At 58.5% G+C, this 57,671-nt stretch carries 55 protein-coding genes and 2 pseudogenes (1 of these 57 only partly in view); 11 read left to right on the forward strand and 46 right to left on the reverse strand.

What is annotated here, in order from left to right; translation table 11 throughout:
* From HMPREF0908_RS04175 to HMPREF0908_RS04195, 5 genes are all read right to left on the reverse strand, one after another.
* Window positions 1-2,496 (reverse strand): beta strand repeat-containing protein (locus HMPREF0908_RS04175; RefSeq protein ID WP_040572403.1); only part of this gene is annotated, 2,496 nt, incomplete at its 3' end.
* Window positions 2,497-2,757: 261 nt separating this feature from the next.
* Window positions 2,758-3,495, reverse strand: coding sequence for a tRNA1(Val) (adenine(37)-N6)-methyltransferase (locus HMPREF0908_RS04180; protein WP_006690194.1), 738 nt, complete (start codon window positions 3,493-3,495; stop codon window positions 2,758-2,760).
* Window positions 3,488-4,546, reverse strand: a complete 1,059-nt coding sequence (locus HMPREF0908_RS04185) for a PSP1 domain-containing protein (protein ID WP_040572404.1) — start codon at window positions 4,544-4,546, stop codon at window positions 3,488-3,490. The genes HMPREF0908_RS04180 and HMPREF0908_RS04185 overlap by 8 nt, the downstream gene beginning before the upstream one ends.
* Before the next feature lie 69 nt (window positions 4,547-4,615).
* Window positions 4,616-5,656, reverse strand: a complete 1,041-nt coding sequence (gene holB / locus HMPREF0908_RS04190) for a DNA polymerase III subunit delta' (protein WP_006690196.1) — start codon at window positions 5,654-5,656, stop codon at window positions 4,616-4,618.
* On the reverse strand, window positions 5,656-6,111 hold the full coding sequence (locus tag HMPREF0908_RS04195) for a YaaR family protein (RefSeq protein WP_006690197.1): 456 nt from the start codon (window positions 6,109-6,111) through the stop codon (window positions 5,656-5,658). Before HMPREF0908_RS04195 ends, holB begins: the two co-directional genes overlap by 1 nt.
* A gap of 203 nt (window positions 6,112-6,314) precedes the next feature.
* Between HMPREF0908_RS04195 and HMPREF0908_RS04200 the strand changes: the two genes are divergently transcribed.
* Entirely contained in the window at window positions 6,315-7,040 is a 726-nt protein-coding gene (locus HMPREF0908_RS04200) for a flagellar brake protein (protein WP_006690198.1), read from the forward strand.
* A 96-nt stretch (window positions 7,041-7,136) separates the two neighbouring features.
* On the opposite strand, the gene HMPREF0908_RS04205 is transcribed toward HMPREF0908_RS04200, so the two are convergent.
* From HMPREF0908_RS04205 to HMPREF0908_RS04245, 9 genes are all read right to left on the reverse strand, one after another.
* Window positions 7,137-7,622, reverse strand: a complete 486-nt coding sequence (locus HMPREF0908_RS04205) for a YbjN domain-containing protein (protein ID WP_006690199.1) — start codon at window positions 7,620-7,622, stop codon at window positions 7,137-7,139.
* A gap of 25 nt (window positions 7,623-7,647) precedes the next feature.
* The gene (locus tag HMPREF0908_RS04210; RefSeq protein WP_040572405.1) at window positions 7,648-8,169 is read right to left on the reverse strand and encodes a type III secretion system chaperone family protein; all 522 of its coding nucleotides are present in this window, start codon (window positions 8,167-8,169) and stop codon (window positions 7,648-7,650) included.
* A 101-nt stretch (window positions 8,170-8,270) separates the two neighbouring features.
* On the reverse strand, window positions 8,271-9,599 hold the full coding sequence (locus tag HMPREF0908_RS04215; protein WP_040572406.1) for an NlpC/P60 family protein: 1,329 nt from the start codon (window positions 9,597-9,599) through the stop codon (window positions 8,271-8,273).
* 2 nt (window positions 9,600-9,601) lie between these two features.
* On the reverse strand, window positions 9,602-10,507 hold the full coding sequence (locus HMPREF0908_RS04220; RefSeq protein ID WP_006690202.1) for a tetratricopeptide repeat protein: 906 nt from the start codon (window positions 10,505-10,507) through the stop codon (window positions 9,602-9,604).
* A 130-nt stretch (window positions 10,508-10,637) separates the two neighbouring features.
* Window positions 10,638-11,246 carry a hypothetical protein gene (locus tag HMPREF0908_RS04225; protein WP_040572520.1) on the reverse strand — a complete coding sequence of 203 codons (609 nt, stop codon included), beginning with the start codon at window positions 11,244-11,246 and terminating at the stop codon, window positions 10,638-10,640.
* 140 nt (window positions 11,247-11,386) lie between these two features.
* The gene (metA, locus tag HMPREF0908_RS04230) at window positions 11,387-12,313 is read right to left on the reverse strand and encodes a homoserine O-acetyltransferase MetA (protein WP_006690204.1); all 927 of its coding nucleotides are present in this window, start codon (window positions 12,311-12,313) and stop codon (window positions 11,387-11,389) included.
* Window positions 12,314-12,334: 21 nt separating this feature from the next.
* Window positions 12,335-13,225: a hypothetical protein gene (locus HMPREF0908_RS04235; RefSeq protein ID WP_050755856.1), complete on the reverse strand. Its 891-nt coding sequence runs from the start codon at window positions 13,223-13,225 to the stop codon at window positions 12,335-12,337.
* A gap of 29 nt (window positions 13,226-13,254) precedes the next feature.
* Window positions 13,255-14,106: a histidinol-phosphatase gene (locus HMPREF0908_RS04240; RefSeq protein ID WP_006690206.1), complete on the reverse strand. Its 852-nt coding sequence runs from the start codon at window positions 14,104-14,106 to the stop codon at window positions 13,255-13,257.
* Between the two features lie 8 nt (window positions 14,107-14,114).
* A complete protein-coding gene (locus tag HMPREF0908_RS04245; protein WP_040572407.1) occupies window positions 14,115-14,918 on the reverse strand; it encodes a Cof-type HAD-IIB family hydrolase in 804 nt (267 codons plus the stop codon).
* Window positions 14,919-15,051: 133 nt separating this feature from the next.
* Between HMPREF0908_RS04245 and HMPREF0908_RS04250 the strand changes: the two genes are divergently transcribed.
* From HMPREF0908_RS04250 to HMPREF0908_RS04270, 6 genes are all read left to right on the forward strand, one after another.
* On the forward strand, window positions 15,052-15,819 hold the full coding sequence (locus HMPREF0908_RS04250; RefSeq protein ID WP_006690208.1) for a MurR/RpiR family transcriptional regulator: 768 nt from the start codon (window positions 15,052-15,054) through the stop codon (window positions 15,817-15,819).
* Window positions 15,820-15,963: 144 nt separating this feature from the next.
* Window positions 15,964-18,075 carry an alpha-glucoside-specific PTS transporter subunit IIBC gene (locus HMPREF0908_RS04255; RefSeq protein WP_006690209.1) on the forward strand — a complete coding sequence of 704 codons (2,112 nt, stop codon included), beginning with the start codon at window positions 15,964-15,966 and terminating at the stop codon, window positions 18,073-18,075.
* Between the two features lie 71 nt (window positions 18,076-18,146).
* Window positions 18,147-19,811, forward strand: coding sequence for an alpha-glucosidase (locus HMPREF0908_RS04260; RefSeq protein WP_006690210.1), 1,665 nt, complete (start codon window positions 18,147-18,149; stop codon window positions 19,809-19,811).
* The gene (locus HMPREF0908_RS04265) at window positions 19,808-20,581 is read left to right on the forward strand and encodes an HAD-IIB family hydrolase (RefSeq protein WP_006690211.1); all 774 of its coding nucleotides are present in this window, start codon (window positions 19,808-19,810) and stop codon (window positions 20,579-20,581) included. Before HMPREF0908_RS04260 ends, HMPREF0908_RS04265 begins: the two co-directional genes overlap by 4 nt.
* Before the next feature lie 16 nt (window positions 20,582-20,597).
* On the forward strand, window positions 20,598-20,747 hold the full coding sequence (locus HMPREF0908_RS11215; RefSeq protein WP_071585452.1) for a secretion protein HlyD: 150 nt from the start codon (window positions 20,598-20,600) through the stop codon (window positions 20,745-20,747).
* Between the two features lie 14 nt (window positions 20,748-20,761).
* On the forward strand, window positions 20,762-22,054 hold the full coding sequence (locus HMPREF0908_RS04270; protein ID WP_006690213.1) for a hexokinase family protein: 1,293 nt from the start codon (window positions 20,762-20,764) through the stop codon (window positions 22,052-22,054).
* Window positions 22,055-22,122: 68 nt separating this feature from the next.
* Here HMPREF0908_RS04270 and HMPREF0908_RS04275 read toward each other — a convergent pair whose 3' ends face one another.
* From HMPREF0908_RS04275 to HMPREF0908_RS11415, 30 genes are all read right to left on the reverse strand, one after another.
* Window positions 22,123-22,617 carry an HD domain-containing protein gene (locus HMPREF0908_RS04275; protein WP_040572408.1) on the reverse strand — a complete coding sequence of 165 codons (495 nt, stop codon included), beginning with the start codon at window positions 22,615-22,617 and terminating at the stop codon, window positions 22,123-22,125.
* Window positions 22,618-22,669: 52 nt separating this feature from the next.
* Entirely contained in the window at window positions 22,670-22,906 is a 237-nt protein-coding gene (locus HMPREF0908_RS04280; protein WP_006690215.1) for an AtpZ/AtpI family protein, read from the reverse strand.
* A gap of 30 nt (window positions 22,907-22,936) precedes the next feature.
* Entirely contained in the window at window positions 22,937-24,094 is a 1,158-nt protein-coding gene (gene wecB, locus HMPREF0908_RS04285) for a non-hydrolyzing UDP-N-acetylglucosamine 2-epimerase (RefSeq protein ID WP_040572409.1), read from the reverse strand.
* Between the two features lie 91 nt (window positions 24,095-24,185).
* Entirely contained in the window at window positions 24,186-25,232 is a 1,047-nt protein-coding gene (locus tag HMPREF0908_RS04290) for a glycosyltransferase family 4 protein (protein WP_006690217.1), read from the reverse strand.
* 47 nt (window positions 25,233-25,279) lie between these two features.
* The gene (locus tag HMPREF0908_RS04295) at window positions 25,280-25,678 is read right to left on the reverse strand and encodes a RuvC family protein (RefSeq protein WP_006690218.1); all 399 of its coding nucleotides are present in this window, start codon (window positions 25,676-25,678) and stop codon (window positions 25,280-25,282) included.
* Window positions 25,675-26,844, reverse strand: coding sequence for a DUF3084 domain-containing protein (locus HMPREF0908_RS04300; RefSeq protein ID WP_040572410.1), 1,170 nt, complete (start codon window positions 26,842-26,844; stop codon window positions 25,675-25,677). The genes HMPREF0908_RS04295 and HMPREF0908_RS04300 overlap by 4 nt, the downstream gene beginning before the upstream one ends.
* A gap of 33 nt (window positions 26,845-26,877) precedes the next feature.
* Window positions 26,878-27,978 carry an LptF/LptG family permease gene (locus tag HMPREF0908_RS04305; protein ID WP_040572522.1) on the reverse strand — a complete coding sequence of 367 codons (1,101 nt, stop codon included), beginning with the start codon at window positions 27,976-27,978 and terminating at the stop codon, window positions 26,878-26,880.
* 114 nt (window positions 27,979-28,092) lie between these two features.
* Window positions 28,093-28,482 carry a biotin/lipoyl-containing protein gene (locus HMPREF0908_RS04310; protein ID WP_006690221.1) on the reverse strand — a complete coding sequence of 130 codons (390 nt, stop codon included), beginning with the start codon at window positions 28,480-28,482 and terminating at the stop codon, window positions 28,093-28,095.
* Between the two features lie 51 nt (window positions 28,483-28,533).
* A complete protein-coding gene (locus HMPREF0908_RS11020; RefSeq protein WP_006690222.1) occupies window positions 28,534-28,671 on the reverse strand; it encodes a hypothetical protein in 138 nt (45 codons plus the stop codon).
* 18 nt (window positions 28,672-28,689) lie between these two features.
* Window positions 28,690-30,219, reverse strand: a complete 1,530-nt coding sequence (gene mmdA, locus HMPREF0908_RS04320; protein ID WP_006690223.1) for a methylmalonyl-CoA decarboxylase subunit alpha — start codon at window positions 30,217-30,219, stop codon at window positions 28,690-28,692.
* A gap of 68 nt (window positions 30,220-30,287) precedes the next feature.
* Entirely contained in the window at window positions 30,288-30,704 is a 417-nt protein-coding gene (gene mce / locus HMPREF0908_RS04325) for a methylmalonyl-CoA epimerase (RefSeq protein ID WP_006690224.1), read from the reverse strand.
* Between the two features lie 42 nt (window positions 30,705-30,746).
* Window positions 30,747-31,688, reverse strand: coding sequence for a methylmalonyl Co-A mutase-associated GTPase MeaB (gene meaB, locus HMPREF0908_RS04330; RefSeq protein WP_006690225.1), 942 nt, complete (start codon window positions 31,686-31,688; stop codon window positions 30,747-30,749).
* A gap of 129 nt (window positions 31,689-31,817) precedes the next feature.
* Window positions 31,818-32,213: a cobalamin B12-binding domain-containing protein gene (locus HMPREF0908_RS04335; RefSeq protein ID WP_006690226.1), complete on the reverse strand. Its 396-nt coding sequence runs from the start codon at window positions 32,211-32,213 to the stop codon at window positions 31,818-31,820.
* Window positions 32,214-32,297: 84 nt separating this feature from the next.
* Window positions 32,298-33,944, reverse strand: a complete 1,647-nt coding sequence (locus HMPREF0908_RS04340; RefSeq protein ID WP_006690227.1) for an acyl-CoA mutase large subunit family protein — start codon at window positions 33,942-33,944, stop codon at window positions 32,298-32,300.
* 107 nt (window positions 33,945-34,051) lie between these two features.
* Entirely contained in the window at window positions 34,052-35,548 is a 1,497-nt protein-coding gene (gene scpC, locus HMPREF0908_RS04345; protein WP_006690228.1) for a succinyl-CoA:acetate CoA-transferase ScpC, read from the reverse strand.
* A gap of 296 nt (window positions 35,549-35,844) precedes the next feature.
* Window positions 35,845-36,507 carry a redox-sensing transcriptional repressor Rex gene (locus tag HMPREF0908_RS04355; RefSeq protein ID WP_006690230.1) on the reverse strand — a complete coding sequence of 221 codons (663 nt, stop codon included), beginning with the start codon at window positions 36,505-36,507 and terminating at the stop codon, window positions 35,845-35,847.
* Window positions 36,508-36,509: 2 nt separating this feature from the next.
* Window positions 36,510-37,874 (reverse strand): O-antigen ligase family protein, encoded by a 1,365-nt coding sequence (locus tag HMPREF0908_RS04360; protein ID WP_006690231.1) that lies wholly within the window; start codon window positions 37,872-37,874, stop codon window positions 36,510-36,512.
* Between the two features lie 4 nt (window positions 37,875-37,878).
* On the reverse strand, window positions 37,879-39,180 hold the full coding sequence (locus HMPREF0908_RS04365; RefSeq protein ID WP_006690232.1) for a bifunctional folylpolyglutamate synthase/dihydrofolate synthase: 1,302 nt from the start codon (window positions 39,178-39,180) through the stop codon (window positions 37,879-37,881).
* Between the two features lie 9 nt (window positions 39,181-39,189).
* Window positions 39,190-41,853: a valine--tRNA ligase gene (locus tag HMPREF0908_RS04370; RefSeq protein ID WP_006690233.1), complete on the reverse strand. Its 2,664-nt coding sequence runs from the start codon at window positions 41,851-41,853 to the stop codon at window positions 39,190-39,192.
* Between the two features lie 139 nt (window positions 41,854-41,992).
* Window positions 41,993-44,572: a sulfatase-like hydrolase/transferase gene (locus tag HMPREF0908_RS04375; protein WP_006690234.1), complete on the reverse strand. Its 2,580-nt coding sequence runs from the start codon at window positions 44,570-44,572 to the stop codon at window positions 41,993-41,995.
* Window positions 44,573-44,594: 22 nt separating this feature from the next.
* Complete coding sequence (locus tag HMPREF0908_RS04380) at window positions 44,595-46,259, reverse strand: formate--tetrahydrofolate ligase (RefSeq protein WP_006690235.1); 1,665 nt, start codon at window positions 46,257-46,259, stop codon at window positions 44,595-44,597.
* Between the two features lie 12 nt (window positions 46,260-46,271).
* The gene (gene folD / locus HMPREF0908_RS04385; RefSeq protein ID WP_040572412.1) at window positions 46,272-47,126 is read right to left on the reverse strand and encodes a bifunctional methylenetetrahydrofolate dehydrogenase/methenyltetrahydrofolate cyclohydrolase FolD; all 855 of its coding nucleotides are present in this window, start codon (window positions 47,124-47,126) and stop codon (window positions 46,272-46,274) included.
* A gap of 11 nt (window positions 47,127-47,137) precedes the next feature.
* Window positions 47,138-47,986 (reverse strand): 4-hydroxybenzoate octaprenyltransferase, encoded by an 849-nt coding sequence (locus HMPREF0908_RS04390; RefSeq protein ID WP_006690237.1) that lies wholly within the window; start codon window positions 47,984-47,986, stop codon window positions 47,138-47,140.
* 8 nt (window positions 47,987-47,994) lie between these two features.
* The gene (locus HMPREF0908_RS04395) at window positions 47,995-49,455 is read right to left on the reverse strand and encodes a menaquinone biosynthesis decarboxylase (protein ID WP_006690238.1); all 1,461 of its coding nucleotides are present in this window, start codon (window positions 49,453-49,455) and stop codon (window positions 47,995-47,997) included.
* 50 nt (window positions 49,456-49,505) lie between these two features.
* Complete coding sequence (gene tatC, locus HMPREF0908_RS04400; RefSeq protein WP_006690239.1) at window positions 49,506-50,324, reverse strand: twin-arginine translocase subunit TatC; 819 nt, start codon at window positions 50,322-50,324, stop codon at window positions 49,506-49,508.
* 3 nt (window positions 50,325-50,327) lie between these two features.
* Window positions 50,328-50,546, reverse strand: coding sequence for a twin-arginine translocase TatA/TatE family subunit (locus tag HMPREF0908_RS04405; protein WP_040572413.1), 219 nt, complete (start codon window positions 50,544-50,546; stop codon window positions 50,328-50,330).
* Window positions 50,547-50,607: 61 nt separating this feature from the next.
* The gene (locus HMPREF0908_RS04410) at window positions 50,608-50,979 is read right to left on the reverse strand and encodes a Sec-independent protein translocase subunit TatA/TatB (protein ID WP_006690241.1); all 372 of its coding nucleotides are present in this window, start codon (window positions 50,977-50,979) and stop codon (window positions 50,608-50,610) included.
* Between the two features lie 67 nt (window positions 50,980-51,046).
* Window positions 51,047-52,012 carry a polyprenyl synthetase family protein gene (locus tag HMPREF0908_RS04415; protein ID WP_006690242.1) on the reverse strand — a complete coding sequence of 322 codons (966 nt, stop codon included), beginning with the start codon at window positions 52,010-52,012 and terminating at the stop codon, window positions 51,047-51,049.
* 189 nt (window positions 52,013-52,201) lie between these two features.
* Entirely contained in the window at window positions 52,202-53,374 is a 1,173-nt protein-coding gene (locus HMPREF0908_RS04420) for an LL-diaminopimelate aminotransferase (RefSeq protein WP_245522903.1), read from the reverse strand.
* Between the two features lie 276 nt (window positions 53,375-53,650).
* Window positions 53,651-53,830: a hypothetical protein gene (locus HMPREF0908_RS11415; RefSeq protein WP_245522904.1), complete on the reverse strand. Its 180-nt coding sequence runs from the start codon at window positions 53,828-53,830 to the stop codon at window positions 53,651-53,653.
* Between HMPREF0908_RS11415 and HMPREF0908_RS11225 the strand changes: the two are divergent.
* The 4 genes and pseudogenes from HMPREF0908_RS11225 to HMPREF0908_RS04435 all read left to right on the forward strand — a co-directional run.
* Window positions 53,781-54,278: pseudogene (locus HMPREF0908_RS11225) on the forward strand (hypothetical protein); the annotation flags it as partial. The gene HMPREF0908_RS11415 and the pseudogene HMPREF0908_RS11225 overlap by 50 nt on opposite strands.
* Window positions 54,160-54,441, forward strand: a pseudogene (locus tag HMPREF0908_RS11420) (hypothetical protein); the annotation flags it as partial. The pseudogenes HMPREF0908_RS11225 and HMPREF0908_RS11420, both read left to right, overlap by 119 nt.
* Window positions 54,442-54,460: 19 nt before the next feature.
* On the forward strand, window positions 54,461-54,985 hold the full coding sequence (locus HMPREF0908_RS11380; protein WP_281042010.1) for a glutamate synthase-related protein: 525 nt from the start codon (window positions 54,461-54,463) through the stop codon (window positions 54,983-54,985).
* Window positions 54,986-55,001: 16 nt separating this feature from the next.
* Window positions 55,002-55,724 (forward strand): GltB/FmdC/FwdC-like GXGXG domain-containing protein, encoded by a 723-nt coding sequence (locus HMPREF0908_RS04435; RefSeq protein WP_040572523.1) that lies wholly within the window; start codon window positions 55,002-55,004, stop codon window positions 55,722-55,724.
* A 147-nt stretch (window positions 55,725-55,871) separates the two neighbouring features.
* Here the strand turns inward: HMPREF0908_RS04435 and HMPREF0908_RS04440 are convergent, their stop codons facing one another.
* Window positions 55,872-57,347 carry a phosphodiester glycosidase family protein gene (locus HMPREF0908_RS04440; RefSeq protein ID WP_006690246.1) on the reverse strand — a complete coding sequence of 492 codons (1,476 nt, stop codon included), beginning with the start codon at window positions 57,345-57,347 and terminating at the stop codon, window positions 55,872-55,874.
* 77 nt (window positions 57,348-57,424) lie between these two features.
* Window positions 57,425-57,671 carry the 3' portion of a rod-binding protein gene (locus tag HMPREF0908_RS04445; RefSeq protein ID WP_006690247.1) on the reverse strand. It continues 200 nt past the right edge of the window, so only the last 247 of its 447 coding nucleotides appear in the window; the start codon falls outside the window, past its right edge; it ends in the stop codon at window positions 57,425-57,427.

Below are 57,671 nucleotides of genomic sequence, written 5' to 3' on the forward strand. Positions count from 1 at the left end.
TTTGACCGTGCCGCCCTTGATGGTCACGCGGTTGCCCTCTGCAACGCCGTCCGCCTTGCCGGTAAAGCCGCCGTTGATATTCTCAATCGAACCGGTGCCCGTGTTCTCGACGATGACGCGGTTCTCCTTGGAGTCGGCTGCGCCGTTGGTCTTGCCGCCGTAAACGAAGTTCAAGTTCGTCGACGGAACGCCCGTCACCGTGATCTGGTTGTTGTAGGTTGTATGATTGTCGTCATATGAGATGCCGCCCGCGACCTCATTCACCGTCGACGGGTTCGTGCCATCATACGTCCACTCGCTGTTGCGCCAGCGGTTCGTGCGCAGTGTGACGGCGGTCGCCGTCCCGGAGTCCGAATCCGTACGCATAACGGATTCGTAGTCGGAGTTCGGATCGGTGATAAGATTACGCGCACTGTAATTTGAGAACTGCAGTGCGTTCACAGCATTCGATTTGAGCAGCGTAACCTCTCGATTCGGCTGCACGGCACTGGTCAGGCTCTCCGCAAGAACCTTGACCTTCTCCCAGTCCACCGTTCCGCCAAGGCCGTCGTTATTGACGGTCAGCATGGTCGAGCCGTCTGTGATGTCATCATTCATATGAAAGTTGACGTTCTCGAAATTGCGGACGCTCTTGACGACGGCATTCTTCGCCTTGACATTGAGGGTATTGCGCGTTGCCGCCCTGTTGCCGCCGGAGATGTTGCTCGCCGAGAGCGTCGTGCCTGAAAGGTCATGATGCGTGTCGTCGCCGAGGTTGACCGTGTTGTTCTCTGTCGTGCCGTCCGCTTTCCACGAGTATCCGCCATAAATATTGGAGCTGAACGTACCGCCCGCAATCGTAACAGTATTGTTGTTTACCGTAAATGTCTCTGTGCTGGAAGGATCACCACCCGCACCACCATAGATGACATTTTGGAAGGTACCGCCCGTAAGCGCAACCTTATTGCCTGTCACCGTTCCGGACTTATTCGAATATCCGCCGTAAATGGTTTCTTGGAACGTGCCGCCTGCAATGGCAACGCTATTATCCGTCACCGTTCCAGTATTATGGGAATAGCCGCCGTATATCGTTTCCTCGACAGTACTGCTGCCCGATACGGTGACGATATTCCCCGTCACACTGCCGTTTGTGGAATCATATCCGCCCGTTATGGCTTTTTTAATTGTACTGCCCGAAATGTTGATCTGGTTGCCCGATGCAGTGCCGCCGTCCACAGTGCTTCCACCGTTCACAAAGCCCTCAGCTGTGCTGTCCGTAATCGTGACAATATTTCCCGTAGCCTTTCCATTGGCACCCGAGACCTGCCCACCGGTAATATCTTTCTTGACCGTACCGCTTGTAACCGTAACCTTGTTGCCGGTCACGGTTGTACCCGTCCCTCCTTTCGCACCGACGGCATGCCCCTTCACCGTGCCGCCCTCGATGCGGATTTCATTGCCCTCTGCCGTGTCACCGGCGTCATCGATTCTGCCGCCATAGACCGACCAGTCAGCATGCCCCTTGACGGTGAAGATGTTGCGGTTCGCAGCCCCCTTTGCCCAACCGGCGTACGAGTTGTCATCGACCCAGCCGCCCGTCTCGATGGTGACGGTATTGCCCTCAGCCTTACCCGTCGCCGAATCAGCACGTCCGCCGTAGATTCCCTTCACCTTGCCTGCCGCACCAATCGTGACATGGTTGTTGACCGCATTGCCGCCTCCTGCTGCATGCGCACCATAAACGGTCAGGTCCGTATTGGTGAGATTGCTGACCGTAACACTGTTGTTTTCCGCTTTGCCGGAACCTGCAGTATATGCACCAAAAACGTTTGTGCCGCCGCTCTTCGTGAATGCGCCGCCCGAGATCGTCAGCGTATTTCCCGTGATATCCGCACTGCTCGTTGTGCTTCGTATGATGCCGCCCATCGCCTCATCTTTGAGCGTACCACCCGTGATGGTGACAGAGTTGCCCGTGACGGCCCCCGTCCCTGCCGTTCCGCCGCCCTGAACATCACCCTCCACAGTGCCGTCCACGACCGTAACGGAGTTGCCCGTGACCGCATTGGTCGCGGATGTGCCATTAAAGCCGCCGTAGATGGAATCCTTCGACAGCCCGTTATTGAAAAATACTTTATTGTTGGTGACTGCACCCGTTCCGCTGACGCCGCCGTAGATCATGCTTTGCCCATTGCCGTTGCTGACCTGCAGGCCATGAATCGTGAGCGTATTGCCCGTGACATCGGATGCTGTATCGGTCTTTCCGCCGCCGGAGATAATGCCGTAGGTGCTGGCCGGCCGATTCGTTACTCCCGCCGTCCCAATCTTAATGCTGTTATCACTCATGAAGCCCGTCTGATCCGAGCCCTCAAAGCCATTGATACTGCTCGCCGTCACTGTGTGGTCGTGAGTTTCCGCTGCATGTGCAGGCTGTGCAGAGAACAGGAGTCCTCCACCCGTGGACAGTCCGAGTGCAACATAGGCGGCCAGCTGTCGCCGTGCCTTCAATCCGTTGAACATTTGATTCTCCAACTCCTTTGATGCAAGAACACCTTTCATGACAGCAAAACCACAGAAAGCGGCGAATTGACCCGTGCCTCCTGCATACTGCCCGAACAACTTAGGGAACATCAGCCTGATGTTCCCTATAAAAAACATTTTTCTATGCTGTGTATTATACCACGAGGTTTTTTTTCATGTCAATCTCACGATGCGATTCCGTTCTGTTTTGTCTTTTTCAACGAGGATAAATGAGGCAGGATATTCTTTCCTGCATGTCCGTTAGATTCTTCCTCCGTAAATCACGCGAATCTCCTCTGTATACTGCCCCTGTGCATCGCGCACGATCAGCGCGGGCTCGTGACGCATTCCTGTGAGTGCGGCTCCTTTGACCGCCTCAATGAGCATGAGGTTCGGCGCTTTGTCCATGCGCGGCTGTACCATGCGCAGACGCTTCATGGCAAGCCCCGCTGCATGGAGCGCGGGGATGATCTCACCGAGCCGCTCGGGCAGGTGAACCATGGCAAGCCTGCCGCCATGGCGCAGGGCGTACGCCGCTGCACGTACGACATCGGCGAGGGTTGCGGTGATCTCATGGCGTGCGGCTGCACGTCCCCCCATGCTTAGCGCACCGCGTCCGACGGGGCGGTAAGGCGGGTTCGCAAAGACGAGATCATATGCGCCGCATGAAAAAAGTGCGGAAGGGTCGCGATAGTCGCCCTCCCGCACGGTGATTTTCTCCGTGAGTCCATTCAGAGCCGCATTGCGTACGGCGAGTTCCGCCTGGACAGGATCAAGCTCCACGGCCGTTACCGCCGCCGTACGGTCGGCGATAAGAAGCGGGATAATGCCTGTCCCCGTGCCGAGGTCGAGTACGCACTCACGCCCCGTAAGCGTTGGGAAGTGCGCGAGAAGAACGGCATCCATGGAGAAACAGAACATATCCATGCGCTGAATGATGTGCCGCCCGCCCATACACAGATCGTCCATCCGCTCCTGCGGATGCTGCAGCTCACTCATTCGCGGAATCATCACGGCGGAAGCTGCGCTGCTGTGGGCGGCTGCGCCGACCGCTGTTCGTGCGGCGCGCGCCGCCCGTGCTCTTTCCCTGCGGACGCGGCGAGCGATCGCTGCGCTCACCGCTGCGGCGTCGGTTCGTGCTGTGCGGCCTGCGTTCTCCCGACTCACGCGGTGGACGCTCCGTCCGCGCTGCAGGTACAGGACGGACAGCAGTTTCCTCTGCATTCTCCTCGATGCGGACGATATCCTCCCATGCAGAGACGAGCGTCTTTCCATCGTCCAGCAGGATGGTCGCCGTACGCCTCTGCTCATGCACCGAGACAACACGCCCCTCGCCCTCATCGGCAGCGACGCGGTCGTTCTGCGCGGGGATATACTCCTCTTTCTTCTTTACACACATGCAGCCGCCGCATCCGTAGCCCTCGCTCTCATACTTCAGGCAGCACATAAGGCGTCCACAGATCCCAGAGATCTTCGTCGGATTGAGCGAAAGATTCTGCTCCTTTGCCATACGGATCGAGACAGGGACGAAGTCGTCAAGGAATGTCGCACAGCAGAGCGGCCGTCCGCAGCAGCCCATGCCCCCCATCATCTTTGCCTCGTCGCGCACACCGATCTGGCGCAGCTCGATGCGCGTACGAAATACACTCGCCAGTTCCCGCACAAGCTGGCGGAAGTCTACGCGGCCGTCTGCCGTGAAGTAAAAGAGCATCTTCGAGAGGTCAAAGGTAAGTTCGACACTCACGAGTTTCATCTTCAGACCGAGTTCCTGAATTTTCTCCTCACAGACCGTGCGCGCTTCGATCTCACGTGCACGGTTCTCCTCGACGCGCGCGCGGTCGGAGGCATCTGCGCGGCGATGAACGACACGCAGATGCGGCGGCACCGCCTCATCCGGCACGTCGTGCGGGGCAACGACAACTTTGCCGCACTCCATTCCGCGCACAGTCTCTACAATGACGTAGTCGCCTTCAGCAAGGGAAAGATGCCCCTGCCCGAACGTATATATCTTGCCCGCCGACTTGAAGCGGACACCAACCACCATTTGCAAATCTTCCTCCTAGGTATATCTCTGCGGCAATCACGACGGACTGCATGCTCCGTCCCTCCTGCCCTGCCATCACCCCATCACCTGCCGTGCACGCAGAAAGAATGCCTCCGCCTGCAGGGCAGGGTTTACATTCGCACCAAAGCGGCGCAGGAGCACCCCCGCCTCCTCCATGAGCAAGAGCACACGTTGACGCGGCATGGCAGGAAGAAGCTCCGTCAGCTCCGCCCGACGATCCACATGGTATAATTCTGCTGCCGCATTCTCACGGAGAACCAGCAAATCGCGCAGCGCCATCTGCAGATAGCCGAGCCAAGCGGCACGTTCGTCATAGGAACGCCCCCCCAGCTGCTCCGCATGTTTCCATATATCCTCAATGCGCAGCGTTTCAAGTATCGTAAGAAACGAGAGTGCATCATCGCGCAGGGAAAGCCCCTCTGCCGCCAGTGTCTCAGCACGCCCGAGGCTGCCGTCAGCAAGAGCGGCAATCGTCTCCGCATGCGCTATGCCGCGCCTCTGCAGTTCCGCTGCAATCTCCGCGCGCGGCAGTGGGCCGAACGCAATGCGGACGGCACGGGAGCGAATGGTCGGCAAGACCGCATCCCATGCATCCGTCACAAGCAAAAAGAGTACCGTTGCGGGAGGCTCCTCGAGGGTCTTGAGCAGGCGGTTCGCCGCAACCTCGTTCATGCTGTGCACCCCGTCGATCAGAATGATACGGCGCCCCGCCCTCTGCGGCGACTCACTCGCGGCAATGAGGATATCCCGCACAGCATCGGCACGGATCATTGCGGCGCCCTTTCCGCGCGCCTCCGGTATGACTTCGAAGTAATCGGGGTGCACGCCCGCCGCCGTCATGCGGCAGTCATCACAGCGCCCACAGGGAGCATTTCCTTCTGCCGCACAAAGCAATGTCCGTGCGAGCACGCGTGCCGTACGGCGTTTTCCAATCCCTGCCGCCCCCGTAAAGATCAGTGCGTGCGGCAGATGTCCATCCGCAGCGAGGCGGCGCAGACAGCGGATGATCTCCGCATGTCCGCGGATGTCCGACCAGTCGTGGGGAAATGGCTCACGCTCCTCTTCAGCGGCGGAGATTTCCTTCGTCTTCGCCATCACATATAGAGATCGACGAGCATACCGCGGATGGCATCATGACTCGCAATGATATCCAGCTGATCAGCCTGTCCGAGGCGGATCTTTTCCGTCATCTCCTCGAGCTTCTTATCGATCTTACGCACAGAAGTATAGACCTTCTGCCGTCCGAGACGATCCCACCCCGCCTGTGTATGCAGTTCATACATGCCGCCGACTGCCTCGCCGATAAAGCTCTGAATGAGCGCTCGATACGAACGAAGTTCCTCATACGTCGGCGACTTCGACAGACGTGCCCCCTGCTCATCAATCTTTTCCAGCAGGCGATCCATCGCCTCGCGCGACATAGACGACTCCTGATCCGCCAGTTCCATGCTGAAATCCGTCGACGCACCGCGTACTCCTACATCACTTGCCGCACGCGGCATACTCAGCGAAGTACTCTGTGAAATGCTGCTGTCTATCTTCATCGCCATCGCGTTCACCCGATCCCTTTTCTGTGTTGATTGTTTTATTATATCTTGAAGACACGGTAAAGTCAAAGGACGAAATTGACTTTGCCGCCGCAGTTTGTTATTCTTATAAGATAGTACAGAAGTCACGTATAAATAAGCTTCGCCAAATCGTATGTGCGGATGATCCGGCGTGTGGATGATTGATCTTGAGAAAGGAACAATCTATGGTCATCGAGGGAGAAAAACTCATCAAATTACTGAAACATGACGCTTCCATTCATATTATCGACACTGAACTTGAGGTTGATTACTATGGAACCGTTGAACTCAGCGAGGAAGAACAGGCGGCAGGAGCCCCCGCCGGAGCACTCAGCGTGCGTCTCGACATTCCCGCAGACAAGTTCATCGATACCCCCCCGCCCGGTCATGTTTTTCATTGTCACCTCACAGGCGCAGGCTGCGTCTACCACTTTGTCGTTGCCTATCATGCAGCCTCCCAGCTGCCCGACACGATCTGGTATCTTGATCTCCCTAAGAGTGCCGAGCGCATTCAGCTGCGGGATTTCGTCCGCATCCCTATCCCGCACACCATCGAGGTAAAGCTCGCGGGCGATCACGGCAGTCTCAAAGATTTCCACGAGATGCACCTCATCGATATCAGCGGCGGCGGACTCTGCTTCGTTCACAAGGAGCCGCTGCTCGAGAATACGCCTGTCGTTGTACGGGTACCCGATCTGCCGCATATCGGTACACTGGAGACCGAAGGAACAATCCGCCGCTCCACCCCCATTGAGACAAACCTCGGCACCACATACCACATCGGCGTCACGTTCACCGCACTCTCGACGCGCGAGCGCGATCATCTCGTACAGAGCATCTACCAACTCCAGCAAAGCTATCTGCGGAAAGGGCTGAGAATCCCGCAACTCGACCACAGGCGAAAGCATTGATAAAGAAAAAAGAGCTGTAACAGGAAGGGAACCCTTCGTGTTACAGCTCTTTTCTTTTGTCTTCGGATGCGGCGCCCGGCACCGCACCTGAGGCGCTCACGTCCACCGCAGCTTCATGAGAGCCGGATAGACCTCTTCGAGCACCTGAAGCCCGACGCCGACCATCGACATGAAGCTGTCCACTTGGAAAACGCCGTCATGCAGATCGAGCGGCAGATCGATATCCACCACAACATCCTGCTCATCATCCACCACAAACTTCACATAGCGGTACTCGCTGTTCCATTCATTGAGCTTCTCATGAAAAACCGTCGGATCGGATTTCTCATCAAGCCGCACCATACCGAAGTACTTAATTTTGATGAAGTCATTGGTGTCGCCGTTTTCCGTTACCACGATGGCAATACTTACGACACTGCCGTTGTCCAGCTGCTGACGCATACGGAGAATATGATCCTCTCCGTCTTCGGAGGTGTCCTCCCCGTAGTTCAGCCCCTGTTTCTCAAACTCTGCTTTGATCGCCTCGTATGCACTGTTTTTGAGTCCTTCTTCGCTTCCGCTGAAGCCGTCAAAAAGTCCCATAAAGATCCTCCGTTCAACGCGCGTATCATTCTGACGCCCGTGCACGCGGGCGATGTCCCCGTTCGCACAGTCCGATCAGACTTTCATGAACCTGCTCCACAGCGCGCATCCCGACAGCCATCATGGCGATGACAGCATTCGGCTTAAACTCACCCTTGTGGAGATCGAGCGGCAGGTCGATATCGACGACCACATCCTGATCGCTGTCGAGACAGAACTTGACGTAGCGGTACTCAGCGTTCCATCCGTTGAGCTTCGCAAGCAGCTCCGCACGATTGCTGCTCTCCTCGAGATAGGCAATATCATAAATCTTGATCTTGATAAAACCGTCCGCATGATTGTACTCACGCACAGCGATAACAACAGTGACAGGCTCGTCATTCTCGAGCTCATTGCGCATATAGAAGTAAGCTTCTTTGCGCGTCTCGTCACTTTCCTCACTTTCCTCATAGTTCCATTCGTTGCGATCGAGCTCAGCTCTGATGGCCTTGCGAATGCCCATCCCAGCCGACTCAACATCGCCTTGAAACCCATCAAAGAGTCCCATTGTCCCCTCCATATTCACCCTCTGCTGAGGGCACAGTCCCCATATTCTGAGAAATCGCGGATAAACGTGCCAAGAACGAGCACTGATGTTACCCGTCATTCCTATGATGCCGGAGCAATGAAGCCAATATGCGTCAGCATATCGATCGCCGCGGTACCGCGTGCATTTTGAAACTCCAGATCCGAGACGAGGACCTGACGTATGTAGTGTTTTCTGCCTCCCTCATAGTAACTGCTGATGTCATGGATCACGCACGGAACGCCCCCCGCATCCGTACCGAGATAGAGCATGACATGTCCGGGAAGAAAGAGCAGCGCCCCTGGCGGTGTTTCCCGCAGAATGGCCAGACGCTCTTCATGCGTACGCCCCGCGAGCGGGATGCACGGGAGTGCACACTCCTGTGCATCCGCATCACGCGGAAGTTCGATCCCCATGGTGCGGTAGACATTCTGCACGTAGGACGAACAGTCCATCCCGCCGTCTGCCCCGCCCCAGCCGTACTCCGTCCCGAGCGGGGCGAAGGCGAGGCGCACGAGATTGTTGTGGGTCAGCGGCAAGCAGCCCTCGGACAGGACGCTGTCCGCTGCGCCCCCCACAATGCGTACGCCCATTTCTCCCAAGGCAAAACGCCCCCCGACGTTTCCCAGCGGAAGAATGATGCGGCGCACGGCAGGATCAGGTGATTTTCTGGACGGAAGCCTCGCCCCAAGCTGATAGTGCAGCTCTCTGTCCCCTGCACGGAGGCGCAGCTCCTTCGCCGTGACCACAGCAAAGTGCTCGGGCGCGGCAAAGGAGAGCCATGATGAACGCTTCACCTCTGCAAGCGCTTCTGCCTTCACCCATCCGTCATAGTCACGCGTCTCGACGAAGAGAAACACACCGTCACGCGAGCGGTGGAGGATGCGCACTGCCTCGCCGGGATCAAGCACCGTGCCCTGTACCATGTCATAGCGCATGTCTCCCGCGGTCTCGTACCAGCCGTCTGCCGTCGGAAGGAGGCGTACTGCGGTGCGTTCCACGGCGACGGCATAGCCCGGAATGACGTGCTCCGGCACAGCAGCGGCTGCGCAATTCTCATGCGCAGCATCCCACCCCTCTGCAGAAAGTCGTTCCTCCCCGTCATAGAGCAGAGGCAGCTCTCCGACGAGATCCTGTGCCGCCGCATGGATGCGCGTGCGCACCTCTGCGCCGGTCAGCTGCAGCGGTGCACCGACAAGATCATGCACCCCCCCATGTGCTGCGATCGCACGGTTCACCTCTGCTGTCTGCGCCGCCGTGAGAAGCAGCGCATTGCCATCCGCACGCATCCAGTAGGCAGGTGTCCCTGCCGCGCTCTCGATGGGCAGTGCCGCCGATGCGGTACTGCTCAGCCAGAGCGCGGCAAGGGCGCACGCGAAGCATACCCCGCACCGCCAAGGGCACCGCCGCACGGCTAGGTGCTCTTCCCGTGCCGGAGCTCATCCAGCCCCCAGGCGAAAAACGCATCCATCCCGACAAAGGCAAAGGAGTTGTCCGCCACCGCCTCACCGAACTCCTCCATTGTGCCGATGGCAAAGGAGCCGGCATGACGCCCCGGCGCACGCTGCGGCAGGTCCCCCCGTACGCCGCGTTCAAAGAACGCCTCCGTATCTGCGTTGACGGACGCCAGTTCCTGCAGAAAGCTGCGCGCCATCTTCATCTTGCCGAGGCGATAGAAGAGCATCGCGAGCGGCAGATACATCATCGCCACACCTTCCTCGTAATGCTGATACAACTCGATGGCAGCATCCCCCTCCTCAATGGCGGCATAGATGAACATAAGCTGATAACGGCGTCCAAGGCCGTCATGCTCGGAGAGCCGCAGCATCTCCCTGCACTCCTTCGCTGCGAGACGAAGCTTACGTGCCGCGAGCAGAGCCTCGAGATAGGAGAGGCGGAGGAACATATAGGGCTTCGTTTTGGGGATCGACCAGAACTTTCCGATATTCTCCTCGCTGAACAGCCCCTCTGCCGTCAGGCGCTCCGTCGCCTTGCGCACCAAATCTTCGTAGTGATGGACGCGGTCATCAGCGCTGCGGGCAAGGTACTCTACACGCATGCATGCCGCGGTGATGTTCTCCGGCTCCATGCGCAGGACGCGCTTGATGATGCGGTAGCGCTCCTCGCCTGACGCCTTGCGTGCGCGTGCAATCAACTCATCCGCCGTAAGCGTGTTCATCTCACGCGGCAGGTTCGGATTTTCGCGCAGCCGCCGGCTGAGTTCCGAGACAATCTCGGTCATACGCTCGACGCTGATCTTACCGCCCTCCGCCTTCACCATGCGGTTCAGCTCATGCTGCATCCATTCCTTGTCCGTCATGCGCCGTCACTTCCCTCTCCTGGTATTCTCACCCTTATTATACTGTTTTCTTTGGAAAAAAGCTAGGAAAAAAAGAGGCGCGCGCTTTGCCGTTGGCGCGATGCCTCATCCTTTATTGATTCTTCTTCTTTTATGCCTTCTTGTCAGATTTTTCGTGTGCTTTCGCCGTCATCTTGTCCTGTTGGGCAAGCTGTCTGCGGTCGGCATCACTCAGAATCCCCTTGGAGCGATGAATCAGTTCTTCCTGATGCGCAGCGGCATAGGCAATGATCGCATTAAAGAACTTTTTCTCCACATCCTTGTCCGAGAGGGAGGCGAGGGTGAATTCCTTCGTGCTCTCCTCACGCGAAATCGTCCCCCATGTACTGTCAAGATCCTCATGTGCTGTCACACGCACGGTGCCTGCCCGCAGATCGATCAGAAGGTACTCCGCTGCCCCCGAGAGATCACCATATCCGTCAAGCGGGAGCATGCGCCATCGCCGCTTGGAGACAACATCCTGAATCTGAATATTGTCATAGACACGCAGCGTCGGTACAAGGATCTTCGTGAGATCAATGTATCCATGTGCATCGGCGGCGTATTGGATGTACTCCTTATTGAAATAGTAGCCCTGTCGTGCCGTGGACTGCACCCATTCATAAATGTGTTTTGGAATCGGTTCCGCTGCCTCTGCCGGACGGATTCCCATGAGAAGGACGGCACCGACAGCGAGTGCCGCACCCCATCGTTTCTGCAAATCGATCGCTCCCATCGAACTGTTTTCTGATGAATCTCCTTTATGGTAGTCTCAAAAACTGAATTTTGGCTGAACATTCTGCTTTTAGGTACATTGTCCTATCACCAGCACGATACAATAATCATAGGCGAATATCGCACTCATTCATCCGCATTATCGAGGCTGTCCAGCTCATACGGCGTCCCCTGATAGACGTAATAGTTGAGCCAATTCGCAAAGAGCAGATGAGCAACACTCCTCCAGCGTACGACGGGCGGGCGGCTCGGGTCATCATCCGGGTAGTAATTGCGCGGAATATCGGGGTTCATCCCCGCCGCGAGATCGCGGTCATACTCCGCCTTCAGTGTCATTGGATCGTACTCGGCATGCCCTGTGATGAAGAATTGCCGCCGCCGCAAATTTGCGATGATGTAGACCCCTGCGTCCCCCTCGGCGAGAACGTCCAGCTCGGACACGGCATCGACATCGGTGCGGCGTGTCTCCGTATGACGCGAGTGCGGCACATAGAATACGTCATCAAAGCCGCGCAGGAGACTTTCGTGCTGCACGCAGAGGTGATGCTCGTAGACGCCGAAGATCTTTTTCTCTGTCCAGTGTTTTGGTATCCCATAGTGATAGTACAGTCCTGCCTGTGCCCCCCAGCAGATATGGAAGGTCGAGTAGGCATGCTTCTTGCTCCACTGCATGATCTCAGCGACCTCATCCCAGTATGCAACCTCCTCAAAGGCATACTGCTCAACCGGAGCCCCCGTAATGATGAAGCCGTCATATTTTTTATGCCGCACCTCGGCAAAGGTTCCATAGAACTCCGAAAGATAAGCACGCGACGTATGCGTTGGGACGTAGGACTCCGTATAGATAAAGTCTACTTCCGCCTGCAGCGGCGTATTGCCGAGGAGACGCAGGAGCTGTGTCTCTGTCACATCCTTGATCGGCATGAGATTCAGTATGAGAATGCGCAGCGGGCGAATGTCCTGACTGTATGCGCGCGCCGCATTCATGACGAAGATGTTCTCCCCCTCAAGAACATTCGCCGCGGGCAGATTGTTGGGTATCTTAATCGGCATAGTATTCCATTCCCCTCTGCGCTATCCCACCTGATACCGCGTAACCCATGTGCTGTATCCGTCTGCAAAGGCGCGCAGACGGACAAGCCCGCGCTCCTCGGGTGCATCACGGTTAATCATGCGGTAGGCGCCCTCATAGCCGTCATCAAGCGTCTGCCATCCTTCCTGCGGGGACCAGTAACGCCCCGTAACGATACGCTCCGTCCCCTGCGGCAGGTTGACCGCCCGCTTATCAAATTTGATCTCGATTGCTTTGCCGGAGGCATCGCGCACCTCCGTCCACGCCCAAAAGATCAGATTGTCATGCAGGCGCCGCATGGTCGATGTATCTGCTGTCACCTGCGTCTTTATCCCCGTAGGAGTTTCCTCTGACCACAGCATAATCCATCGGTCATCCGCCCGCAGGCGCTGCATCTCTCCACGATGAAACACCGTATCAACGATAGCAGCGTAGAACTCCTCGTCGAACTGCTGGGAGTTCATCTCCTTCTCCCTGCCCTCTCCCTTTGACCAGAGCACCTTTCCTGCACGATCATAGAACGTCTCGCTGAGGTACTGAAGCGTACGGCTCTGCGGCACAACACGCACCTGTGCGGCAGAATAGGCAAGCTGACTCGGATCCGGAATGACATGCTCGATCTTGTAGTTGTGGATCGTTTCCTCCGCCCCCTCATAGCTGAACGAAGTCTTGATCTCCGCATCGATCGCCGTCGCAACCAATGCCCCTGTCCCCGCATACACGGCAGACTGCACCGCATGTACGGATGCAGGTGCATAGAACTTCGAGTACTTATCGTTCGAGCTCAGCCAGACCCACGTCTGCCCGTCGTCGGCAAGTGCCGCAGGGCAGAACATGAGCAGGGAAAGGAGGAGTGTCGCCGCCCCCAGCCAAAATGATTTTACCGCATTCATCCGTTGCTCTCCTCTCTCGACGCTGCGCATCATGTCAGCGGGACGTTCTCACGCGTGCGCCCGCCTGTAAAGTGAATCTGCTCCGTATAGCCAAAAGAACGGGCATACTGCACTGCTTCCTCATTGTAGCGTGCGCAGTCCTCAGGCTTATGTGCATCCGATGTCGTAATGAGCGGCAGGCGGTGTGCGCGCGCCGCGCGCATAAAATCCGGATATGGTGAGAACTCATGCACAGGATAGCGATAGTACGTCCCCGTGTTGAGATCGACGATCATATCCGCTGCCGCCATTGCCGCTGCCGCGCGCTCGAGATACGGTGACACATCGAACGTCGGGAAATGGCGGTACAGGCGGATGTTGAACGGATGCCCGAGCACGTCGTAGAGATGTGCCGCTGCGAGATGCTCTGCTTCCTCCGTGTACCACTCGTAGATCTCCGTCAGCGGATGATTCTCCCACTCCGCTTTGATCGCCTCTGTATCGTACGCCCAGCCGTGCAGAAAGTGCACCGAGCCGATCACATAGTCAAACGGATAGGCGGAGAGGATTTTTTCGACCGCTGCCTGATCGCGGAAATTGCAGACCTCAATGCCCGCCAGCACCTTGTGCTTTTTCTTCAGTTTCTCAATAAAGGAAAAATATTCGTCAAGCGTGTACTTAAATTTGTTCTTTTTCAGCCACTTCCGCTGAAATTGCCCCACGGCGCTGTCGTCCAAGATAAGATCATCATAGTAGAGCTGCTCGAACTCGGGGAAGGTATGGGAGTGCTCCGAAAAGCCGATCTCATGGACGCCGCGCTGCTCTGCCGCACGGAAGAACCCCTCTGCATAGTCCTCGTCGTACGAGCCGTACTCGAGATGCATGTGATAGTCAAAGCGCATATTATACCTCAGTCAAACTCCCCCGCGAGAATGCGCTCGCAGACCTCTATCACGCCGTGTTCGCGATTGCTCGGCGCACGGTAGCGCGCGCGTTCCTTAACGGCCGGCAGGGCGTTCTCCATCGCGAAGCTGTACTGCACGGCATCCATCAGCTCAAGGTCGTTGTCGTAGTCGCCGAATGCCGCACATTCCCCGGGCGCAATGCCGAGCTGCCGCTGAAGCTGCGCAACGGCTGTTCCCTTGCTGACACCGCGGTTAAAGAGATCCACCCACTTCGTACTCGAGAGCGTGACCTGCAGGCGGTCTCTGTACTGCTGCATCGTCGGCAGTATAGAGTCCTCTGCCTGTCCTGTGAGATCACAGAACGACATTTTTATCAGCACATCGTCCACACCGGCAAAGTCCTCTACGACCGACGACACCGTTACGTACTGATCCAGCTCACGACGAAATGCCGGTACATTGTCGCGCGACAATATGTAGCCCCTCTTTTTCCCGCACATGACCATTTGCACGCCGGGGATCTCCATGCCCGTCCGCAGGCCATCGAGCACAAGCGTCCGCTCAATCTCGCTTGAAAAGAGCTCCCTGCCGCCCTCCATCACCATCGTCCCGTTCTCCGCGATGAAGATCAGCTCGTCCTTCCACGGAGCGAACGTTCGCCGGAGCGATGCATACTGCCGTCCCGATGCGGGGGCAAAGCGGATGCCCCGCTCCTTCAGCTGTGCATAGAGATCGCCGAACTCCTCCGGCAGCCGCCCATTCTCATCCAAGAGCGTTCCATCCATATCTGAAAAAATCAGCCGTATCAATTCATCGCCCCTCTCCATTCGATATAATGTTCTCATTATAACAAAGAGCAATGCAGAGCGCAACAAAGAGGCACACGGCAGGTGCCGTTTATGCTATAATGAAAAAAACGTGTGAACACGAAAGGAGCACGCCATGCTCACGGAACGAATCAACGAACACCTGCGTGAACTGAGTGAGACAGACCGCAGTATCTGGCGCTACATCGATGCCAACCGAACAGCGGCGAGCCGTGCGTCCATTCATGAGCTGGCACGCGCATGTGCTGTCTCGAGTGCATCGGTCGTGCGCTTTGCACAGAAGCTCGGCTTTGACGGGTTCGGTGAGATGAAGGCGGTCATGCGCATGGAGGCAGCTCCTGCCGCTGTACCGCCGCAGGATGTACGTTCGGCGCTCAGCGGCTTCTACGATCAGACGTGGCGTGCCCTGATGCAGCGTGACTACACGCGGGCAAGCCGTCTCATAAGGGGAGCGCACCGCGTCTTTGGCTACGCTTCGGGCTACGTACAGACGAACGTAATGCAGGAACTGAAACGGCTCTTTTTCTATGACAATATCTTCATCTACGAAATCGCAGGGCGTGAGGAGTTCTACTCCGTCTATCAGGCAGCGGGTCCCGACGATCTTTTCATCTTCATCTCGCTCTCGGGCGAGTCGGCGCGCACGGTGGAATTTGCCGAGCAGCTGAACCTGAAGGGCATCCCCGTCCTCTCCATCACGGAGATGCGCCGCAACACGCTCGCCAGCCGCTCCACGGAGAACCTCTACGTCATGCCCGCAGAGTTCAACCTGCCCGAGAATGAGGCGCGTCTCCAGTTCAAGTCAATGCTCGCCTATTTCCTTCTGCTCGAGATCTGGTACGTCCACTATCGGCTCTATGCCGAGGAGTGCACAGTGATGTAACAAATTTCACACCATGTACTTCGGTACGACCTCTGTACATCTCTCCTAAATGCCGCGAAGCTATTGCTTTTGCGGCATTTTTGCATTATCGTAAAGATAACATTTTTATGCCGTTGAGGAATGAGCTTAAGGAGGAGAAGGCACATGACACTCAGCAAGGATGTCATTATGCAGAACATGCAGCGGTTCGGCGGCGCAATGTATACGCCCGTCATTCTGTTTGCATTCTTCGGTCTCACGGTGGCGGTGTCCATCGTGTGCAAAAACACAGGGCTGCTCGGCAGCATCGCCGCGCAGGGTACGGTCTGGTATGATTTCTGGTATGTGGTCGAGCAGGGTGCGTGGACGGTCTTCGCCCAGATGCCGATCCTCTTCGCCATTGCCGTGCCGATCGGCTTTGCCAAAAAGGAGCCGGCACGCTGTGCGATGGAATCGTTCGTCATCTATATGCTGTTCAACTATTTCATCGCAGGTTTCCTGACGCTCCATGCGGATGTGTTCGGCGTGGACTACAGTCAGGCGGCAGGTCCCGGCACGGGGCTTGCGATGATCGCCAACATCAAGACGCTCGACATGGGCATGCTCGGTGCGATCTTCATCGCCTGCTGCACGGCGTTCCTGCACAATCACTTCTATGATACGGACATTCCGGACTGGCTCGGCATCTTCAAGGGGCCTGCGTTCGTCGTCGCGATCGGCTTCGTCGTGATGATTCCGATGGCACTCATTTTCTGCTTTGTCTGGCCTGCCATCCAGCACGCCATCGAGCACTTCCAATTTTTCCTCAAAACCAGCGGCATCGTCGGTGTCTGGGCATACACGTTCTCGGAGAAAATCCTCCTGCCCGCCGGTCTGCATCACTTCATCTATCTGCCCTTCATGTACGGCCCCGCGATTGTGGACGGCGGCATTCAAGCATACTGGCTCGGACATATCAATGACTTCATGACGAGCGCGCAGAGTCTGCGCGAGCTCTTTCCCGAGGGCGGCTTTGCCCTCCACGGCAGCGGCAAGGTGTTTGGCCTGCCGGGTGCGGCACTCGCGATCTATGTCTGCGCCAAGCCCGAGAAGAAGAAAAAGACGGCGGCGCTTCTCATCCCCGCGACGATTACGGCGATGCTCTGCGGTATCACGGAGCCGCTGGAGTTCACCTTCCTCTTTGTCGCTCCTCTGCTCTATCTGATTCACGCACTGCTCTCGGCAACACTGTCGGCAACCCTCTACTCCTTCGGACTGTCGGGGAACTTCGGCGGCGGTCTGATCGACGCATTCGTGCAGAACTGGATTCCGCTCTTCCCATATCACTATACGGAGTACATCACGCAGATCGTCATCGGGCTGTGCTTCACCGCCATCTACTTCTTTGTATTCCGCTGGGTCATCATCCACAAGGACTACAAGACGCCGGGCCGCACAGATGATGCGCTGGAGGACAAGCTCTTTACAAAGGCGGACTACAAGGCAAAACAGGCGGGCGCTGCCGCAGACGGTGCCGCCGCCCCGAGCATGAAGCTCGATGAACGCGACGTAAAGGCAAAGGCATTCCTCGAAGGACTCGGCGGTCCGTCGAACATCGTCGATGTAACGAACTGTGCAACGCGTCTGCGCGTCACGGTCAGCGACCCTGAGCGCGTTGCGCCGATTGCCGCCTTTACGGATGCAGGAGCACACGGCCTGGTGCGCAACGGTCACGCATTCCAAGTCATTGTCGGACTCTCGGTGCCGCAGATCCGCGAGCGGTTCGAGGCACTGCTCACCGCACCCGCATCGAATGCGGCAGAGACGGCGGTCGGCACGGAGAAATCCGTCGCGATCAACGCGGTCACGACGGGACATGTCATCGACATGAGCGAAGTCAAGGACGAAATGTTCTCGCAGAAGATGATGGGCGACGGGGTTGCCGTTGAGCCGACGGAAGGCGTCGTCGTTGCGCCGGCAGACGCCGAGGTAACGATGGTCATGGAGGGCAGCCGCCACGCAGTGGGTCTGCGCATGAGCAACGGTGCAGAGATGCTCATCCACATCGGTGTGGACACGGTAAAGCTCGAGGGCAAGGGATTTGACCTGCACGTCGCGATGGGGGACCAGGTAAAGGCAGGAACGCCGCTCGTAACGTTCGACCGCACGGTGATTCACGAGGCTGGCTATCAGGATACGGTCATCATGGCGGTGACGAACTCCGGCGAGTACCCGCTCATGAAGAAGCATACGGGCATGGATGCAAAGGCAGGCGAGACGCCCGTGCTGACGTTCTAGGGTTCGCTTACGGGCTTGACAACAACACGGCGTCTCGACAATAGGAAAATAGGGGAAGGAAAGGGTCTGCGATGAATGAGTACAAATGGTGGCAGAACACTGCCGTCTACCAAATCTACCCCAAGAGCTTCAACGATACCACGGGCAGCGGTACGGGCGACCTGCACGGCATCACGGAAAAGCTCGACTATCTGAAGGAGCTCGGTGTGGGTGCCGTCTGGCTCACGCCCGTCTACCCGTCACCCATGGTGGACAACGGCTACGATATCAGCGACTACACGGGAATCAACCCTGCCTTCGGCTCAATGCGCCAGATGGAGGAGCTGATCGCAGGCGCAAAGGAGCGCGGCATCCGCATCATCATGGATCTCGTCTACAACCACAGCTCCGATCAGCATCCGTGGTTCCTGAAGTCACGCTCCAGCCGAACCAACGAAAAGAGCGACTGGTACATCTGGCGCGACCCGAAGGAGGACGGCAGTGCGCCGACGAACTGGCGCGGCATCTTCGGCGGCTCTGCGTGGACGTACTGCCCCGAGCGCGGACAGTACTACCTGCACACCTTTGCTGAGGCGCAGCCCGATCTCAACTGGGAGAACCCGGAGGTACGCGCCGCTCTCTACCGCGCCGCGAACTTTTGGCTCGACAAGGGCGTCGGCGGATTCCGCATCGACGCGATCACCTACATCAAGAAACCCGCCGTCTTCACCGACGGCACGCCCGATGCGGCAGACGGCATGGTGAGCGTCCACACGATGACGGTCAATACGCCCGGCATTCTGGACTTCCTCCATGAGTTCCGCCGCGAGGTATTTGACGGACACGACATCTTCACCGTCGGTGAGGCAAACGGTGTCAGCCCAGCAGAACTCTCCGACTGGGTCGGCGAAAACGGTGTGTTCTCAATGCTCTTTGAGTTTGCCCATGTCCTCGTCCCCTACGAAAGCGGCGAGACATGGTGCAACATGCGGCCGTGGAAGCTGACAAAGCTCAAGGCGGCGCTCTCCGCAAGTCAGGCGGGAGTCGCCCGCGAGGGCTGGTGCCCGATCTACTTCGAGAACCACGACCGTGCGCGCTCGGTGAACTACTTTCTCCCCGAGGACGCCGACCCCGTCCTCGGAGCAAAGGCACTCGCCACAGTGCTTCTCACCCTGCGCGGCACGCCCTTCATCTACGAGGGTGAGGAGCTCGGCATGACGAACGTCGCATGGGACAGCATCTCCGACTACGACGACATCTCCTCGCACGGACAGTACGAACTGGCGCGTGCGGAGGGATATTCCCCCACCGAGGCACTGTCCTTCGTCCATTTCAACAGCCGCGACAACGCGCGCACACCAATGCAGTGGAATGGCTCCGCACATGCGGGCTTTACGACGGGCACACCATGGCTGCCTGTCAATGAGAACTATCCCGTTGTCAACGCGGCAGCAGAGGAAAAGGATGCGGACTCCGTTCTCGCCTACTACAAGAAACTCATCCGCCTGCGGACGGAACATCCGCTCCTGCTGCGCGGCAAGTACGAGGAACTGCTGAAGGACAACGAACAGATCTATGCGTTTGCGCGGACGGAGGGGAACCGCCGCACGGTCACAGCGGTCAACTTTACGACAGAGCAGGCACCGCTCCCCGCAGAGCTCCTGCGCGGAACGCGCCTCATCGGAAACTATGCGGATGCGCGGCTGTACGCGCTGCGCCCGCTCGAGGCCATCGTCTATGAGGAGGAAATCGGATGAAAGTAGCAGCAAGCGACTATGATGGAACACTCCTGCGCGGCGGCAAAATCGACGCCGAGACGAAGGAGGGCATCGCCCGCTGGCGTGCGGCGGGACATAAATTCGGCGTCGTCTCGGGACGCGACTACGGGATGCTCGTCCCGCAGCTGCGCGCCTACGGCGTTGGATTCGACTACACGGTCTGCAACAACGGCGGCATCATCCGCGGCACAGACGACAATGTACGGTTTCAGGCGGAGATCGCACCGCGTGCGCTGACGGCAATCGCCGCCGAGCCGACGGCGCAGAAATCGTTCCACTTCGCCTTCTCGGCGGCAGAGACGACCTACCTCTGCCACCATTCCGAGGGCTCGTGGATCGAGCGCGAGGCAAAGGAGTGGGACTTCCCCATCACCTACATTGAGGAATCCGACATCGCGGGGCTGACGAAGATCCATCAGTTCTCGCTTGGCTTTCCGGAGCCGGAGCAGTCCAATGCGTGCGCAGAGGTACTGAATGCGAAGCTCGGCGACCTCATCCATGCCTTTCCGAACGCGTGCAGCCTCGACATCACGCCCGCCGGCATCGGCAAGGACGAGGGCATCCGTACCCTCCTCCGCGTCATGGGCTGGGATGATGCGGAGATCTACGCCATCGGTGATGAGACGAATGACCTGCCCATGCTGAAGGCATTTGACGGGTTTTCACTGACTACGGCGCGCCCCGCGATTCAGGAACAGGCGCGCGCGGTATTCCCGAGCGTCGGTGCGATGCTCGATCATTTTTGCTGAGGGAATCGCTGATAAAATGAAGTCCGTCGGATTAGTGCAGATTTTTTGTCCTGTCAAGGAGACAAACCGGACGCATAGCAGAGGCTATGTGGAGGATTTGTCGACACAGGCAGGGCGAAAAAGATGGGCTAAGACGGCGGTGCTGAATTTATCAGTGCTTCCCTAAGACAGGGGGAAATCATGGGACTGGATCGTAAGAAATTTAAGGAAATCAAAGCCGCCTTCACCTTGAGCGACGACACGCTGCACCGCATCGCCGATGATTTTCGCGCCGAGATGCACGCAGGGCTTGCGCACAAAAATGGGGCAAGCCTGCGGATGCTCCGCACGTTCGCGGGGCTGCCGACGGGCAGGGAGACCGGCACATTCCTCGCGCTCGACTTCGGTGGGACGAACGTCCGTGCCCTCCGCATCCGTCTCGACGGCAGCGGAAAGTATAAGGTCGAAAGCAAGGTCGCCAAGCCGCTCACCCTTCCCGGCGTCTACGACTACGTCTGCGCGGATGCAACGGCGGAGGAGATGTTCGACTTCCTCGCCGAGATCATCGACGAGGCAATCGAGGGCGATCACGAGACCAAGTATCTGCTCGGCCACACCTTCTCCTTCCCCTCGGAGCAGACGAATCTCTGCAACGCGCGCCTAATCACATGGACGAAGGAGTTCGCCACGCAGGGCGTCGAGGGCAAGGTGGTGAACGATCTCCTCGAAGATGCACTCATGCGGCGCGGCATGAAGAACGTCGTGCCCGTCGCCGTCATCAACGACACGGTTGCCGTGCTCCTCGCGGCGGCGTATAAGCGCGAGCACACCTACATCGGCTCGATCTACGCCACAGGGCAGAACACCTGCTACTTCGAGAACTTCGCGGACGGCAGCGAGAAGCCAATGGTCGTCAACATGGAGTCGGGCGGCTTCAACCGCCTCCCCTTCTCGAAATACGATGATGCCATCGACGCCTGTTCCGAACAGCCCGGTGCACAGCGGCTTGAAAAGATGGTATCGGGACGCTACCTCGGGATGCTCTATGGCACGGCACTCGCCGATCTCCTCGGTAAGGAGGGAGCATCGTATCCGTTCACGAGCATCGAGCTCTCTGCCATCGTGGCAGACGCCTTCCTCGACCGCCATGCCGCAGGCGCGATCATCGAGTCCAAGACGGGCATGACCTTTTCCGCCGCCGACCGTGCACTCATGCAGGATCTCGCGGGGACGGTGATCCAGCGCTCCGCGCACATCGTCGCCGCGACCTACGCGGGCATCATCCGTCACCGCGCGGGTGAGACAAAGGCAGAGAACCAGTTCATCGCCGTGGACGGCTCAGTCTATGAAAAGGTGCCCCTCGTCGCGCACCATCTGCGCGGCGCACTCGATAAGCTCCTTCTCGACGAGGCGGTCAACATCCAGATTATCCTCGAAAACGCCGGCTCTGCCCTCGGCGCAGCACTCGCCGCCGCCATGACAGAGCAGAACTGAGCGGACCAACAAATATACAACGACGCCCCGCAAGGGTATCCTTGCGGGGCGTCGTTGTCATTTCTATTTTACAAGTAGATCGTCTCGAGCAAATGTATCCCCGTCGCCGTCTTGAATACGTGGTCGCGGAAGTTGCGTATCGCCGCAGCCCCCATGTGGCTCTCGTCGGCGTTGACGAGGAAATCCGCCTCAAGGAGGATCTGATAGTCGCGCCCGTCCACATCGTTATACGTATGGTGGTGACTGACGAGGTAAACGAGTCGCTCCGCCATCCCCGCAGGGAGTTCAATGTCCTTGAGGAACTCCTCCGTCAGAGGGCCGCCCTCCTCCTCCTGATGACTGCCGTTCGTGTTGCCGTATTTCTCGCGGCAGAGCGGGCAAGCGATATCGTGCAGGATCGCGGCGATCTCCACGGTCTCCTGCTCCGTCGGCGTGAGATTCTCCGCGACACCGATCGTGCGGGCAAAGGCATAGACCTTCATAAAGTGTGCGATGTCATGCAGGTTGCCCTCCGAGCAGGCAATCATCTTCTGCATGACATCGTTTACTGTCTTGTTCCCCATGTCAATATATCTCCCATAAATTCCGAACGCCGTGCGTCCCATACGCACGGCGTTACACCAGCTTGAAATACTTCAGCTGCCGATAGAGTGAGTAGATCGCGGCGGGAAAGCCGAGGAGGATACCCGTGATGGTGCAGACGCGCCCCGTCCCAAGAAAATCATCGGCGCATTGGCCGAGAAAGAGGAAGATGCCGAGAAAGACGACAAAGTAGATGCCGACCCCCGAGAGCAGTCCAAAAGCGCGCAGGGCATCCGCCATGCCCGACGGCATGTCTTTCTTCTCCCGCATTGGCTCCTCCTCTCCGCACCTGTCGCCTGTTCACGCACTGCGAAAGGGCTCGGGCGGTGTGTGAATATGTCCGGCATGATAGAGAATCGCCTCGATGATGCGGCGCGCCGCCTTCCCATCGCCGTAGGGATTGACTGCCTCCGCCATTTCCGCGTACGCCGCTCGATCCGTGAGGAGACGCTTCGTCTCCGCATAGACACGTTCCTGCGCCGTACCAATGAGATGCACTGTCCCCGCTGTCACTGCTTCAGGACGCTCCGTCGTATCGCGCAGGACGAGCACAGGCTTGCCAAGCGCGGGAGCTTCCTCCTGAATTCCGCCAGAGTCCGTGAGAACAATATCCACACGTGCCATGAGATTGGCGAACGGCTCGTACTCGAGCGGGTCGATAAGATGGACGTGTGCCAGCCCGCCCAGTTCCTCACGTACGATCTCGCGCACCTTCGGATTGCGGTGCACAGGGAATACGACCTCTACATCCGCCGTCTCGTCCACGATGTTGTGAATGGCGCGGTAGACATGGCGCATCGGCTCGCCGAGGTTCTCGCGGCGATGCGTCGTCATGAGGAGGACGCGGTGATGTTCAAAGTCTACCTGGGCAAGCTCGGGCGGAAGGACATAGTCAGAACGTACCGTATGGTGCAAAGCATCAATGACCGTATTGCCCGTGACGAAAACACGCTGCTCGGGCACACCCTCTGCCGCAAGATTATCATGTGCCGTCGGTGTAGGCGCAAAGTGCAGAGTTGCGATGCCGCCTGTGAGGCGGCGATTCATCTCCTCGGGAAAGGGCGAATAGATATTGTGCGTCCGAAGCCCTGCCTCCACGTGTCCGACGGGAATCTGATGGTAAAAAGCAGCGAGAGCCCCCGCAAATGTCGTCGTCGTATCCCCGTGGACGAGGACGAGGTCGGGGCGATCCTTCTGAAACACTTCGTTGATGCCCTGCATCGCACGTGTTGTAATGTCAAAGAGAGTCTGTCCCGCCGCCATGATATTGAGATCATAATCGGGGGTAATGTGAAAGAGGCGGAGCACCTGATCGAGCATCTCCCGATGCTGTGCCGTCACGAGCGTCTTTGTCTCAATCTCCTCCGGATGACGCGCCAGCTCCATGACGACAGGCGCCATCTTGATTGCCTCCGGGCGCGTGCCAAAGATCGACATGACTTTGATTTTGCCGGTCATTCTCCTCTGCTCCTCTCTGCGCATAGCAGGATAAAATGTCGTATGTGTCCCCCGTGTGAACGCCTCGTTCCGCAAGTGATCGCGGGGCAGGCTACTTCTGCGGCGCATCCATGCCGAGGATGCCCAGCTTGCGTGCGCCGACGAATACCGCTGCCGCGACGATCAGAATAATGAGTGTCGCCGCCTGCATGCTGACCGCCGTCAAGGCAAGTGCACACAGGCCGAACAGTGCGCTGACGACGTACATGAGCAGCACCGCCTGTTTCTGACTGAATCCGTGGGCGAGGAGGCGGTGATGCAGATGCCCCTTGTCGGGTTTAAAGATCGGGCGATGATTGCGTGCGCGCCGCACGATGGCAAACGTCGTGTCGAGAATCGGCAGTCCAAGGGCGAGAATCGGCACGATGAGCGCGATGGTCGCCGCGCTTTTGACCGCACCGACAACGGAGATGCCCGCGAGCATGAAGCCAAGGAACATACTCCCCGTATCCCCCATGAAGATGCGCGCAGGGTTAAAGTTGTAATAAAGGAAGCCAACGGCAGCACCCGCCAGAGCAATCGTAACCATGGCGACCGTCGGAATCCCCTCCTCCATGGCGACGAGGAAAATCGTCACCGCAGCAATGGAGGAAATCCCTGCCGCCAGTCCATCGAGTCCATCGATGAGATTAACGGTATTCGTCAGCCCGACGATCCAGAAAATCGTGGCAGGAATCGCAAGAAACTCGAGATAGATATAGTCGCCGAGCGGGTCAGTGATCACATCAATGCGTACATCAAAGCCAATAACGACCACCGCCGCCGCAGCGATCTGCCCGAGCAGCTTCACTTTCGCCGGCAGATCACAGTAGTCATCAATGATGCCGATGGCGACGATGATCGTGCCGCCGGCCATCAGCCCGATGAGGCTCATCATATACTCAGCCGAAAGGTCAACAAACGTGAGCTGAATGAGGATGGATACCATGAATGCCGCATAGATTCCAATACCGCCGATGCGCGGAATGGGGCGCACATGCACCTTGCGCGCATCAGGTTTGTCAAGTGCGCCTGTGCGGCGGGCAAACGCAATGACGACAGGCGTCACCAAAAGTGCAACGCCGAGTGCGGCCAGAAAGGCTAAGATATTATCGGGCATGAATGATTGCTCTCCTTAAAGAAGTACTTCAGTAACTTCATCTTACTCTATGAAGATAGCACTGTCAAATATCGCTGTGCGAGAATAACGGCGACAAAGTCATCGACAGGTACGGGCGGCACGAGCATTCCGCGCGGCACGAACCGCCGCCAGCCGCGCGGCGGATGCGCCGCCCAGTAGGCACACTTGGCCGCGTCTGTCGTTCGGTACTCATCGACGAGGTTGACTTCATGTCCAAGCTCCTCCACACATGCCTTTGCCGCCGCGCTTGTCGTCCCATTGCCCATAATCACCGTCGGCGCATACCGCTCCAACAGCGCTCCCGTTACATCGGCAAGCCGCGCTGTCGGTATGACCTCCTGCAGCAATACCGTTCCGTCCGCCGCAAGGACAGCAACGCCGCATTTCTCACGTCCCGGATCGATGGCGAGAATATTGCCGCTCAACTGCTGCTCTCACTTTCCACTTTGAAGCGCAGGCGCAGGGGGCCAAGGGCATCCGTATCCCCTGCCGCATAGGCAGAAAGCACCACATTGCCCGTGTGGGACATCAGCTCCTGCACCAGTCCATAGAACTCTGCTCCCTCGATTACGCCAACGGTTCCGCGAATCGGATCGGGAAGAATCCCCTTGTCCGATGCTGCCTCATTGACCTCACGCAGAAAGGAAACGACGGCAGCTTCTGCTGCAGGTCCTTGCCCTTCCGGCGCGTAGACACGTGCTGCAACGAGTTCACCGCTGCGATAAATTGTACGGTTTGGATACAATTCGATGGCTGCGCGAATCTCATCGCCGCGCACAAGGTTTCCCGATGCAACGATGCGCACGATCATCTCCACGGGACTTTCCGTGATGGTACGAACGGCAGCATCGTACTCAGGACGATAGATCCATATATCCTGATCTGTATGATTTTCCCCGAGCCGTGTGGAGATATTGCGTGTGCCGAGCTGGACAATGCCTGCCAGTCCACGCTCCACCTCGTCATGTGTCAGTCCTGCGGGAATGGTGCCGCTCGCGATGATCTCACCCGCCTGATAGACAATATTACCTTCGCGCAGATTCAGGATATTCTCACGCAGGACATTCGCACGCACGCCGAGTTCGTCAATATCCGTCAGGAGCTTGGCGTTCTCCCCCGAAAGACGCCCATTAAGCGAGATCAGGCCTTCCTTTTCCATCATGAGCGCACGGTTGCCGGCCGAAAGGCGATCCGACTCCGCACGCAGATCATCCTGCTCACTGCGCAGTCCTGCAATTTCATCCTCGGACTTTGCGAGCTCGTCATCTGCCTGCTGCTTGGCATCCTCCGCTGCAGTGAGAGCCGCCGCCGTTGTCTCAAGTGCCGCACGCGTATCTGCAATCATAGCGTTCAGCCGATCCATACCGAAGAGTGCCGTACGCACATTCTCCGATGCCGCCGCCATGATGCCGAACGTCACCGTCGTGATGCAGATGCCCGTAAAGATCGTGACGACCACTGCTGTATGGCGAGGCCGCAAGCCGAAAATTGTGAGTTTTTTCTTGCCAATGCGCGTTCCGAGGCGGTCACCGATGAAGGCGATAACACCGCCGACAACCGCCAGCACCAGAATCAGTGTTACCCCGTACATGATGTCCCCCCTTTGCTCGATCAAGTGCTTCTGTCACTGCGATGCACGGCGCAGCAGAATCCCGCCGGCAAAGATACCGACAATATTCGGTATCCATACGGCGAACATTGGCGGAAGTACCCCGCCGCGCGCAAGTGCATTGCCCATGGTCATCAGTGCATAATAAATAAAAATGATGATAACGCTCATGGCAAACCCTGCCGATGAGGAGTTGCGTGTCGGCTGAAGCCCAAGCGGAACACCGATCAGCGTAAAGATCAGGCTCGCCATGGGGACGGAGACGCGCTGGTACAGCTCCGCCTCCAGTTTATTCGTGTTGACATACTGTGTCTGCATGAGCGTGATCTGATGCCGCAGCTCCCGCATCGTCATTTCCTCGGGTGCTTTCTGCTCGCGGATGATCTGCCGCGGATTCTTCTCTACGGGGAGTACCTGTGTCTCAAAGTGCATGCGCCGCTCAAGATGTTCGTCCGCGATATCGTAAACATCTCCCTGATGCATGATCCACTCAGATCCCGTCCACTCGGCATACTCGGCATTCTCAACGTGAGACACCTTGCCGTCCGCGCCGAAGATCTGCAGACTGACCCCCGTCAAATGCTGCTGCTCGGCATCATAGGAACGCGCATAGACCAAGCGTTTAATCTGCCCGCCCTCGATCTCCTTGATGATGACGTGCTCCTGCGACTTCATGCCGGAGTTGCCCTCGATCTCGTAGTAGATTACGTTGCGGTATGCCGTATTTGCGCGCGGCACAACGTGCTCATTGAAGAGAACCGCACCGACGCTGACGACAAAACCAAGCAGGATCGCGGGGGCAGCGATGCGCCCAAAACCGATGCCGCATGACTTCATCGCTGTGATCTCACTCGATGAGGAAAGCCTGCCAAACGTCAGGAGGCTCGCAAGGAGCATCGACATAGGGAACGTCCACATGACGACGCCGGGCAGACTGAACACAAAGATTTTAATGACAGACGGCAGAGAGGCACCATAGTCCGTAATGTACTGTGCAATACGAAAAAGCGTACCCGAACCGATAAAAACAGCTGAGAACGCACAGATGGCAAAGAGAAAAGACAGGAATACCTCACGAAATATATACTTATCAAGGATACGGATTTTCAGACGCATATACTCCCCTTCGCTGATGCAGAATCGCATCCAGTTCATTTTATCATTTTCAAACGCCCTTGACAAGGATACAAAAAGAGCCTCCGCAGAGGCTCTTCAGAAAGCTTTCTCAGATTAGCCAAGGATGACGAGCGAGTCACGCACCTTGACCGACTGGCCCGCCGTGACATTGATCGCCTTAACCGTGCCGTCAGCATCTGCAGCAATCTCGTTCTGCATCTTCATGGCCTCGAGGATAAGGAGCGTGTCGCCTGCCTTGACCGACTGACCGACCGAGACCTTGACCTCAACAATCTTGCCCGGCATCGGTGCGTCCACCGAGCGCTCACCGGCAGCAGCAGCCTTCGGTGCGGCAGCGGGAGCAGCCGGAGCAGCAGCCTTCGGCGCAGCAGCCGGAGCAGCGGCCTTCGGTGCCGCAGCGGGCGCAGCAGCACCCGCAGCGCGCACTTCCTCAACCTCAACTTCATAAGCAGTGCCGTTGACCGTGATGTTGAACTTTTTCATGTGTGATTCCTCCAACGCTAAAATTGACAATACTCTTATCCCGCAGGACGCTCAGCGCCTGCTGCGGTTGGCAAGCGTCCAGACCTCGGCGGGTTTGACGCTCACAGCAACGACCTTGTTGCCCGTCGTCGCCTGGACGGCGGCGGTAATGGCGGCGATGACTTCGGGCGCCACATTGTTTGCAGCCATTCTATCCCTCCTGCTGAATCAAAGCGGAATGTTCCCGTGCTTCTTCGCGGGGTTGTCTTCACGCTTGCTCGAAAGAGCGTTGAGTGCCGTGATGATGTAGGGGCGCGTCTCGCTCGGCGTGATGACCATGTCGATGTAGCCGCGCTCTGCCGCCTTGTACGGGGTTGCGAACTCCTCGATGTACTCTGCCGTACGTGCCTCCTTGTCGGGATCCTTGCGGAAGATGATGTTTGCCGCACCCGCAGGTCCCATGACGGCGATCTCAGAGGTCGGCCATGCCATGACCTGATCGGCACCCAGCTCGCGGTTGCACATGGCGATGTAGGAACCGCCGTACGCCTTGCGCGTGATGACCGTGATCTTGGGTACGGTTGCTTCGCTGTATGCGTAGAGCATCTTCGCGCCGTGGCGGATGATGCCGCTGTACTCCTGATCGACGCCCGGCAGGAAGCCCGGTACGTCGACGAGGTTGACGAGCGGGATATTGAACGCATCGCAGAAGCGGATGAAGCGCGAGGACTTGTTCGACGCGTCGACATCGAGGCAGCCTGCCATGACGTTCGGCTCGTTTGCAATGATGCCGACGGTACGTCCGTCAAAGCGTGCGAAGCAGCAGATGATGTTCGTTGCGAAGTACTGATGCACCTCGTAGAACTCGCCGTTGTCGACGAGGCTGCGTATGACATCCTTCATGTCATACGGTGCGTTCGGGTTGTCCGGCACGACCGTATTGAGGCTCTCATCCTGACGATTCGGATCGTCGCCCGTATCCACGCGCGGCGTTTCCTCCATGTTGTTGCTCGGGAGGAAGGAGAGCAGGTAGCGGATCTGCTCGATGCAGTCCTCATCGTTCTCCGCCGCGAAGTGTGCGACGCCGGAGCGGGAGTTGTGCGTCATCGCACCGCCAAGCTCCTCCGCCGTGACCTCCTCCGCCGTGACGGACTTGATGACGGCAGGTCCGGTGATGAACATCTGGCTCGTGTTCTTCACCATGAAGATGAAGTCCGTGAGTGCCGGGCTGTAGACCGCGCCGCCCGCGCAGGGTCCCATGATGACGGAGATCTGCGGAATAACGCCCGATGCCTTCGTGTTGCGGTAGAAGATGCCGCCGTAGCCCGAGAGCGCATCGACCGCCTCCTGGATGCGTGCGCCGCCCGAATCGTTAATGCCGATGCAGGGTGCGCCCATCTTCATGGCGAGGTCCATGACCTTCCAGATCTTATGTGCGTGCTTTTCGCCGAGCGAGCCGCCCTCGACCGTGAAGTCCTGGGCAAATGCGTAGACGAGACGTCCGTCAATCGTGCCGTAGCCCGTCACAACGCCCTCGCCGGGCAGTTCCTTTTTCTCCTGTCCAAAATTGGTGCAGCGATGGCGCACGAACATGTCGAGCTCGACGAAGGTGTCCTCATCGAACAGCAGGTTCAGGCGCTCACGTGCAGTGAGTTTGCCCTTGCTGTGCTGCTTTGCGATGCTCTTTTCACCACCGCCCTGCATGAGATGCTCTTTTTTCGCCAGCATCAGCTCAATTTTTTCCTGGACTGTGGACATTCTATCCCTCCTGTATCTCTGTCAAATCCTCGGGATGCCCGAGGAGATCAACTGCGGCAGTGCGCTGCTCAGCGATCCGGATGCTCACAGATTTCGAGGAGAACGCCCTTCGTCGCCTTCGGATGAAGGAAGGCGATCTTTGCGCCGCCCGCACCGATGCGCGGCTTCTCGTCGATCATGCGGACGCCCTTCGCCATGAGGTCGGCAATGGCGTTCTCGATGTTGTCGACGCGCAGGGCAACGTGCTGGATGCCCTCGCCCTTCTTCTCGATGTATTTTGTGATCGGGCTGTCAGGCGCCGTGCCGATCAGCAGCTCAATCTCACTGCCGTTCGGCGTCGGATGAAAGGTCGTCGTGACCTTCTGCTCTGCGACGGTCTCCTGATTCGTGCAGGGAATGCCGATGATGTCCGACCAGAGTTTCTTTCCTTCTTCGAGATCCTGTACGGCAATGCCGATGTGATCTACACCAAGAATTTTGAACATGTCAAACTTCCTCCTTGGAGAAGTGCGTCTCTGCGCACTCACTCACTTCGTTAACATTTCGCTCATGACCCCGCCCACTACGGTGTAAGGGTCGGTCTCATGCGCCTTGATTTGCGCCACATAGTCGTCCAGTCGTCCCGTATCGACGATGCGGCTCTCGATGCTCCGCCGTACGCCCGCATGGAGGATGTCGAGCATCTCATCGCGCGTGCGGCGGGTGCGCCGCTCGGCAAGCACGCCGTTCTCCTCGATGTGGCTGCGGTGCTCCTCGATTGTGTCGACGAGCTCCGTGATGCCTTCGCCGCGGTTCGCGACGACCTTGCGGATGGGCGGACGCCAGTCAGACATGTGATCGTCCAGATCGAGCATCATGTTGATCTCGCGGACGAGCTTGTCTGCCCCGTCGAGATCGGACTTGTTGATCGCGAACACATCGCCGATCTCCAAAATGCCCGCCTTGATCGCCTGAATGTCATCGCCCATGCCCGGAATCAGCACAACCATCGTCGTGTCCGCCGCCCGCACAATATCCACCTCGGACTGCCCGACGCCGACGGTCTCGACAAAAATGACATCTTTGCCGAACGCATCCATCGCCTTGACCGCATCTGCCGTCTTGTGGGAGAGGCCGCCGAGGCTGCCGCGTGTGCCCATGCTGCGGATGAAGACGCCCTCGTCGAGCGTCAGGTCATTCATACGGATGCGGTCGCCCAGTATGGCGCCGCCGGAAAAGGGGCTTGTGGGGTCGACGGCAATGATGCCGACGGTCTTTCCGCGCTTTCTGTACTCCTTGGCAAGCTTATCCGTCATCGTGCTCTTGCCGGCACCCGGCGGACCCGTGATGCCAAGGACGTAGGCATGACCGGTATGCGGATAGAGCGCCTTCATGATGTCGGTGGCATCCGCCCGCTCATTCTCGATCGCCGTAATGGCGCGCGAGAGTGCCAGGCGATTGCCCTTCAGCACCTCGGCTGCAATATCCATACGCCCACCTCCTTCGCGCTGTGATTTCATAAGAACATAGGGAATGGATGACCGGACAATCGGATTGCCTGTCATCCATCCTTTCAGGAAAGCACCGCACGAGGCAGTGTCTCCAAGCGAATCAGGCGCTTATGCCTTCACATGTTCCTTGATGAAATTCACAACGTCGCTCGTCGGTGTGCCCGGCGTGAAGACCTCGGCAATGCCCGCTGCCTTCAGTGCAGGGATGTCGCCCTCGGGGATGACGCCGCCGCCGATGACGAGGACGTCGTCCATCCCCTTCGCACGGATGAGCTCGACAACCTTCGGGAAAAGATGCGGATGCGCACCCGAGAGGATGCTCAGCGCAACGACGTTGACGTCTTCCTGCAGAGCAGCCTCGGCGATCTCCTCCGGCGTCTGGCGAAGTCCCGTGTAGACGACCTCAAAGCCGGCATCGCGCAGGGCGCGTGCGACGACCTTCGCGCCGCGATCATGACCATCCAGACCCGGTTTTGCAACGAGCACTCTGATTTTTTCTGCCATTTTCTATTCCTCCTGAACGGAGCCGCCGCACTCTTCGTGCGGCGTCCCCTGTGCATTCATCCAACAGCCGTTCGCGCGTACCGCTTAGAGATTGACGTGTGCCTCGTACTCGCCGAACACCTCACGCATGACACCGCAGATTTCGCCGAGTGTCGCGTAGGTCTTGACCGCTGCGAGGATATGCGGCATGAGGTTCTCGTGCTCGTCGGCGCAGGCCTTCTTGAGCGCGGCAAGGGCTGCCTGAACGGCGGCGTTGTCGCGCTTTGCCTTCATGGCCTCGACCTTTGCCTTCTGCTTCTCGCCGACGGAAGCGTCCACCTTGAGGAGGTTCTTTGGAGCTTCCTCCTCCACCTGGAACTTGTTGACGCCGACGATGACGCGTGCACCGGACTCGACGTCCATCTGCCACTTGTACGCGCTGTCCTGGATCTCTTTCTGGATGTAGCCCTTCTCAATCGCCGCAACCGCACCGCCGAGATCGTCGATCTTCTTGATGTACTCCCACGCCTCTTTCTCGATGCGGTTCGTCATCGCCTCGACGTAGTAGGAGCCGGCGAGCGGATCAACCACATCGGCAAGTCCGCTCTCGTACGCCACGATCTGCTGCGTACGGAGGGCAACCATGACCGACTCCTCCGTCGGAAGCGCGAGCGCCTCGTCACGAGAGTTCGTATGGAGCGACTGCGTGCCGCCCATGACCGCCGCTGCGGTCTGGAGCGCGACGCGGACGATGTTGTTGTTCGGCTGCTGTGCGGTGAGCATCGAGCCTGCCGTCTGCGTATGGACGCGGAGCATCATGGATTTCGGCTTCTCTGCATGGAAGCGCTCCTTCATGACCTTCGCCCAGATGCGGCGGGAGGCACGGAACTTCGCGACCTCCTCGAGAACGTTGTTGTGTGCGTTCCAGAAGAAGGAGAGGCGTCCGGCAAACGCATCGACGCTGAGGCCTGCCTTGATCGCAGCCTCAACGTAGGCAATGCCGTCCGCGATGGTGAATGCAATCTCCTGCGAAGCCGTGGAACCGGCCTCACGGATGTGGTAGCCCGAGATGGAGATGGTGTTCCAGTTCGGGACGTTCTTGGAGCAATATTCAAAGATGTTTGTGATGAGGCGCATAGACGGGCGCGGCGGGAAGATGTACGTACCGCGTGCCGCATACTCCTTCAGAATGTCATTCTGGATGGTGCCCTTAAGCTTGTCCGCCGAGACGCCCTGCTTCTCTGCCACAGCAATATACATTGCGAGCAGGACGGATGCAGGAGCGTTGATCGTCATAGACGTGGAGACCTTGCCGAGATCGATCTGATCAAAGAGGATCTCCATATCGGCAAGGGAGTCGATCGCGACGCCAACCTTGCCGACCTCGCCCTCGGAGATCGGATCCGTGGAGTCGTAGCCGATCTGCGTTGGGAGGTCAAATGCACAGGAAAGTCCCGTCGCACCGCTCTCGATGAGGTAACGATAGCGCTTGTTGGACTCCTCCGCCGTGGAGAATCCTGCGTACATGCGCATCGTCCAGAAGCGTCCGCGGTACATCGTCGGCTGCACGCCGCGCGTGTAAGGATAGACGCCGGGGAAACTGATGTCCTCTGCATAGTCCGTCTCCTGGATATCGAGCGGGGTGTAGAGGCCCTGCTCGGGGATGTGCGGACGTGCCGGGAACTTTGCCGTGGCTTTTTCTACGGCAGCATTGTACTTGTCAAGCTCCGCCTGGATCTTTTCATTGCTCATGAAAGTCTTCTCCTTTACCTTTTACAGTTCTCATTGGGTTATATAATATATACTGTGGACGGGAGCGCAGATACCGCGCTCCCGAAAGCACCGATGGATACGTCGGATTACTTCTGCATCGAGCCCGTTGCGAGGAAGCGCTGATGGAAGGACAGCGCCTCGTCCAGCAGATGCGGTGTCTGTGCACCCTTCGTTGCGGCAAGGGCGCGCTCGTAGTAGTCGAGCAGGAGCGGACGGAAGTCCGGGTGTGCGCAGTGGTTGATGATCTCAAGGGCACGCTCACGCGGGCACTTGCCGCGCAGGTCGGCAACGCCCTGCTCCGTAATGACGACGTCCACATCGTGTGCGCTGTGGTCGACGTGCGAACAGAACGGAACGATGGACGAGATCTTGCCGCCCTTTGCCTCGGACTGCGTATAGAAGATCGTGAGGTAGGCGTTGCGTGCGAAGTCGCCGCTACCGCCGATGCCGTTCATCATCTTCGAGCCCGTGACGTGCGTGGAGTTGACGTTGCCGTAGATGTCGACCTCGATCGCCGTGTTCATCGCAATGACGCCGAGACGGCGGACGACCTCTGGGTTGTTCGAGATCTCCTGCGGACGGAGCATCATGATCTTCTTGTACTTGTCGATGTCCTTGTAGAAGCGCTGGAGACCCTCAGGCGACGGCGAGAATGCCGTGCCGGACGCAAATTTCAGCTTGCCCGCATCGGCGAGGTCGAACATGCCGTCCTGGATGACCTCAGTGTAGACCTCAAGATCGGTGAAGTCGGAGTTCACAAAGCCCGCGATAACGGCATTCGCCACGTTGCCGACGCCCGACTGCAGCGGAAGCAGCCCCTTGGGCATACGCCCCTCGGCGATTTCCTTCTTGAGAAAGTCGACCGTGAACGCACCCATTTTGCGTGCAATATCATCGACCGGTGCAAGAGCGCGGGTCTTGTCCGTGATGTCACAGGGGACGATGTATTTGATTTTCTCATGCGGACATGGAATGAACGTCGTGCCGATGCGGTCGCCCGCCTTTGTGATGGGGATGGGCAGACGATTCGGCGGATCGAGCGGGATATAGATGTCATGCATTCCGACGAGTTCCATCGGCTGGCTCGTGTTCACCTCGACGATGACCACATCCGCACTCTGAACGAACGACGGGGTATTGCCGACCGAGGTGGAAGGGATGATGCCCTCGTCTGTGATGGCGACCGCCTCCACGAGGGCAACATCGATCTTGCCGAGGAAGCCTTCGCGCGACTGCTGTGCCACCTCGGAGAGGTGCATGTCGATATAGTTGATCTTGCCGGAGTTGATTGCGCTGCGCAGTGCCGTGTTCGTCTGGTACGGGAGGCGCTGCTTGATCCCCTCTGCCTCTGCGAGTGCACCGTCGAGCTCAGGGCCCGTCGAAGCCCCCGTCCAGATATTTACTTTGAACGGATTCTTCTTCATTCGTTCAGCGATGGCAAGCGGCACTGCCTTCGGATAGCCGGACGGAGTGAAGCCGCTCGCGCCGATGGTCATACCGTCGGCAAAGTACTCCGCTGCCGTCTCCGCGCTCACAATTCGATCCGTCAGGGACTTCGGTACGCGATCGGAAATATCGATCATAGAATAACCTCCCTCAGATACAGCGGACAGTAATACATGCCGCCGTCGCCCATGAATGCTCTCCTGACGCAGTCGGCGCATAATTCCGACAGGAATTTTGAATCCTCCCACTCCTCTTGCAAAATCTTCTGCAACAGCGATGGTATAAGGCACTCGGAATAACTGTGGATTATCATATCCGCCTGCGTCAATTATATCTTTCCTAAGAATATCACGAAAAAAAAATGCCGTCAAGATTACATTGACGGCATTTTCTGTGAATTTCTAAAAAAACAGAAAGAGCAGTTCGGCTTCCTTTAATTTTTTTCAGACAACACGTCGCTTTCCCCACCGCGATGTGCCAGGTAGTAGGAGAGTGCACTCAGCCCCACCGACAGATCCTCGCTGACGAAAGGGATGGACGGCGGCACGTGCAGCTTCACGGGAGCAAAATTCCAGATGCCGCGGATGCCCGCCGCGATGAGCTGATCTGCAGCGATCTGCGCTTGTGCAGCGGGAACAGCAATCACACCGATCTGAATATTCCGCTCGGCGATGATCTCCGCAAGATAGGCGATGTCCTCCACGCGCCGTTCCCCGACGCGCGTCCCGATAACCACGGGGTTGCTGTCAAAGATCGCCGCAAGGCGGAAGCCGAGGCGCGCGATGCCCTGATAGTTCGCGAGCGCCGCACCCAGATGTCCCATTCCGACAATGGCAAGGCTGAGGTGCTGATCGAGGCCGAGGATGCCGCCGATGCTCTCTTTGAGCTCTGCAACATAATAGCCGACTCCCTTTTTGCCGAACTGCCCGAAGGCAGTGAGGTCCTTGCGGATCTGTTCGGGATTGATCGCAAGGCGCCGTCCAAGCTCCTCGGACGAGACGATATCGCCGCCTTCGTCACTGAGCTGGCGCAGGCAGCGGTAATAACGCGGCAGACGGTCGACCGTCGCCTTGGATATCGATGGACGTTCCTGCATGGTTATCCTTCCTTCATCTCCCCCGCAATCGTATGCACTGCCGCAGCCATGGCGGCGAGCATCCAGAGCAGCATGGAGGACGGTATGTTAAAAAGAAGATGATCCGTCAGCCCGTTCAGCGCAACGGAGATCATGGCCAATCCTAACCCTAACCCAATTCCTTCGGCCAGCCTTTTGCTCCGCCACTCCGCCAGTGCCTCACGCACATCGGCGACAGCATTCCACTCGTGTTCATGCGCGGCAAGCACGTCTGCCCACGGCGGTGTTTTGCGCGGCAGGCGAAAGGCATGGATCATCGAGCCAAAGAAGAACCAGAGGAAGGCAAGTGCTCCCGGAACGCCGATCTCTGCCGCATAGTTCAGGTACATATTGTGTGCATGAACGATCTGTACGGGTGCGCCCTGCAAGTAGAAATCGTACTCGGGGTAGACCATAAAGTACATGCCCCAGCCAATGCCAAGAAAGGGATGATCGAGAATCATCGCAACCGTGCTCTCCCAGAAGGCGAGCCGCATCTCCGAAGAGGTGTCGACGCGCGTAAAGACGGAGAGCAGACGATCCGACAGGACTGGGTCAAAGAAGAGGACCCCCGCGCCAACGACGACGATGCCGAGGAGCACGCGCCAGTCACGCAGTACACCATACCCCGCCAAGAGGATACCGATCACGAGGCACGCACCGCGCGCATAGGTCATGCCGAGGCACGCGAGCGCCATGACAAGAAGCACGAGGGCCAGCCCGCGCCGCCATCCCGGCAAAGCGGCAGCAAGCCCGAGCGCAAGGCAGACGACGATATCGAGATAGCCTGCGAGGATGTTTGGATTCTCCCATGTTGAGAAGACACGCTTGGAGAGCTCGGGAAACGACGCACCGTCCACCCATTTCATCGCAGAGATGTCAATGCCGAAGACGAACTGATAAAAGCCGTAGAGGATGACGAGAAGCGCCGCCGCCGCCATGGAGATGACGACGGGACGCAGATCCTCTGCGCTCCGCAGGGTCTGTCCCGTGAGCAAATAGGTGAGTGCGTAGATTGGCACGAGGTGGGAATAATTGTAAAAGCTGAACGCCATATTGGGCGCAACAGCGACCGACAAGAAGGCGATCACGACAAAGAGGAGGGCGGGCGCATCGTACGGCAGCCGCCGCAGATGAAACGTCGGATCGATGCGCAGGCGCACGCAGAGTGCCCCGCAGCCGACGAGGAGCACCGCCATTGCCGCGAGCGGTACGAGCGGAATCAGAAACGCCTCTGCGATGAGCGCATACTGCATCGTGCGCGCCATGCGTTCGCTCCAGCGCGTGCGGCGCAGCGTGCGCCGCCGCTCACGGAAATAATCTTTTCCTTTTTCTTTTCCCTTCCCCATCCGCTCACCTCCCTGCGAGAAGACGGGTACGGATACCACCCACGAGGTAGAGTGATCCTGCCGCGACGAGCAGCGCATCCGCTGCGTGTGCGCGCGCAAGCGCCTCTGAGAGGCCCGCCGCAGGGTCACCTGCTGCATGTGTGACTGCCCCCATGCCCGCCGCCACAGCGGCGACGAGATCCGCGCCCGCAGCGCGCTCCGAGTTGGGGCGTACGGTCACGACCTGATCGCCGGGGCGCAGAAGAATCGCCAGCATGCGGTCGATGTCCTTGTCCTTCAGGATGCCGAGCAGAAAGACGCGCGGCTGCGCAGGAAAATAGGCGTCGAGCCCCGCGCGCAGGGCCTGCATTCCGGCGGGATTATGCGCGCCGTCCACGACGACAGTCTGTCCCCCGCAGGAGAGGATCTCAAAACGTGCGGGATGATGCACCGTACGCAGAGCCGTACGGACAGCGTCCTCGGTGATACGCTCATCCTCAGGAGCCATAAGCTCCGCCGCCATGATGGCGAGCGCGGCGTTCTCCGCCTGATAGGGTCCCGCAAGAGCGATTTCAAAGGGTTCCGGTGCACGAGAGACGACGGAGTGGAACGAAACGCACTGACCGCCGTTCTCCATACGGAGCATCTGCGCAGAAAAGTCCTCCCCATAGACGAAGAGGTCGGCGCCCAGCTCCTCCGCGCGTGCCGCAATGATGGAAAGGGGCTCGCCCGCTGCCGCCGTAATGACGGGCACGCCCTCCTTGATGATGCCCGCCTTATGCTCCGCGATGCCCGCGAGCGTACCGCCGCAGCGGTCGGCATGATCCATTGCCACATTGGTGATGATCGTCAGTTCCGGCAGGACAACATTCGTCGAGTCAAGCAGCCCGCCGAGCCCCGTTTCGACCACGGCGACCTCCGCCTTTTCTTCCGCAAAATAGAGGAAGGCGAGTGCCGTCAGTGCCTCAAACTGCGTGGGATGTTCATGCCCCTCCGCCGTCATGGCATCGGCCGCCGCGCTCACGCGCGTAAGAAGCGCCGCAAACTGCTCCTCTCCGATCTCCTCTCCGCCGACGCTCATGCGCTCCGTATAGGAGACGAGATGCGGCGAAAGGTACCGTCCGGATCGGATGCCGGACGCGCGGCATACGGCGTCCATCATCTGCGTGACGGAGCCCTTGCCGTTTGTTCCTGCGATATGAATGACGCGATAGCTGCGCTCAGGATGTCCGAGCCGTGCGCATAGCTCCTCCATGCGCGCGAGTCCGAGGCGGATGCCGAAGGTATTCAGTTCATCCAGATAATGCAGTGACTCCTCATAGTTCATCGAATCACCTCAGAGCTTCTCGAGATCCGTGAGGCGCGTCCGTATGAGGGCGATCTTCTCCTCATAGCCCGCCAGCTTCTCGCGCTCTGCGGCAACGACGGCAGCAGGAGCCTTCGATGTAAATCCCTCATTCGAGAGTTTGCCCGTCAGGCGTGCAATCTCCTTTTCGAGATTCACACGCTCCTTCGTCAGGCGCGCCGTCTCCTTCTCCACATCAATCAGCCCCGCGAGCGGCAGATAGACCGCCGCGCCCGCGAGTGCCCCCGTCACCACATTCTCCGGATCGGGGGCATCCGCCGCGAGAAAGGAGACCTCCGAAGCGGATGCGAGGGCAAAGAAGTAGTTCTCATGCGCGGCAAACACATCGGCGAGTGCCGCGTCGCGCACGCGCAGGATGAGCGCGCTCTTTTTGCTCGGCGGTGTGCCGAGCTCCGCACGCAGATTGCGCGTCGTCTTAATGACCTCCATGATCGCAGTCATCGCCTGCTCTGCCGCCGTGTCGACGGCGGATTCCATGACCGCCGGCCACGGGGCGCGCATAATGCTCTCGCCCGCATGCGGGAGTTTCTGCCAGATCTCCTCCGTGAGGAAGGGCATGAAGGGATGCAGAAGGCGCATCGTACGCTCCAGCACGGTACGCAGAACATAGAGCGCCGTATTCTTCGCGCGGACATTCTCCTTGTCATAGAGGCGTGCCTTCGTCAGCTCGATGTACCAGTCGCAAAACTCGCTCCACAGGAACTCGTAGATCGTGCGTCCCGCCTCACCGAGCTCATAGTGCTCGAGGTTTGCCGTCACGTCGCGCGTCGTCTCCTCCGCGCGCGAGAGGATCCAGCGGTCGGCGAGTGTATAGTCCTCCGCCGTCGGCACGAATGATGCGTCCGATCCCTCGAGATTCATCAGCATGTAGCGCGAGGCATTCCAGATCTTGTTCGCAAAATTGCGCGCCGCCTCGACGCGCTCCCAGTAGAAGCGCATGTCGTTGCCGGGCGTATTGCCCGTGATGAGCATGAAGCGGAGCGTATCCGCACCGTACTTTTCAATGACCTCCACGGGATCGATGCCGTTGCCGAGGGATTTCGACATCTTGCGCCCCTCGCTGTCGCGCACGAGCCCGTGGATAAAGACATCGCGGAACGGCACATCGCCGCCGAAGCGCAGTCCCATCATGACCATGCGCGCCACCCAGAAGAAGATGATGTCATAGCCCGTCACGAGCACCGACGTCGGATAGAAATGACGCAGATCGACCGTCTGCTCCGGCCAGCCGAGCGTCTCGAACGGCCAGAGGGCGGAGCTGAACCACGTGTCGAGCACGTCCTCGTCCTGGTGGAGGTCCGTACTGCCGCAGTGCGGGCACGCCGTGAGGTCGTCACGCGATACGGAGGTCTCGCCGCAGTGCGCACAGTGCCACGCGGGGATGCGGTGTCCCCACCAGAGCTGGCGCGAGATGCACCAGTCGCGAATATTTTCAAGCCAGTTTTCGTAGATTTTCGTGAAACGCTCGGGGACAAAACGGATCCTGCCGTCACGCACCGCCTCAATCGCGGGCTTCGCGAGGCTCTCCATGCGGACGAACCACTGCTTCGATACGAGCGGCTCGATCGTCGTCCTGCAGCGCGAACAGTGTCCAACGGCGTGCTCATGCTGTTCCGTGCGCACGAGGGCGCCCGTTTCCTCGAGCTCCTTCACAAGTGCCTTGCGGCACGCATAGCGGTCCATCCCCACATAGCGTCCCGCGTTCTCGTTCATCGTGCCGTCGGCATGGATGACGATGATCTGCTCGAGATTGTGTCGCTGTCCCATTTCGAAGTCGTTCGGATCGTGCGCAGGCGTCACCTTGACTGCGCCCGTTCCGAAGGCAGGATCGACGTAGGCATCGGCAAAGAGCGGGATGCGGCGTCCCACCACGGGCAGGATCAGCGTCTTGCCGACAAGCGCCTTGTACCGCTCATCATCGGGGTGTACCGCGACGCCCGTATCGCCGAACATCGTCTCGGGGCGCGTCGTCGCGATCTCCACATAGTCGTCCGTGCCCTCAATCTGATAGCGCAGATGCCAGAGGTGTCCCGCCTCCGTCTCATGCTCGACCTCGATGTCCGAGATCGCCGTCATGCAGGAGGGGCACCAGTTCGTGATGCGCGTCCCCTGATAGATCAGGCCCTGCTCATAGAGACTGACAAAGACCTCGCGCACGGCGCGGGAACATCCCTCGTCCATCGTGAACCGCTCGCGGTCCCAGTCGCAGGATGCGCCGAGCATCCGCAGCTGATACATGATGCGGTCGCCGTACTGCTGCTTCCAGTCCCAGACACGCGTAAGGAACTTCTCTCTGCCGAGGTCAAAGCGCGTCGTGCCCTCCTCACGCAGTGCTGCCTCCACCTTTGCCTGCGTTGCGATGCCCGCATGGTCGCAGCCCGGGATCCAGACCACGTTCTTGCCGCGCATCCGCTGGTAGCGCACGAGGATGTCCTGCAGCGTATTGTCGAGGGCGTGTCCCATGTGGAGCTGCCCCGTCACGTTCGGCGGCGGGATCACCACGCTGTACGGCGTACGGCTCTCATCTGCCTCGTCATGAAAGAGCTTATGCTGCTCCCAGTAGTCATACCATTTCCGCTCAAAGCTCTGCGGGTCGTACGTCTTTGGAATATTGGCACCGGATTCCTGACTCATCGATCTATTCCTCCCGAAAGAAACGCCCTCGTCCCGCAGGGACGAAGGCGTCCGCTCATCTATGAATTGCACTCGTTAGAGTAGCACAAAACCGCTTTTTTTGCAAGATGCAGACCCGTGTACGGCGTTTTCCGATGATTTACCGACGGAAGCTCTTGGTATAGTCCCACACGATGTCAAGGAACTGCCGCGCCAGTGCATCGTCAAATATCTCACGATAGTCGTCATTTCGCTCGTGAATATGGTAGGTATATGAATCCAACGATACCGTCCCATCCTCACGCGTAAATTCTGCCGTCTCGAGATGAAATGCATGCTGCTCCGTGCGCACGCAAATCTTATACGTCTGTCCCGGATAGATGGAGTTGCTGACCGTATAGGCACGCCGCTGTCCGCCGAGCACCTCCGGAAGATTCCCGTCAAGATACGGTGCCTCAATCGGATACCCAGCGAGTTTACCGAGGATCTTGTAGATGTCCACCGTACTCGTCAGCTCGTCCACGTGCCCGCGCGCCGGCACCCCTGCGCCCCGCGCCATCAGTGCTGCTCCCGTCTGTTCCTCACTGAGGAGATACGGACTGCGTGCATGCACAGAACATCCATGATCCGAATAGACCAGCACGATGTACTCATCGTCGTCATAGTGCGTGGTAATGTAATCAAAAAGATAGCCAAGCTGGCGATCTGCCGCGCACACCTCACTGCGATTGAGATATTGGCTCAGCGGGTTTTTCTTCAAAAACACAGAAGCGCCTCGATCCTGCGGCTGCAGAACATCAGCGAGCGGCATATGTACCGACGCATGAGCTGACATACTGATGTCCGCATTATACGGATGCGTGTCTGCACTGTGCATAAAAAGAAAGTTATCGCACTCATCAAAGGTCTGAAGATGACGTATGATGCGCTCTACACCGTCCGCTGTACGCTCCATCCAATGATTGACAATCAAACGATCATACCCACGCGTTGCACCGTTGTAGATTTCCTCTCCATCCCCCTGAATATTGGTACAATAGTAGCCGAGACGCTTCATCTGCTCGGACAGCGTCACAACGGAAGGGTCGAGCGCAAAGGGCACCCCCGGTCGTGCAATCTGCGTATGATGCTGATACAGCCCTGTCTCGATGCTCGCAAGCGACGGATAGGTATACTCCGAGGCACTGAAGTTGTTTTCGAAAATGATTCCCTTGGAAAAGAAGTGCAGAAGATTTGGCATCAGCTCTTCTGCCTCATCCCGCAGAGCATGCCATGCAAGACCATCAGCAAGAATATTCAGCACGAATTTCCTGCGCTGTGAGCTGTGTTGCAGGACAATCGGCTCTCCAACGAGAAAAGGGGAATCCGAGCGAAAGGTTGTCGGCTCCTCCACGCGATAAAAATTAAACTCACCGCGGCTGAGCTGCATCGTGCGGTCCATGTTTTCCGCATGGAACGAGATTTTTTGTTTATCCTCTTTCGCCGCAAGCGGAAGAATTTCTGCACTTTTCTGCGGTACGACACGGATCTCCGAGGTCTCATCTGCCTTCATGATGTCGAAGACAAAATCATTCACAATTGGATAATTATATTGTTCCATCGCCGGATTCATCAGGTCAATGACTTTGCTTTTGATAAACATGACCCCATAGGGATTGTAGAGCCCGGTACGATAGCGCGGCAGCGCGTCAGAAAAACGCGGAAGCTCCTCACACACATGAATCCAAAATTTTTTCGTGACCCCATGAGAATCTATGACTACATCGGTGATGAACGGTGCAAACTGTGCGTTCGTGAAAGCTGCCTTGAGCGCATAGATACAATTCTCCATTGCGTCAGGGTCTTCTGGAAAGCTGAGATAAGCTCGATCCACCGACAGCATCATAAAGAGCATGGCACGATCCGGATAACCCGCCTGCTGATACACACGGGAGAGCACAGCACACGCATGTGGACTCATTTTCCGTTTTTTGTACGCTGCCTTCCCATAGGAAAGTGCCGCATCCATGTCCTTCCGTGCAAGAGCTTCCTCCGCACGGAAGATCTCATATTCCTCTCCCTCGGAACAGAGCCGATGATACTCCTCCGCACAGCGCTGCATCGCCGTACCAAAGTCATTCCGCTGTACCGCATCCATCAGCTGTGCGGCACATTCCTGCACACGCGCATCGCGTACAGCACGTGAAAAGCGTTCTGCCGCCCGCGTCAGTTCGTCCGCATCATCATGAGAAAAGATCAGCGCATGATAGAGCCTCTGCCAGCCGTCTTCCCGTTCCCCCATAAGAAAACGCCGGTGCTCCTTTGTAAAGAGCACCGCGTTTGTATTGGATATGGGAAAGCAAAGCACAGGAAGATGATCGTAGTCCGGCAAAGCTGCATCGGGGCGCAGCAGGGCAAAGGCACGGCAGTTTTCGGCGTAGTTCTCCCGCAGCACCGTCTCATTGGGCTGATAGACAACGGACGAGAGCATCTCAAAGAGACCCGTATTGCCGCGCTCATTGTACGCCGTCATCAAAAGGCGCAGGCCTTCTTCATAGCCGTCGGCGTCGAACGACTCTGCCGACAGTGCGAGCAGGGTCTCCCCGAGCAGCACACGCACCGCATAGGCAGTATCCGCATCCTGTCCCTCTGCATCGCGTGACAGATACGCCCGCGATTCTGCGCAGAGTTCCCTATACGCACCACGATCCGCCAGTTCCTGCAGGCGCCCCTCAATGTGCATTTCTTCCATGCTGCCCATCTCTCCCCACAATATTACTATGTCAGAACAGTCCCGTAATTACGCCGTCCGCTGTGATGTCCATGCCCATCGCAGCAGGCACTTTCGGCAGTCCCGGCATGGTGAGGACATTGCCCGTGAGGGCGACAACGAAGCCCGCACCGCAGGAGGCGCGCAGTTCGCGCACGGTGATGCGGAAGCCCGTCGGGCGTCCGAGGAGTGCAGGGTTGTCGGAGAAGGAGTACTGCGTCTTGGCCATGCAGACGGGCGTCTCCGTCATGCCGAGCGCGTCCATCTCCGCGAGCTGCTTCTTTGCCGCATCGGTAAAGTCCACGCCGTCCGCACCGTAGATCTCCCGCGCGATGGTCTCGATCTTCTCCGCGATGGGCTTTGCCGCATCGTAGATGGGGTGAAAATGCGCCGGCTGCCGGAGTGCTGCGTCTACTGCATCCGCCATGGCAAGTCCGCCCTCGCCGCCCTTTGCCCAGACCTCGGAGCGCACGGCGGGTGCACCGAGGCGCGCGCAGAGCTCCTCGAGGAGAGCGAGCTCCGCTTCGGTGTCCGTCGGAAATACGTTGACGGCGACGACCGCAGGCACGCCGAACTTGCCGATGTTCTCGATGTGCTTTTCGAGGTTCGCCGCACCGCGCCGCAGGGCGTCCAGATTCTCCGTGCCGAGGTCGCTCTTTGCCGCGCCGCCGTTCATCTTGAGTGCACGCACGGTGGCGACGATGACGACGGCATCGGGGGCGAGCCCCGCAAGGCGGCATTTGATGTCGAAGAATTTCTCCGCGCCGAGATCCGCACCGAACCCCGCCTCCGTGACGACGCAGTCCGCACAGCGCAGTGCCGCCTTGGTCGCCGCGACGCTGCTGCACCCATGGGCGATGTTCGCAAAGGGGCCGCCGTGGATGAGGGCAGGCGTGCCCTCAATGGTCTGCACGAGGTTGGGCTTCACGGCATCCTTAAAGAGCAGGGTCAAGGCACCTGTCGCACCAAGCTCCTCTGCGTGTACGGGACGTCCGCCGCGCGTATAGCCGATGAGGATGCGCCCGAGGCGCTGCTTCATGTCGGCGAGATCCTCCGCCAGACAGAGGATTGCCATCATCTCCGAGGCGACGGTGATGTCAAAGCCGGACTCCCGCGGTACGCCGTGGACGCGCCCGCCGAGCCCCGTGACGACGTGACGCAGGGCGCGGTCGTTGATGTCGAGGACGCGCTTCCACACGATGCGGTTCACGTCGAGATCGAGTGCGTTGCCCTGAAAGATGTGGTTGTCGATGAGTGCGGCGAGAAGGTTGTGCGCCGTCGTGATGGCGTGAAAGTCTCCCGTAAAGTGGAGGTTGATGTCCTCCATGGGAACGACCTGTGCATAACCGCCGCCCGCCGCGCCGCCCTTCATGCCGAAGCAGGGGCCGAGCGACGGCTCGCGCAGGGCAACGATGGTCTTTTTGCCCTGCCGATGGAGGGCATCGGCAAGACCGACGCTCGTCGTTGTTTTGCCCTCACCCGCAGGGGTCGGGTTGATCGCCGTGACGAGGATGAGCTTTCCCTGTTTTCCATGGGCGCCCGCAAGGGATTCGCGCGTCAGCTTTGCCTTGTACCTGCCGTACGGCTCGATTGTATCCGCATCAATGCCCAGTGCGGCCGCAATTTCTGTAATGGGGCGAAGTTTGGCTTCGCGCGCGATTTCGACATCGGATTTCATGGCGTATCCTCCTTAGGGGTTCTGCGCTTTGGCTGCCTGTACTACATTCTCCATCAGCATGGCGACGGTGAGAAGTCCGACGCCGCCCGGCACGGGCGTGATCGCCCCCGCGACAGCCGCCGCGGCGTCAAAGTCCACGTCGCCGACGAGCTTCTTCGGCGCGATGCGGTTGATGCCGACGTCGATCACCGTCGCGCCCTCCTTCACCATATCCGCCGTGACAAAGCGCGGCCGCCCTACCGCGGCAACGAGGATGTCCGCCGTGTGTGCGATCGCGGCAAGGTTCTGCGTGCGCGAGTGACAGATCGTCACGGTTGCGTTGCGTTCGAGGAGGAGATGCGCCATGGGCTTTCCGACGATGTTGCTGCGACCGATGATGACGGCGTGCGCCCCCTCGATGGGGATGCCCGCGTAGTCGAGCATACGGATGCAGCCCGCCGGTGTGCAGGGGCGCGGCCCCGGTGCGCCGAGCACCAGATGTCCGACATTGACGGGATGGAAGCCGTCCACGTCCTTGCGCGGGTCGATATGGGAGAGGATCTCCTCCTCGTCCTCCGCGATCTGCGCGGGCAGCGGCAGCTGCACGAGGATGCCGTGCACCTCCGGATCGACGTTCAGCTCCTCAATGCACGCGAGGAGCTCCTCCTTCGTCGTCTCGGCGGGGAGGGAAATGTGATCCGAACGAATGCCGAGCTCATCACACGTCCGCTGTTTGTTGCGGACGTAGACCTCGGAGGCGGGGTCGCTGCCGACGATGATGACGGCGAGGCACGGCAAGACGCCCGCCGCCTTCAGCTCTGCGACGCCGTGTGCAGCATCTTCCTTGATCCGTGCGGCAAATTCCTTGCCCGAGAGAATCCGTGCCATCATGCTCTCCTTTATACCATATAGCTGATCCACGTAAAGACAAAAATCGCAATTGAAACGATGCCGTTGCGCATGAAGTACACCTGCGTCACGCGTGAGAAGTCCGTCGGACCCGCGATGCGGTGCTGGTAGACGAGGGTCGCCGCCGCAATTGCGACGCCGATGAAGTACGGCCAGTGCAGATGCATCATCGCGCCGAGGGCGATAAAGAGCAGGATCGAGAGAACGTGCATCGCCCGCGCGATCTGGAATGCGCCGCGTGCACCGAACGACACCGCGAGGGAGTGGAGGCCCTGACTGCGGTCAAACGCCTCGTCCTGCGCCCCGTACATCGCGTCGAACGCAGCGATCCAGAGGGCGACCGCGAGAAAGAGCACAAGCATCGGCAGCTCGATGTTCCCGCTGACCGCCACCCAGCCGCCCGCCGGCGCCATGCCGATGGCAATGCCGAGGAAGAGGTGTACCCATCCCGTCACGCGCTTCATGTACGGGTAGATGAGGAAGGGCACAGCGGCGAACGGCAGGAGGCGGATGCAGACCGGATGCACCTGCAGCACGGCGAATATAAGCACAAGGAGGCACACGCCGATAAAGACGAGCGCCTCCTTCTTCGTGACGCGCCCCTGCACCATCGCACGGTAGGCGAGGCGGGGCTGCTGCTTGTCATACTTCAGATCGGCGAGGTTGTCGAGGGCGAGTGCCGCCGACCGTGCCGCCGGGATGGCGAGCACGACCCAGCCGAGCGTCCCGAGCGGCGGATCACCGCCTGCGGCGAGGAGTGCCCCCATGAGGGCGAACGGCAGAGAGAACACGGTATGGTGAAACGCTGTGTTGTTCATATGCGCCCGCAGGCGCTCCATCCACCAGCTCAATCCAGACCGAACTCCTTCCACCGCGCCGTCACGCGCTCCGTGATCTCCTTCGACATCGTGATCTCATCCGGCCACTCACGCGCATGGCCTTCCTCCGGCCACGTCTTCGTCGCGTCGATGCCGAGCTTCGACCCCCACTTTGCCATGGGCGAGGAGTGGTCGAGCACATCGAGCGGTCCCTGCACGATCTCGAGGTCATATTTCGCATCGATGTTGTTGAAGACGCGCCACCAGACTTCCTTCATGTCCTGCACATTGACGTGGGCGTCCACGACGATGATCATCTTCACGTTCATCATCTGTCCCATGCCCCAGAGTGCGTGCATGACCTTGCGCGCGTGCATTGGGAACTGTTTCTTGATGGAGACGACAACGCAGTCGTGGAACACGCCCTCGAGCGGCATGTTGACATCGACGACCTCGGGCAGCATCTGCTTCAAGAGCGGCAGGAAAATGCGCTCCGTCGCCTTCGCGAGGAAGCAGTCCTCCATCGGCGGACGTCCGACGACCGTCGCAGAGTAGATGGGATCCTTACGATGCGTGATTGCCGTGATGTGAAAGACAGGATAGTCGTCTGCGAGGGAGTAGTAGCCCGTGTGGTCGCCGAACGGCCCCTCACGGCGCATCTCGTCCGTATCGACATACCCCTCGAGGATGATCTCCGCCGTTGCGGGCACCTCGAGATCGACCGTAACGCACTTCACGAGCTCGACCGATTTATGCCGCAGGAAGCCCGCAAAGACCATCTCGTCGATATCGCGCGGCAGCGGTGCCGTCGCCGCGTAAGTCACGACGGGATCCGTGCCGATGGCGACCGCCGCCTCGATGCGTTTGCCGCCCTGTGCCTTCATCGCGCGGAAGTTCTCCGCCCCGTTCTTGTGGATGTGCCAGTGCATCCCCGTCGTACGGCTGTCGTACTTCTGCAGGCGGTACATCCCGACGTTGCGCTTGCCCGTCTCGGGATTCTTCGTAAAGACGAGCGGCAGCGTCACAAAGGGGCCGCCGTCATCCGGCCAGCACTTCAGAATGGGAATCTCGTCAAGATTCGGGTTCTCCGTCTCGATGACTTCCTGACATGGTGCATTCTTTACATACTTCGGGAAATTGATCGCCTTGCGCGCCATCGGGATGAGCGTCATGAGGTTCATCTTGTTCTGCAGGGAGATGTGCGGGATCTTGAGGATCTCCGTCAGCTCATCCGCCACGTCGTCGAGCTTCTCCACACCGAAGGCGAGTGCCATGCGCTCGTAGCTGCCGAACGCGTTCATGAGGACGGGCATCTTCGAGCCCTTTACATTCTCAAAGAGCAGGGCGACGTTCTCCGCGCCCTCACGCTTCGAGATGCGGTCCGTGATCTCCGTGATCTCGAGCTCCGGGTCAACCTCCGCCGTGATGCGGCGGAGCAGTCCGCGCTCCTCAAGTGCCGCGATGTATTCGCGCAGATCCTTATATGCCAAGGTATTCCCTCCTAAATATATCGTGTTTTTTGTAATGTGCCGTCAATTCCCTATTTTCGGAGGATAAAACGCACAATCAAATACCCCACGCCGTAGAGCGCAATCATCGGCACAGCGATCATCGACTGCGTGAACACATCGGGTGTCGGCGAGATCACGGCGGCGATGACGAACGAGAGAAAAATGACGATGCGCGCGTACTTCTTCAAAAATTTGGATGTGATAAAGCCCAATTTCCCGAGAATCGTAATGACGAGCGGCAGCTCAAAGACAAAGCCGAACGGCAGGACAAACATAATGACGAACTCAAAATACCGATTGACGGAAAAGAGCGCCTCGAGTTCATCGTTGCCGAAGCCCTTGAAGAACATGATCGCCGCAGGGAAGACGAAAAAGAACGAGAACGCCAGCCCGAGGAAGAAGAGCACCACTGATACAGGTACGACGATGGCGAGCACCATGCGTTCCGACGGTGTGAGCGCGGGCAGAAAAAAGCGCCAGACGTGATAGAAGATCACGGGCAGCGCAAGAAGAAAGCCCACGACGACGGCGATCTTGATGTAGGTAAAAAACGCCTCGGCGGGCTGCATATAGTAGAGTTTTCCGACCGGCAAGGTCAGATAGTGCATGATGTCGCCGATGAAGTAGTAGCCGACGGCCGAGCCGACGGCGACGGCGAGCAGGCACTTGATGAGCCGCGAGCGCAGCTCAGTCAGATGCGCGATGAGCGACATGCTGCCGTCGTCATCCTGCGGCGCGCCTGCGTCCTCCGGCGGCAGCGGTTTGACACCCGTTTCCTGCACCGCAGGCACCGACGTCTCTTCGGCCGAGGTCGCCCCCGCGCCGTCCGCTTTCATTTCCTCTGCCATGGATCAGATCTTTTCCTCTTTTTTTGCATTCTCGGGCAGCTGCTTCGTCTCATGCGTCACGTTGATCTCCGCTCGCGGCTCGTCCTTTTCGTTGTTGGCCGACTTAAATTCCTTGATGCTCTTGCCAAGTGCCTTTCCGATATCGGGGAGCCGGCCGGGACCAAAGACAACGAGACCGATGATCAAAATAAGTACGAGTTCGGGAACACCCAATCCAAACATAATATCCTCCTCAACAGTGCCATGGGGCACAATACCATCATGATGTTCTGCGCCGTCTGCGTTACGGCTGCTTCGGCGTCTCTGCCGATGCCCCCTGCTGCTCTGCGCGATGGGCCTCGACTGCCGCCGCTGCCGTCTCCGTCGTCGGTGAGGTCGCTGCCGCAGGTGCTGCGGCAGGTGCGCTCTGCTCTGTCGTCTGCTGTGCCGGCGCGGCTGTGGTTTGCGATGGATTCTGTGATGATGCTGCCGGTTGTGCCGGGGCAGGCGGCGGATCAGGTGTGTTGATCGCTGTCGTCAGCGCGTTTGACGCCCTGCGGAACTCACGCAGTCCCTTGCCCAGTGTCCGCCCCATCTCGGGCAGCTTCCCCGGGCCAAAGACAATCAGCCCCACGATCAAAATCAATACCAGCTCCGGTGCACCGATGCCGAACATAATACATCCTCCCTATACGCGTACATCGGGGTACGCACTGCAAAATTGCTGCGCCGCGCAGCGATGTCTAAAACTCTCTCCGACCGATGAAGTCCGCCGCCATGAGACAAGTCTCGCGAATACGCGCATCAAGTCCCGCAGGAAGTGCATTCTTTGCGTGCTCCAAATAGGCATCTGCGCGCTTCTGTGCATAATCCAAACCGTCCGTTCCGCGCACGAGTGCAAGCGCACGTGCGGCCTCACTCTCGGTCATTTTGGGATTCGTAATCAGTGTGGCAAGCTCTGTGCGCTCTGCTTTTTCAAGCACTGCAAGAGCACGGATGACGGGCAGTGTCACATAGCCCTGCGCGAGATCATGCCCCGCGGGCTTTCCGATGTCCTCGGAACTGCGGCGAAAGTCGAGCAGATCGTCCGTGATCTGGAACGCCATGCCGATCGCATGACCATACTCTGCCATCTGCGCCGTATCGGCAGGGCTCATCCCGCCGATGAAGCCGCCAAGCTCACAGCAAATCTCAAGGAAGTCCGCTGTCTTCTTGCGGATGCGTTCATAGTAGGCATGTTCACTCGTCGGAATCTGGTAGACCGTATGATCCTGCAGGATCTCGCCCTCACTCAGTGTGCAGACCAGATGCGCCAACTTGACGTAGACGGACGAGTCATAGCCTTCCTCTGCCACAAGTTTAAATGCACGGGCAAAGATATAGTCTCCGCTCAGTATGGCAACCTGATTGCCCCACTTCGCATTTGTTGTCTCAGCGCCGCGCCGCGTATCCGCCTCATCGATCACATCGTCATGCACAAGGGACGCCGTGTGAATCAGCTCAAGTGCCACGGCCACGGGCATCGCGCGTGCCCGATCAAATGACGCGCCGCCGCGTGCCGCGAGCAGGAAAAGGGCAGGACGCAGGCGCTTTCCCCCTGAGGAGACAAGGTGCATGCCTATATCTGTGATGAGTGCTGTCTCGGAGACAATCGCCTTCTCGAGTCTCGGTTCGAATGCTTCGAGATCCTCCTGTATGACATCAAACATGTCGCTTCTCAACGTTCTACCACCTACATTCGACGCCCTGCAGAGCGTCGCTTTCCATCCATTGTGACACAGACAAATCTCCTCATATTTTAACATATTGCATCTATAGCGTCAAAATTATTTCTGCCATGAAAAAAGACGCAGAGGCCTGCGCCTTTGGATGGTGATGAAAAGCTCATCCTTGTTTCTTTACTTCCCCAGCAGAGCGACCAAGCGACGCGCCGCCTCCTCGGTATCCTCAGGTGAGCCGAAGGTCGAGAAGCGGAAGTAGCCCTCACCCGCGCTCCCGAAGCCTTCACCCGGCGTGCCGATCACTTGTATCTCGTGGAGAAGATAGTCAAAGAACGCCCAGCTCCCCATATTCTTCGGGCACTGCATCCAAATGTAGGGCGCATTCTTGCCGCCGCAGTACCATATCCCGAGCGTATCAAGCGCCGCCATCAGATGCGCCGCATTCTTCTTGTACACGCGGATGTTCTCGTGGATCTCGTTCTGTCCTTCCTCCGTAAAGACCGCCGCCGCGCCCTTCTGAAGGATGTAGGAGACACCGTTCGTCTTGGTCGTGCGGTTGCGCACCCACATTGCATTCAGTGCGAGCCCGCCTCGCATGAGTTCCTGCGGGATGACGGTGTAGCCGAAGCGTGTCCCCGTAAATCCTGCCGTCTTGGAGAGCGAGCAGATCTCAATGGCGCAGGTCTTTGCTCCCTCGATCTCAAAGATGCTGTGCGGGATCTCCGCATCCTCGATGAACGCCTCATAGGCGGCATCAAAGAGGATGATCGCATCGGTTTTGTTTGCGTAATCCACCCATGCCCTCAGATGTGCGCGCGAGAAGACTGCACCCGTCGGATTGTTCGGCGAGCAGATGTAGATGATGTCGGCATGCACGGACGGATCGGGCAGTGCCAAAAAGCCGTCCTCGCGGCTCGATGCGGCATGGATGATCTCATTTCCTGCAATGATGTTCGCATCGACGTAGGCAGGATACGCGGGCTCCATGATGAGAACGCGCTGATCTCTGCCGAGGATGTCGAGGATGTCGCCCAGCTCATCGCTTGCACCGCTCGAAACGAACACATCCTCGGGAGCAAGCTGCACACCGCGCCGCGCATAGTACGCCGCAATCGTCGTGCGCAGCTCCGGTGCGCCGCATTCGGGCATATAGCCGTGAAAGCTCTCCTGCACCGCCTGATCATTCACGGCGTGATGCAGCGCGTCGATAACCGTGCGGCAGAGCGGCAGGGACACATCGCCGATGCCCATGCGGTAGAGATGCGTGCCGGGATGTTCGGCGAGATACGTCTTGGTCTTCTGCGCGATGTTGTAGAACAGGTAGGAGTCCTTCAGCCTGCTGTAGTTCATATTCGGTGTCATGCTATCCCTCTTTCCATACGTTTCCATGCGTACCGATTCTACTCGCTTTTTCCCTGTTGCGCAAGTGTCATGCCTGATTCATGGAAATGCTGTGAAATGACATCGTACACACAAGGACGAGGATTTGTCCATAACTTTTGTCACAGAATCGTCACCTCCGCATGTATACAGGTGTGCAAATCGACTTCTCACTTCATCTATGATAGTCTATGCCCCACGTCCATCACAGTGCAGGACATTTCTCCTATACAATAGGAATCGTTTTCAGAAAGGGTTGTTGGATATGGAACGGGAAGGATCGGTCAGGATCCCCGCAGGCTGTGCGATTGCCGCACTCATCTCCAAGGAGGGGCGCATGATCGCGGGCGATGTGATCATCCGCGGAATCGCGACGATGCATGACCGCTCCAACGGGCTCGGCGGCGGGTTCGCGGCATACGGCATCTATCCGGAGCATCGGGATCAGTACGCCCTGCACATCTTCTTTGACAACAAGGATCGCCGCAGCGTCTGCGAGGGGATTTTGCGTGAACGCTTTGAGGTCGTACGCGCCGAGCGCATCCCCACGCGCAGGATTCCTGCCATTACGGACGAGCCGCTGATCTGGCGGTACTTCGTCTCCCCTCTGCGCTCGGTACTCGCCGCCGCACAGCAGGATGAGGAGGAATACATGGTGCGCACGGTCACGAAGCTCAATGCAGAGCTCTCGGGCTGCTACGTCTTTTCCTGCGGAAAGAACATGGGCATCTTCAAGGCCGTTGGTTTTCCCGAGGATGTCGGCACATTCTACCGTCTCGAAGAATACAAGGCATACTCCTGGACGGCGCACGGCAGATATCCGACCAATACGCCGGGCTGGTGGGGCGGCGCGCATCCGTTCGGACTCCTCGCCCGCACCATTGTACACAACGGTGAGATCTCATCCTACGACGCCAATCGCCGCTTCATCGAAATGTACGGCTATAAATGTACTCTGCTCCCTGAAGGAGGCAACCAACTACACCGTGCCGATCATCGTCAAAGTCGCGGCGGTGCACAACATCGCCGCCATCACGAGCGGCATCGCGCGCAGCGGTGCGGACATCATTGCCATCGACGGTTTCCGCGGCGGCACGGGGGGCTGCACCGACACGCATCCGCGACAATGTTGGAATCCCCATCGAGCTTGCCCTCGCGGCGTGCGACAAGCGTCTGCGCGAGGAGGGCATCCGCAACGATGTCTCCCTCGTCGTCGGCGGAAGCATCCGCTCAGCGGCCGATGTTATCAAGGCGATTGCACTCGGCGCTGACGCCTGCTATGTCGCCACGGCGGCACTCACGGCGCTCGGCTGTCACCTCTGCCGCAGCTGCCAGATCGGCCGCTGCAACTGGGGCATCGCTACGCAGGATCCTGCGCTCGTCAAGCGACTCAATCCCGACGAAGGCAGTCAGCGTCTCGTGAACCTCATGACCACATGGCGGCACGAGATCAAGGAGATGCTCGGCGGCATGGGCATCAATTCCATCGAGGCGCTGCGCGGCAACCGTCTCATGCTGCGCGGCATCGGTTTCACGGAGAAGGAACTGGAGATTCTCGGCGTTGCGCACGCAGGCGAATGAGCGGAGGGAGAACGATATGATTTCTATTGATTCAGATCATCTGGATCACAAGGCACTCAACGACCGCCTGCGCGGCATCAAGGCTCCGATTCAGCTGACGAACTGCTGCGGACAACGGTTCATCGCGGCAGGCATGGCACCCGTCTCCCTCTCGATCACGGGCGTGCCCGGCAACGCGCTGGGTGCCTACCTGAACGGCGGCAAGATCGTCGTGCACGGCAATGCGCAGGATGCCGTCGGCGACACGATGAACAACGGCACGATCATCGTTCACGGCAGCATCGGCGACGCGGCAGGCTACGCCATGCGCGGCGGAAAGATCTATGTGAAAGGCAATGCAGGCTATCGTGCAGGCATCCACATCAAAGCGTATGAGGACAAGTCACCGACCATCATCATCGGCGGCACATGCGGCAGCTTCCTCAGTGAGTATCAGGCGGGCGGCACGATCATCGTCCTTGGTCTGACGGCGCAGCAGAACCCCATCGTCAGCAATTTTCCCTGCACGGGGATGCACGGCGGGACGATGTACCTGCGCGGCAGCTGCGATGCGATCCGCTTTCCACAGACCGTCGAGGTGTCGCGCGCAGACGCGGAGGATATTGCCACAATCGACGAGCGGCTGACAGAGTTCTGCACGATCTTCAGCTATGACAAGAACGTGGTCATGGAGGAGGGCTTCACCAAGATCGTCCCGAGCAGCAGCAATCCATATAAGGCACTCTACGTGACGAACTAAACGCCGTATTGGGAAGATAAGAGGCTATTGTACAAGACGGAACACCTTGTACAATAGCCTCTGTTTGTTGTTGAAATATAGAGAGCCCGCAATACTCCTAAGCAAACGAGGTGTTTGCGCGGAGTATGCAGTCTCCTTTTCTGCAATTTACTTCTTCTGCAATATCAGCGCACTCCCCACGGCGCGCTCCGACCCATCCGAGGGGGAGTTCAGCACATCGCCGTCCGCGCAGATCTCCGAGGAGCCGCCGCCGTCGAGATTGATCGCGTCGCGCACGCCGAACTGCACGAGCAGATCGGCGAACTCCGTCAGCGTCAGCCCATGACTGTGCGACTGCCGTCCATCGACGACGGCAAAGAGGATGTTCCCCTTCTGCGTCACGCCGACTGCTGTGCGCGGCGCACGTCCGTATCGGATGTCGCCCGGGAACTGCTCCTCGCCCGCCGTCACATGGACACTGCCGTTTTCGACAAGGCGCGGCCCCGCACCGAGCACCTGCACAGCGCGATTCCACGGCTCACCCAGATCCTCCGTCAGCACGGCGGGATCGCCCACGCGCACGCCCGCCGCGGCAAACGCATCCATCAACGTGCCGTGCACCGAGACGACATAGCCATCGGGCGGAATCAGCGAGTCATTCGTATTGATCTCCGCTACGCGCCCATTGCGGATGACGTATTCGAGCCCATACGGATTCGTCCCCGTCGATCGCCCATAGGCGCGGTTGTAGATGATGAGGTTGTCCGCGCCGCGCTCGGCGTTGACGCCCGAGACGGGTAGGCTCGTCCGGTCGAGCTTCACCGTGCCGTTATAGGACACCGTACCGAACACAAAGGAGTTATCAGGCATCACGCCGAAGGCACTGCGGTCAAAATACGTACTGCTCACGACTGTCCCGTCGATCTTCGTGATGCCGATGAGCTCTCCGCTCAGCGCAAAGTAGGAGGCGTTGATCGCCGCCGCCGCATTCGTATCCTGTGCGATGCCGCTCACTGTCTGCCGCCCCGGAATAATGCCGCGGGCAAGCGCGGGGCGCACGCGATAACGTGCGGGATCCGCCTCGATAAAGTACGCCGTCACCGGCCCATCCTCATCCGCATAGACATACTCCCGCTGCGTCAGTCCCGCTGCGAGCTGTTTCTCCTCCAAGCGGGGCAGCTGTGCCTTGGCGGGCGCATCCGTATCCGCAGGCAGTACGGACGGACGCGGCACGCCCGCATGCCGCTGCGCAGCCGCTGCCCCCTTCGGTGCAACATCAACGAAGATGCGGAACGGGTTCGTCAGATTCCCGATGGAATAATCCATCCCCTTCGCCAGTGCAACGGTCACATAGAAGTGTCCATGATGCCGCTCGTAGGAAATCGCCTCTATACGGGATGTCCGCACAGCGATACGCTTGAAGAGCGCCGTATCCACATCGGCAAAGTCGAGGGTGAGGGAACGCCCGTCATCGGAGGGCCGTGCCTGATAGAGCGGCATCTCCGAGAGATCAAAGACAATGCGGTCACGCGCTGCGGTGCTCGAAGAGCGGAGCCCCGTCAGGGATGCCGCTGCCGCCGCATAGGTGGACAGCGCCACGAGAACGGCGACGGCGAGAACAGAGACTTTCTTAAAAAATTGCATAGGCTACTCCAAATCCATTCTAATGGGCGCAACAGAAAAGGGGAGGCTGCATCAGCTCCCCTTTTATTTTATCTCTCTCATCTCTTGCGGATGGTCGGCGACAGCTGCTTCATCATCATGTCAGCAAGACCAATGCCGCCGCTCTTCGCTGCTTCGTTCATCAGCTCCGTGTCGCGCATATCCTCAAAGATCTTGAGCGCATTCGACTTCTTCCCAAAGAGCCCTCCCTCGGGTACAGTCGCACGCATCTGTTTATACATCATGCTGAGAAACATCGCCTCGAAGCCTTCGCACGCCTCACGCAGCTTCTTCTGCTGCAGATCG

The sequence above is a fragment of the Centipeda flueggei ATCC 43531 genome, assembly GCF_000160695.1.
GTDB lineage: Bacteria > Bacillota > Negativicutes > Selenomonadales > Selenomonadaceae > Centipeda > Centipeda flueggei.

Bases quoted from the DNA above. Each gene is read 5' to 3' on its own strand.
- HMPREF0908_RS04180 (WP_006690194.1), bottom strand. From the start codon at position 3,495: ATGAGTGAGCTGCAGCATCCGCAGGAGCGGATGGACGATCTGTGTATG.
- holB (WP_006690196.1), bottom strand. From the start codon at position 5,656: ATGGCGAAGACGAAGGAAATCTCCGCCGCTGAAGAGGAGCGTGAGCCA.
- HMPREF0908_RS04195 (WP_006690197.1), bottom strand. From the start codon at position 6,111: ATGGCGATGAAGATAGACAGCAGCATTTCACAGAGTACTTCGCTGAGT.
- HMPREF0908_RS04200 (WP_006690198.1), top strand. From the start codon at position 6,315: ATGGTCATCGAGGGAGAAAAACTCATCAAATTACTGAAACATGACGCT.
- HMPREF0908_RS04205 (WP_006690199.1), bottom strand. From the start codon at position 7,622: ATGGGACTTTTTGACGGCTTCAGCGGAAGCGAAGAAGGACTCAAAAAC.
- HMPREF0908_RS04210 (WP_040572405.1), bottom strand. From the start codon at position 8,169: ATGGGACTCTTTGATGGGTTTCAAGGCGATGTTGAGTCGGCTGGGATG.
- HMPREF0908_RS04220 (WP_006690202.1), bottom strand. From the start codon at position 10,507: ATGACGGACAAGGAATGGATGCAGCATGAGCTGAACCGCATGGTGAAG.
- metA (WP_006690204.1), bottom strand. From the start codon at position 12,313: ATGCCGATTAAGATACCCAACAATCTGCCCGCGGCGAATGTTCTTGAG.
- HMPREF0908_RS04235 (WP_050755856.1), bottom strand. From the start codon at position 13,225: ATGAATGCGGTAAAATCATTTTGGCTGGGGGCGGCGACACTCCTCCTT.
- HMPREF0908_RS04240 (WP_006690206.1), bottom strand. From the start codon at position 14,106: ATGCGCTTTGACTATCACATGCATCTCGAGTACGGCTCGTACGACGAG.
- HMPREF0908_RS04250 (WP_006690208.1), top strand. From the start codon at position 15,052: ATGCTCACGGAACGAATCAACGAACACCTGCGTGAACTGAGTGAGACA.
- HMPREF0908_RS04255 (WP_006690209.1), top strand. From the start codon at position 15,964: ATGACACTCAGCAAGGATGTCATTATGCAGAACATGCAGCGGTTCGGC.
- HMPREF0908_RS04260 (WP_006690210.1), top strand. From the start codon at position 18,147: ATGAATGAGTACAAATGGTGGCAGAACACTGCCGTCTACCAAATCTAC.
- HMPREF0908_RS04265 (WP_006690211.1), top strand. From the start codon at position 19,808: ATGAAAGTAGCAGCAAGCGACTATGATGGAACACTCCTGCGCGGCGGC.
- HMPREF0908_RS11215 (WP_071585452.1), top strand. From the start codon at position 20,598: ATGAAGTCCGTCGGATTAGTGCAGATTTTTTGTCCTGTCAAGGAGACA.
- HMPREF0908_RS04270 (WP_006690213.1), top strand. From the start codon at position 20,762: ATGGGACTGGATCGTAAGAAATTTAAGGAAATCAAAGCCGCCTTCACC.
- HMPREF0908_RS04275 (WP_040572408.1), bottom strand. From the start codon at position 22,617: ATGGGGAACAAGACAGTAAACGATGTCATGCAGAAGATGATTGCCTGC.
- HMPREF0908_RS04280 (WP_006690215.1), bottom strand. From the start codon at position 22,906: ATGCGGGAGAAGAAAGACATGCCGTCGGGCATGGCGGATGCCCTGCGC.
- wecB (WP_040572409.1), bottom strand. From the start codon at position 24,094: ATGACCGGCAAAATCAAAGTCATGTCGATCTTTGGCACGCGCCCGGAG.
- HMPREF0908_RS04290 (WP_006690217.1), bottom strand. From the start codon at position 25,232: ATGCCCGATAATATCTTAGCCTTTCTGGCCGCACTCGGCGTTGCACTT.
- HMPREF0908_RS04300 (WP_040572410.1), bottom strand. From the start codon at position 26,844: ATGTACGGGGTAACACTGATTCTGGTGCTGGCGGTTGTCGGCGGTGTT.
- HMPREF0908_RS04305 (WP_040572522.1), bottom strand. From the start codon at position 27,978: ATGCGTCTGAAAATCCGTATCCTTGATAAGTATATATTTCGTGAGGTA.
- HMPREF0908_RS04310 (WP_006690221.1), bottom strand. From the start codon at position 28,482: ATGAAAAAGTTCAACATCACGGTCAACGGCACTGCTTATGAAGTTGAG.
- HMPREF0908_RS11020 (WP_006690222.1), bottom strand. From the start codon at position 28,671: ATGGCTGCAAACAATGTGGCGCCCGAAGTCATCGCCGCCATTACCGCC.
- mmdA (WP_006690223.1), bottom strand. From the start codon at position 30,219: ATGTCCACAGTCCAGGAAAAAATTGAGCTGATGCTGGCGAAAAAAGAG.
- mce (WP_006690224.1), bottom strand. From the start codon at position 30,704: ATGTTCAAAATTCTTGGTGTAGATCACATCGGCATTGCCGTACAGGAT.
- meaB (WP_006690225.1), bottom strand. From the start codon at position 31,688: ATGGATATTGCAGCCGAGGTGCTGAAGGGCAATCGCCTGGCACTCTCG.
- HMPREF0908_RS04335 (WP_006690226.1), bottom strand. From the start codon at position 32,213: ATGGCAGAAAAAATCAGAGTGCTCGTTGCAAAACCGGGTCTGGATGGT.
- HMPREF0908_RS04340 (WP_006690227.1), bottom strand. From the start codon at position 33,944: ATGAGCAATGAAAAGATCCAGGCGGAGCTTGACAAGTACAATGCTGCC.
- scpC (WP_006690228.1), bottom strand. From the start codon at position 35,548: ATGATCGATATTTCCGATCGCGTACCGAAGTCCCTGACGGATCGAATT.
- HMPREF0908_RS04355 (WP_006690230.1), bottom strand. From the start codon at position 36,507: ATGCAGGAACGTCCATCGATATCCAAGGCGACGGTCGACCGTCTGCCG.
- HMPREF0908_RS04360 (WP_006690231.1), bottom strand. From the start codon at position 37,874: ATGGGGAAGGGAAAAGAAAAAGGAAAAGATTATTTCCGTGAGCGGCGG.
- HMPREF0908_RS04365 (WP_006690232.1), bottom strand. From the start codon at position 39,180: ATGAACTATGAGGAGTCACTGCATTATCTGGATGAACTGAATACCTTC.
- HMPREF0908_RS04370 (WP_006690233.1), bottom strand. From the start codon at position 41,853: ATGAGTCAGGAATCCGGTGCCAATATTCCAAAGACGTACGACCCGCAG.
- HMPREF0908_RS04375 (WP_006690234.1), bottom strand. From the start codon at position 44,572: ATGGGCAGCATGGAAGAAATGCACATTGAGGGGCGCCTGCAGGAACTG.
- HMPREF0908_RS04380 (WP_006690235.1), bottom strand. From the start codon at position 46,259: ATGAAATCCGATGTCGAAATCGCGCGCGAAGCCAAACTTCGCCCCATT.
- folD (WP_040572412.1), bottom strand. From the start codon at position 47,126: ATGGCACGGATTCTCTCGGGCAAGGAATTTGCCGCACGGATCAAGGAA.
- HMPREF0908_RS04390 (WP_006690237.1), bottom strand. From the start codon at position 47,986: ATGGAGCGCCTGCGGGCGCATATGAACAACACAGCGTTTCACCATACC.
- tatC (WP_006690239.1), bottom strand. From the start codon at position 50,324: ATGGCAGAGGAAATGAAAGCGGACGGCGCGGGGGCGACCTCGGCCGAA.
- HMPREF0908_RS04405 (WP_040572413.1), bottom strand. From the start codon at position 50,546: ATGTTTGGATTGGGTGTTCCCGAACTCGTACTTATTTTGATCATCGGT.
- HMPREF0908_RS04410 (WP_006690241.1), bottom strand. From the start codon at position 50,979: ATGTTCGGCATCGGTGCACCGGAGCTGGTATTGATTTTGATCGTGGGG.
- HMPREF0908_RS04415 (WP_006690242.1), bottom strand. From the start codon at position 52,012: ATGTTTGATGTCATACAGGAGGATCTCGAAGCATTCGAACCGAGACTC.
- HMPREF0908_RS04420 (WP_245522903.1), bottom strand. From the start codon at position 53,374: ATGAACTACAGCAGGCTGAAGGACTCCTACCTGTTCTACAACATCGCG.
- HMPREF0908_RS11415 (WP_245522904.1), bottom strand. From the start codon at position 53,830: ATGCCGTATGCCGCGAACCCGCCGCCGAGCCCGTTGGAGCGGTCATGC.
- HMPREF0908_RS04435 (WP_040572523.1), top strand. From the start codon at position 55,002: ATGATTTCTATTGATTCAGATCATCTGGATCACAAGGCACTCAACGAC.
- HMPREF0908_RS04440 (WP_006690246.1), bottom strand. From the start codon at position 57,347: ATGCAATTTTTTAAGAAAGTCTCTGTTCTCGCCGTCGCCGTTCTCGTG.